Source organism: Rhodococcus sp. NPDC019647 (genome assembly GCF_044389235.1).
GTDB lineage: Bacteria > Actinomycetota > Actinomycetes > Mycobacteriales > Mycobacteriaceae > Rhodococcus_F > Rhodococcus_F oxybenzonivorans.
This window is the reverse complement of sequence record NZ_JBIRXS010000041.1, coordinates 1-49,735: the sequence shown is the minus strand read 5'-3', so window position 1 is coordinate 49,735 and position 49,735 is coordinate 1. Positions and strand designations below refer to the sequence as shown.

The 49,735-nt window shown below is 63.3% G+C and carries 35 protein-coding genes; 13 read left to right on the top strand and 22 right to left on the bottom strand.

Annotated features, from left to right (window positions below; genetic code table 11):
- Window positions 1-247 precede the first annotated feature (247 nt).
- The 3 genes from ACH49N_RS36100 (at window position 248) to ACH49N_RS36090 (ending at window position 3,516) form a co-directional block, all read left to right on the top strand.
- Window positions 248-1,708 (top strand): benzaldehyde dehydrogenase, encoded by a 1,461-nt coding sequence (locus ACH49N_RS36100; RefSeq protein WP_358277684.1) that lies wholly within the window; start codon window positions 248-250, stop codon window positions 1,706-1,708.
- Window positions 1,709-1,742: 34 nt separating this feature from the next.
- Window positions 1,743-2,645, top strand: coding sequence for a hypothetical protein (locus ACH49N_RS36095; RefSeq protein WP_358277682.1), 903 nt, complete (start codon window positions 1,743-1,745; stop codon window positions 2,643-2,645).
- 193 nt (window positions 2,646-2,838) lie between these two features.
- On the top strand, window positions 2,839-3,516 hold the full coding sequence (locus tag ACH49N_RS36090; protein WP_358277680.1) for a GAF domain-containing protein: 678 nt from the start codon (window positions 2,839-2,841) through the stop codon (window positions 3,514-3,516).
- A 33-nt stretch (window positions 3,517-3,549) separates the two neighbouring features.
- On the opposite strand, the gene ACH49N_RS36085 is transcribed toward ACH49N_RS36090, so the two are convergent.
- Together ACH49N_RS36085 and ACH49N_RS36080 are read right to left on the bottom strand one after the other, a co-directional pair.
- On the bottom strand, window positions 3,550-4,281 hold the full coding sequence (locus tag ACH49N_RS36085; RefSeq protein ID WP_397505079.1) for an MFS transporter: 732 nt from the start codon (window positions 4,279-4,281) through the stop codon (window positions 3,550-3,552).
- Between the two features lie 361 nt (window positions 4,282-4,642).
- Complete coding sequence (locus ACH49N_RS36080; protein WP_358277676.1) at window positions 4,643-5,161, bottom strand: hypothetical protein; 519 nt, start codon at window positions 5,159-5,161, stop codon at window positions 4,643-4,645.
- A gap of 484 nt (window positions 5,162-5,645) precedes the next feature.
- Between ACH49N_RS36080 and ACH49N_RS36075 the strand changes: the two genes are divergently transcribed.
- Window positions 5,646-6,287 (top strand): PaaI family thioesterase, encoded by a 642-nt coding sequence (locus ACH49N_RS36075; protein WP_358277674.1) that lies wholly within the window; start codon window positions 5,646-5,648, stop codon window positions 6,285-6,287.
- A gap of 591 nt (window positions 6,288-6,878) precedes the next feature.
- On the opposite strand, the gene ACH49N_RS36070 is transcribed toward ACH49N_RS36075, so the two are convergent.
- The 12 genes from ACH49N_RS36070 to ACH49N_RS36015 all read right to left on the bottom strand — a co-directional run bounded on the left by ACH49N_RS36070 (window position 6,879) and on the right by ACH49N_RS36015 (window position 20,243).
- The gene (locus ACH49N_RS36070; protein WP_358277672.1) at window positions 6,879-7,832 is read right to left on the bottom strand and encodes a PDR/VanB family oxidoreductase; all 954 of its coding nucleotides are present in this window, start codon (window positions 7,830-7,832) and stop codon (window positions 6,879-6,881) included.
- 159 nt (window positions 7,833-7,991) lie between these two features.
- Window positions 7,992-9,173, bottom strand: coding sequence for a flavin reductase (locus tag ACH49N_RS36065; protein ID WP_358277670.1), 1,182 nt, complete (start codon window positions 9,171-9,173; stop codon window positions 7,992-7,994).
- 95 nt (window positions 9,174-9,268) lie between these two features.
- Complete coding sequence (locus tag ACH49N_RS36060; RefSeq protein ID WP_358277668.1) at window positions 9,269-9,490, bottom strand: dodecin; 222 nt, start codon at window positions 9,488-9,490, stop codon at window positions 9,269-9,271.
- A 51-nt stretch (window positions 9,491-9,541) separates the two neighbouring features.
- On the bottom strand, window positions 9,542-10,705 hold the full coding sequence (locus ACH49N_RS36055) for an acyl-CoA dehydrogenase family protein (RefSeq protein WP_358277686.1): 1,164 nt from the start codon (window positions 10,703-10,705) through the stop codon (window positions 9,542-9,544).
- Between the two features lie 187 nt (window positions 10,706-10,892).
- Window positions 10,893-11,780, bottom strand: a complete 888-nt coding sequence (locus ACH49N_RS36050) for an SMP-30/gluconolactonase/LRE family protein (protein WP_358277666.1) — start codon at window positions 11,778-11,780, stop codon at window positions 10,893-10,895.
- A 25-nt stretch (window positions 11,781-11,805) separates the two neighbouring features.
- Window positions 11,806-13,230: an aldehyde dehydrogenase family protein gene (locus tag ACH49N_RS36045; protein WP_358277664.1), complete on the bottom strand. Its 1,425-nt coding sequence runs from the start codon at window positions 13,228-13,230 to the stop codon at window positions 11,806-11,808.
- Window positions 13,227-13,760, bottom strand: a complete 534-nt coding sequence (locus ACH49N_RS36040; RefSeq protein WP_358277662.1) for a hypothetical protein — start codon at window positions 13,758-13,760, stop codon at window positions 13,227-13,229. Before ACH49N_RS36040 ends, ACH49N_RS36045 begins: the two co-directional genes overlap by 4 nt.
- Entirely contained in the window at window positions 13,757-14,773 is a 1,017-nt protein-coding gene (locus ACH49N_RS36035) for a phosphotransferase family protein (RefSeq protein ID WP_358277660.1), read from the bottom strand. The genes ACH49N_RS36040 and ACH49N_RS36035 overlap by 4 nt, the downstream gene beginning before the upstream one ends.
- Window positions 14,770-15,873, bottom strand: a complete 1,104-nt coding sequence (locus ACH49N_RS36030; RefSeq protein ID WP_358277659.1) for a hypothetical protein — start codon at window positions 15,871-15,873, stop codon at window positions 14,770-14,772. The genes ACH49N_RS36035 and ACH49N_RS36030 overlap by 4 nt, the downstream gene beginning before the upstream one ends.
- A 16-nt stretch (window positions 15,874-15,889) precedes the next feature.
- Complete coding sequence (locus ACH49N_RS36025) at window positions 15,890-17,518, bottom strand: thiolase C-terminal domain-containing protein (RefSeq protein ID WP_358277657.1); 1,629 nt, start codon at window positions 17,516-17,518, stop codon at window positions 15,890-15,892.
- Window positions 17,515-18,750, bottom strand: coding sequence for a cytochrome P450 (locus ACH49N_RS36020; protein WP_358277655.1), 1,236 nt, complete (start codon window positions 18,748-18,750; stop codon window positions 17,515-17,517). The genes ACH49N_RS36025 and ACH49N_RS36020 overlap by 4 nt, the downstream gene beginning before the upstream one ends.
- Window positions 18,747-20,243 (bottom strand): phenylacetate--CoA ligase family protein, encoded by a 1,497-nt coding sequence (locus ACH49N_RS36015; protein ID WP_397505073.1) that lies wholly within the window; start codon window positions 20,241-20,243, stop codon window positions 18,747-18,749. Before ACH49N_RS36015 ends, ACH49N_RS36020 begins: the two co-directional genes overlap by 4 nt.
- 250 nt (window positions 20,244-20,493) lie before the next feature.
- On the opposite strand from ACH49N_RS36015, the gene ACH49N_RS36010 reads away from it, so the two are divergent.
- Window positions 20,494-25,284 carry an AAA family ATPase gene (locus ACH49N_RS36010; RefSeq protein ID WP_358277651.1) on the top strand — a complete coding sequence of 1,597 codons (4,791 nt, stop codon included), beginning with the start codon at window positions 20,494-20,496 and terminating at the stop codon, window positions 25,282-25,284.
- Window positions 25,244-25,924 (top strand): response regulator transcription factor, encoded by a 681-nt coding sequence (locus tag ACH49N_RS36005; protein WP_358277650.1) that lies wholly within the window; start codon window positions 25,244-25,246, stop codon window positions 25,922-25,924. The genes ACH49N_RS36010 and ACH49N_RS36005 overlap by 41 nt, the downstream gene beginning before the upstream one ends.
- A gap of 198 nt (window positions 25,925-26,122) precedes the next feature.
- On the opposite strand, the gene ACH49N_RS36000 is transcribed toward ACH49N_RS36005, so the two are convergent.
- The 3 genes from ACH49N_RS36000 to ACH49N_RS35990 all read right to left on the bottom strand — a co-directional run bounded on the left by ACH49N_RS36000 (window position 26,123) and on the right by ACH49N_RS35990 (window position 30,126).
- Window positions 26,123-27,427 (bottom strand): MFS transporter, encoded by a 1,305-nt coding sequence (locus ACH49N_RS36000; RefSeq protein WP_358277648.1) that lies wholly within the window; start codon window positions 27,425-27,427, stop codon window positions 26,123-26,125.
- 173 nt (window positions 27,428-27,600) lie between these two features.
- Window positions 27,601-28,962 carry a bifunctional 3,4-dihydroxy-2-butanone-4-phosphate synthase/GTP cyclohydrolase II gene (locus ACH49N_RS35995; RefSeq protein WP_358277646.1) on the bottom strand — a complete coding sequence of 454 codons (1,362 nt, stop codon included), beginning with the start codon at window positions 28,960-28,962 and terminating at the stop codon, window positions 27,601-27,603.
- A gap of 90 nt (window positions 28,963-29,052) precedes the next feature.
- A complete protein-coding gene (locus ACH49N_RS35990) occupies window positions 29,053-30,126 on the bottom strand; it encodes an LLM class flavin-dependent oxidoreductase (RefSeq protein ID WP_109335999.1) in 1,074 nt (357 codons plus the stop codon).
- A 519-nt stretch (window positions 30,127-30,645) separates the two neighbouring features.
- Here ACH49N_RS35990 and ACH49N_RS35985 point away from each other — a divergent pair.
- The 4 genes from ACH49N_RS35985 (at window position 30,646) to ACH49N_RS35970 (ending at window position 35,822) form a co-directional block, all read left to right on the top strand.
- A complete protein-coding gene (locus ACH49N_RS35985) occupies window positions 30,646-31,455 on the top strand; it encodes a crotonase/enoyl-CoA hydratase family protein (RefSeq protein WP_358277644.1) in 810 nt (269 codons plus the stop codon).
- A gap of 288 nt (window positions 31,456-31,743) precedes the next feature.
- Entirely contained in the window at window positions 31,744-32,955 is a 1,212-nt protein-coding gene (locus ACH49N_RS35980; RefSeq protein ID WP_358277642.1) for an acetyl-CoA C-acetyltransferase, read from the top strand.
- Window positions 32,956-32,972: 17 nt separating this feature from the next.
- Window positions 32,973-35,123: a 3-hydroxyacyl-CoA dehydrogenase NAD-binding domain-containing protein gene (locus ACH49N_RS35975; protein ID WP_358277640.1), complete on the top strand. Its 2,151-nt coding sequence runs from the start codon at window positions 32,973-32,975 to the stop codon at window positions 35,121-35,123.
- Between the two features lie 72 nt (window positions 35,124-35,195).
- Window positions 35,196-35,822, top strand: coding sequence for a TetR/AcrR family transcriptional regulator (locus ACH49N_RS35970; protein ID WP_397505082.1), 627 nt, complete (start codon window positions 35,196-35,198; stop codon window positions 35,820-35,822).
- A gap of 505 nt (window positions 35,823-36,327) precedes the next feature.
- Here ACH49N_RS35970 and ACH49N_RS35965 read toward each other — a convergent pair.
- Window positions 36,328-37,689: a bifunctional 3,4-dihydroxy-2-butanone-4-phosphate synthase/GTP cyclohydrolase II gene (locus ACH49N_RS35965; protein ID WP_358277636.1), complete on the bottom strand. Its 1,362-nt coding sequence runs from the start codon at window positions 37,687-37,689 to the stop codon at window positions 36,328-36,330.
- A gap of 1,293 nt (window positions 37,690-38,982) precedes the next feature.
- Between ACH49N_RS35965 and ACH49N_RS35960 the strand changes: the two genes are divergently transcribed.
- Genes ACH49N_RS35960 through ACH49N_RS35950 form a run of 3 tightly spaced genes read left to right on the top strand, consistent with a single transcriptional unit; the run spans window position 38,983 to window position 44,949 of the window.
- Entirely contained in the window at window positions 38,983-39,549 is a 567-nt protein-coding gene (locus ACH49N_RS35960; RefSeq protein WP_358277634.1) for a flavin reductase family protein, read from the top strand.
- Entirely contained in the window at window positions 39,546-44,303 is a 4,758-nt protein-coding gene (locus tag ACH49N_RS35955; protein WP_358277632.1) for an AAA family ATPase, read from the top strand. Before ACH49N_RS35960 ends, ACH49N_RS35955 begins: the two co-directional genes overlap by 4 nt.
- Window positions 44,185-44,949: a response regulator transcription factor gene (locus ACH49N_RS35950; RefSeq protein ID WP_358277631.1), complete on the top strand. Its 765-nt coding sequence runs from the start codon at window positions 44,185-44,187 to the stop codon at window positions 44,947-44,949. Before ACH49N_RS35955 ends, ACH49N_RS35950 begins: the two co-directional genes overlap by 119 nt.
- A 1,219-nt stretch (window positions 44,950-46,168) precedes the next feature.
- On the opposite strand, the gene ACH49N_RS35945 is transcribed toward ACH49N_RS35950, so the two are convergent.
- The 4 genes from ACH49N_RS35945 to ACH49N_RS35930 all read right to left on the bottom strand — a co-directional run.
- Window positions 46,169-47,320 (bottom strand): ABC transporter substrate-binding protein, encoded by a 1,152-nt coding sequence (locus ACH49N_RS35945; RefSeq protein WP_358277629.1) that lies wholly within the window; start codon window positions 47,318-47,320, stop codon window positions 46,169-46,171.
- A 1-nt stretch (window position 47,321) separates the two neighbouring features.
- Window positions 47,322-48,071 carry an ABC transporter ATP-binding protein gene (locus ACH49N_RS35940; protein ID WP_358277627.1) on the bottom strand — a complete coding sequence of 250 codons (750 nt, stop codon included), beginning with the start codon at window positions 48,069-48,071 and terminating at the stop codon, window positions 47,322-47,324.
- Complete coding sequence (locus ACH49N_RS35935) at window positions 48,068-48,850, bottom strand: ATP-binding cassette domain-containing protein (protein ID WP_358277625.1); 783 nt, start codon at window positions 48,848-48,850, stop codon at window positions 48,068-48,070. Before ACH49N_RS35935 ends, ACH49N_RS35940 begins: the two co-directional genes overlap by 4 nt.
- The coding region (locus tag ACH49N_RS35930) for a branched-chain amino acid ABC transporter permease (protein WP_358277623.1) at window positions 48,847-49,735 on the bottom strand (889 nt) is incomplete at its 5' end. The genes ACH49N_RS35935 and ACH49N_RS35930, both read right to left, overlap by 4 nt.

The window sequence follows — 49,735 nt, the reverse complement described above, 5'->3', positions numbered from 1 at the left end:
GTCGTCCAGATGGTTTTCCCCTCCGCGGTGCCGAGTGCGCGGGTGCTGAGCTGCACACTTCCCCCGGAGTCCAGGGCTGTGCGCGCAGCGTCATGAATCTGCGCTTTCTCCGTCATGGCCCGCACCACCTCCCACTCCATAGTGTCGTGAGTCACATCCTACGGATCGGTCAGGGCCGATCCCTAGGTGACAAGCGAACAGGCGGCGGGCGTATTCCCGCAGGTCGCAATGGAAAGGAATGGCGGAGATGGCGTTGCTGGGCGAGGGGTTGTGGCGGGCGAAGGTCTTCACCGGAGACTGGATCGCCGGTGGAGGCGGCGAGTACAGCGTCGTCGAGCCGGCCACGGGCGACGAGTTGGGGCGTGTCGGACGTGCCTCGGTACCCGATGTGGACGCGGCCGCCAAGGCCGCGGTCGACGCTCAGCGCGCCTGGGCCGCACTGCCTTACACCGAACGCGCCGCGGTATTGCGCCGCGCCGGGGATCTGTTCACCGCCCACGCCGACGAAATCGGCGAGTGGGTGGTCCGCGAAAGCGGCGGCATCCAGGCGAAGGCGGACCTGGAAACCCGTACCGCGGCCGAAGAGTGCTACGAGGCGGCGGCACTGGCCTCGCATCCGGTCGGTGAGGTGCTGCGCTCGGGACAACCTCGGCTGAGCTTCTCCCGCCGGGTACCGGCTGGTGTGGTCGGCGTGATCGCACCGTTCAACTTCCCGATCATCCTGTCTATCCGGGCCGTCGCCCCGGCGTTGGCGCTCGGGAACGCGGTGATCCTCAAGCCGGACCCGCGCACCGCCGTCTGCGGCGGCGTCGCCCTGGCCCGCGTCTTCGAAGAGGCAGGCCTGCCCGCCGGGGTGCTGTCGATGCTGCCCGGCGGAGCCGAGGTCGGCGAGGCCGTCGTCACCGACCCCCGGGTGCGGGTGATCGCGTTCACCGGCTCCACCCGTGCCGGTCGCGCGGTCGGGGAGCTCGCCGGCCGGCACCTCAAACGCGCCCACCTCGAACTCGGTGGAAACTCGGCCCTGATCGTCACCGGCGACGTCGACATCGACAAGGCCGCCTCGATCGGCGCGTTCGGGTCCTTCATGCACCAGGGCCAGATCTGCATGGCCACCGGACGCCACCTGGTCGACGCCCGGATCGCCGCCGACTACACCGCCGCCCTCGCCGAACACGCCGACAAACTGCCGGTCGGCGACCCGAAGACCGGTCAGGTCGCTCTCGGACCGATCATCGACGCCGGGCAGCGCGACCGGGTGCATTCACTGGTCACCGCCAGCATCGAGGCCGGTGCCCGGCTGGCCGCCGGCGGAACCTACGACGAGTTGTTCTACCGGCCCACCGTTCTCGCCGAAACCCCGCTCACCGCGCCCGCCTACCAGGACGAGGTCTTCGGTCCCGTTGCCCCGATCGTCACCTTCGACACCCTCGACGAGGCAGTGTCGTTGGCAACGACCAGCGAATACGGACTCTCCCTCGGCATCTTGTCCGGTGACGGTCTCGCCGCGCTCGAGCTCGCCGACCGCATCCCGTCCGGTCTGGTCCACATCAACGACCAGACCGTCTCCGACGAGGCCGTGAGCCCGTTCGGTGGGGTGGGCGCCTCCGGCACCGGGTCCCGCGCCGGCAGCATCGCCGCAAACCTCGACGCCTACACCGAAACCCAATGGGTCACCGCGCAGAGCACTCTCGCGACCTACCCGTTCTGATCTTCCCCACTCCTCCGCAGAAATGGACATCCCCATGAGCGCCAAGCACGGTTACAAGTGGATCGCCGCGAGGATCGAGGAACTCGATCCTCAGGTGGACTACGAAGAGATCTGGAAGCTCTCCACGTGCTACTACGTGAACGACTTCACGATGAACATCCTCTATTCCACCGGCTTCCCGCATTTCATGCTCGCCCCGTCCGGCGGGCAGACCATCTCCCGCGGTGGCCACGGAAAAGTGATCCTCGAACATCAGAAACGCGAGACCGACACCATGAACCACTTCTGGAAGTGGTTCGAGTTCGGCCCCTCGGACCTGCGGACCCAGCAGTCGATCCGCCAGGTCAACAACCTGCACATGAAATACGCCCGGCAGATGCCCGGTCACTTCGCGAACAACGACGAATTCGTGTACACGATGTGCTGGATCGGCGCCGACATGCACCGGCTGCGGCTGCGTATCGGCCTCCCGGGATACACCGAGAACCAGCAGATCGCGTGTCAGAAGTACTGGAATGAAATCGCGAAGTTCTTCATCAGCGAGAACGGGGACATCACCGGTTTCCCCACCACCTTCCAGGGAATGCTCGACCACCTGGACTACTACGAGAACCTGCCGTGGGAGCACTCCGAGGAAGGTGCCCTCGCCTGCGAGCACCTCCTGCAACAGTTCGACGAACGCTGGTTCAAGGGGCCACTGAAAGGCCTGGGCCGCACGATCATCCTCGCCCTGCTCGACGACTCCGCGCACCGGGTGCACCGTCTGCCGTACCCGAGCAAATTCGCCCAGTGGGCGGTGATGAAGACGATGAAGACCATCATGTTCACACAGGAACGCATCGCCCCGGACCCGAAACTCTCCACCCCGGAGAAGAAGAGGCGAGCTGCGGAGAAGGCGATCGAGAAAACAGCGCTGGCGAACACCGCGGCCCCATGAATATGTGCAACGCCGGGAGGGCACGAACCATCACTCCTCAGCGTCGCTGAGGAGTGTCCGGCACTGATCGAGTCGATGATCGATTCCCCGGGGAGGTGCAGTGTGGCGGGGGAGTTTCTCGTTCCGCCGGTGTCTGACCACTACTTTTTCGTATTGCGGAGTCATGGGGCGCCCGCCCGGAGGAATCACGGTGATGAAGGGTTCAGATGTAGAAGGTTTCGCGCGATTGCTCCGACCGCGCGATGACGATACCTTGCGCGCCGAGCTTCGCGTCATCGCAGCGGGATTCGCGACACCCGCTGTGATATTCGGCGGCCCCGTCTCAGTGGGAACCCTGCAGATCTCCGAGACACTCGGCACCAGAACAGCCGGACTGCGCGGCCTGCTGGTTTCGCCGAGGTTGGGCCTCGGCGGGCGCGCGATGACCCAGCTGCGGCCTCAATGGGTGGAGGATTACGCGAGCGCACAGACCATCACCCACGACTACGACCGCCCGGTCATCAACGAAGGACTACGAACCATCATCGCGGTACCGGTGGTGGTCGGTGGCCAATCGCGTGCCATCCTGTACGCCGCACTTCGGCAGTCCACCCCGGTCGGGGATCGACTTTTCGACATGCTCTCCCGGGCCGGGGACCGTCTCGCCGCGGTCGGGTTCGTCTGGGCATTCGTCGCCGCCGGCCGGGAAGGTTCGGCCCGCGCGCACTACCTTGCCCGGCGCGAACATGGTGATCGCCACGCGGCTGTACTCCGGCATCTGTTCAACCGCATGCTCGGTCAGCTCTATCAGTGCCTGCAAACCGATCAGAAGTACGACGCGACCAAAGCATTTCCCTGTCACGGAACAACGCCAGAGCCCGCAGCCGCTTGACCCGATAACAAGATCGGAGGTCTATGGTTTTCGTCAAGCGGCAGCTTCACGCAGTGGTGCCTTGGATGCGTCGCCGCGCTCAGAAATCAGGGTGAACTCGGGCGTCTCCTCGATCTTCAGACGGATGTAGAGAGCGATCGCGCCGAACGGTGCAGCGATGAGGAAGGGGATGCGCCAACCCCAGTCGAGCATCGCGCTGTCGCCGAGGGCCGTGTTGAGACCGGTGGCGACGATACTGCCGAGGAGGAATCCTGCAAGGCATGAGAAGGCCATCCAGCTGGTACCGAATCCTCGGCGGCCGGGACCTGAGAACTCGGCCAGGAAGCTACTGACGCTGCCGTATTCGCCGCCTACGGAGAAACCTTGCACAAGACGGCAGGCAACGAGTAGTGCGGGGGCCCAGAAGCCCAGTGTGCTGTAACCGGGTAATAGTCCGATGATGACAGTGGACACGGACATCAAGGACAGAACGATCACCAAAACCTTGGTGCGGCCGATGCGATCAGCCAGCGGGCCGAAAACCAGTCCGCCAATAGGGCGGGCGAAGAAGCTGATGCCGAATACCGCGAAGCTGCTCAGAAGCTGGATGGTTGGGGCGGAGTTAGGGAAGAAAACTGCACCGATCTGTGGCGCGAGATAACCGTAGATTGCGAAGTCGTACCACTCGAGGCCGTTTCCGGAGATTGCGCCGAAGAAGGCTCTCCTTCGTAAGGACGGTTCATCGGCCCGAACGGCATTTGCAGTTGTACTCATGGAGTGCTCCATTCCGGATGAGAAACTTTGGCGGAGGGCCAGTTGGAGAGCTGGTGTGAAGGTTTCCGGCCGCGGGGTGAGCGTGGGATCGGTACGTGTACGCGGGCCATGGGTTCGGGTGGCGCCGTCGGATCCGCGAATTCGAGGTTCGAATGATCCGCGGAACCTGGAACTCAGACAGGTTGCGCCTCAGCGCCGCTGGAAATCCACGGGCGTAGCGAGTCCTTCAGACAATCGATCAGATCGCACCCATGCCGCTAACCCATTATTCGCCATCTCCGAGTGACGCCGACGCTACCAACCTGTGCCGATTGAGGGGTGCACGTTGGTCGCGTGGCCACTCACCGTGCTGGCGAATTGGGACGGGGACTGATTACACTCTGGCCATCACCCGGGCTTGTGACTCGCGGGCCGACGCGGCAGCACCCAGGCCGAGGACTCCGATCACGATCAAGGCGATGTACCCCACGAATATCAACGCGGCGCCGAGCCGAGTGTTACCGATTCCTGACATGAGCACCGACCATGAGAGTGGCCCTTTCATCGCCAACACGGTGACAACCGTTTGGAAGACTCCGGCTAACACGCATATGCCACTGAGGACCCGCGTACCGGTGCGCACCGTGGCGATCGCGAGCACAGTGGAGGCCGCTGCGAAGACCCAGCCGAGCCAGTTGAAGTACGTCGTCTGAATGAAGGACGGGCTTCCGACGCTCGCAGCCGCCAATCCGGCGAAGGTTAGGTCCATCGCTGGGGCGTTCGCTGGCGCATTGGCCGGAACGTACGCCCAGGCAGGTCCCAGCAGACCCAGCCACAATGCCGCCGGACAGATCACGCCGAGCAACGTCGGAATACGACGATCATCCGCGGTGAACTCGGTAACAGTGCTCATTCGAATGTTCCTTCAGTTCGTAGGTGTAGTACGTTGCTTCGTAGGTGCCGTACTTTGTTCGACTCAGCGTTGAAGTAGGCGTTACGTCCGAATTTGTAAGGCAAGGCCGTTGATCTTCGTCGTGACGATGAGCCTTGGTCTGGTCGCGCCGATGCTGTTTGTCGATTTCTTCACGACACAACGCCCCTCCCTGACCTCACGACGATCATCAACGCCAACCTCCTTTCGGGGAATTGAAGGTGTCGACGATGACGACGGATGCACTGCTCGTTTTCTCACGACTGAGGGCGACGCAATGTCATTCGGTCAGGATTGACTGTATGTCGAGGTCGACGGTACCATCAAGGCGCGGTCAGCGATAGACGTTTGAGTTGAAGACATTCGAATACTGTTCGGATCTATCCCATTTCGCGTCTCACTGCACAATACTGCCACCCAATAGTTCACCCGTCGATGAGCATGGGATGTGAACAAAGGAGCGTCCTTGCCGAAATCGACAGCAGCGAGCGGTCAACCGACGCCGCAGCGACCCGGCGACCCGCCGGGGTATACTCCGACCGACGACCACCACGGAGATCGCGAGTTCGGTGAGCTCTTGGGAACTTTCCGTGAGCTACAGGCTGCCCTGTCCGCAGCGGCGCCGCCCGTTGGCCTGATGGAACGGTTGAGCCGCGAGATGGAGTCTGTGACCGGACTATTGGCTCAGCACAAGGTGCCCGAACAGGAGCGCTATTCGCAGCGAAATGAGATGGCGGGCAGAGGAAGCCCGATGCTGATCCCGTTTTCCGTTCAGGAGCTGAGTAAACGCTACATGGCCGTCGGTGTCGAGTTCACCGATGCGCACTTGGGCGGAAACGCCGCCGTCCACGGCGGTATCATCTCGTTGCTCTTCGACGACTTGATGGGAAAGTTCATGCGCAACAACGGACAGGGCGTGTCGCGCACTGCATTCTTGAAAGTGAACTACCGAAAAGTCACGCCACTACACCGACCGCTGAGGGCGGAGGTGTCGATCGACCGGATCGAGGGCCGCAAAACGTGGATCACCGGCGGACTCCTCGATGGTGACGAGCTGCTGGCTGACGCTGACGCGTTGTTCGTTCGTCTGCTTCCGGGGCAACCGTGAATGCCGTGAAGCCGCCAGGACGAAGATCAATAGTGAGCTGTAACTATACGATTGACCCGTGTGAACGGCCGCATTCGGGTAAATACCAGTGCGACACCGAACCGGTACGCATTGGACCGCGGTAGGCAGAGATCGCCCCGACAATCTGAGATTCCGCTTGTCACGCCGGGCAAGAAACTCAGGATAGGGAGATCGGATCGCTCCGGCGTCGGAGAGCCGACTCGTCGTGCAGTCGACACATCGCGACCAGAGTTTGATGAACGCTTGTTCCGAGATGGCGGCCATTACGGTCACGGCTGAGGATGACACGTATCCGTTCGTAGAACTTCTCCGTCGACAAACCGAAATTGACGAATAGATCCTCTTCTGTCGGTCCCCCGTATGGTTCCCACGCCAAGGCGGTTTGGACCAGTGTGCATTCTTCGTTGGTGAGCACAATCATTCCTTTCCCGGAGGGACAGAGCCGAAAATGAGCCCAAAGAACTGATGCGGCCGTCGGGGGTCCGAACGAGTTCGGGCCCTACGAAGTTGCCGGGAGACTCAGCATGCTCGAGTGCACAGCCGCGACGACCGGTACGCTAGTCAGAACCCTTAGAGATCGAGCACCAGTCTGGCACTCTTTGCGCGTGAGACACACGGGTACATAACCTCATTCGCCGCCTGCTCGGCTGGAGTGAGCAGACTGTCGCGATGGTCGACCTCGCCTTCGAGGACAACCGCTTCGCAAGTGCCGCACGTGCCCTCCTGGCATGACGACACCGTGAAGACGCCGGCCTCGTCGAGCATCTCGAGCACTGACTTGTCCGGTGGGACGGTCACCGTTTTCCCCGTGCGCTCGAGTACGAGGTCGAAGGATTCGGTGCGCACTGGGTCACCGAGCTCCTTGGGAGAGAAGCGCTCGAGGTGCAACGCTCCTCCCGGCCAGGCCGAGCAGCGCTCCTCGACCGCCTGCAGAAGTGCTTCCGGCCCACAGCAGTAGATGAGTGTGTCCGGCTGCGGAACCTTCAGCAGGGAGTCGAGATCGATCATTCCAACCTCATCCTGCGGATGAACTGTCAGGCGGTCAGGGTATTCGGACTCGAGCTCCTGCAGGTAGGCCATCGATCCCCGGCTGCGTCCACCGTATTCGATACGCACGGCGGCGCCGTCAGCAACCGCCTGAGCAACCATCGGTACCAGTGGGGTAATCCCGATGCCACCGCCGATGAACAGGTAGCGGGGGGAAGGATCCAACTCGAAGTGGTTGCGCGGTCCTCGCATATGCACGACTGCCCCATCACCGAGGTGGTCATGCACGTATCGGGAACCACCGCGGCTTTTCGGCTCGCGGAGTACGGCGATCTTGTACCGCGTCAGATCGGTCGGTTCACCGCAAAGTGAGTACTGTCGCACCAGTCCCGGCTCCATGATCAGATCGAGGTGTGCCCCGGGTGTCCACTTCGGCAGCTCACCACCGTCCGGTCGCTGCAAGACCAGCTGCGCCACTTGGTCGGCAATCTCCCGATGGCTCGTCACCACGAGCTCGAGTTCGTGCTCCTCAGACATTGTTGCTTTTCCTTCTAGTTAAGGGGGTAGGGAGGACAGGCGTTACAAGCCCACGAATCAAGCCACTGAAACGGGCCACGATTTCCGATCAGGTAGACCGATGTGTCGTGCACCGCGTTCAGGCACTCGCGTCCACGTGACCGATCTGCAAAACAGTCCTCATGGAGGAGGTGCTCCGCCGATCGCGGCCGTCGCTGATGCGGCAACAGTTACGAGCCGAGCGCAGCAATCGTAGATCTCGGCTCCCGATAGCGGTCGACCCAGTTTGTACAAGCTCAGCAGCAGCACCGCTGAGCCACAGTTGTCGAATACCGGAACGCTCATCACTCTGACGTCGTATTCGCGGTCTGGATGAATATGGGCGGGCTCGTAGTCATCGAGGATGAGGGATTTGGTTGCCGCAGTCAGCTCGAGGGTCTGCTCTCGGCTGGCGTCCCGCAACGGTAATGCCGCGACAGCGCGTTCGAATCGTCGTTGCTTGTCGCTCTCGAGCACCAGTGACCATCCGCGGTCGCGCACCCGATCGACGGCCGATGCCAGCGCTCCCTGGTCCAGGACGTCACGCGATGAGGACATCCACCTTGCCACCTTCGAAGGGTCCTCCCAGGCGATCAATGGGACAGCCAGCGGTGGCAAGAACGGCATGCGCTGGCCGAGTCGGGTGTGGGGGGCTGTCCGGAGCCGGTCCGCCACACTACTTCCGATCAGTACCAACTGGTCACCGATCGCGGTGGAAGCGCAGCACTCGCCTTCGAACTCGTTGGCGACGGTGCTCATCTCGTCACGAATTCGATCCACATAGCGCAATTGTTGAAAGAGGTCTGCCTCCGCCGGCGCAGTCAACGACGTCGAGGCGAATCGCCCGTACCCGCCCTGGAAGAAGATGAGCGGTGAATGATCCGTCTCGATCTGTAGGTCCCTGACGCGTCCGACGACGATGTAATGATCCCCGGCGTCGTGGACGGTGTCGATGTCGCAGTCGATCCACCCGATCGCGCCATCGATCCGCGGTGCACCGCTGCCTGCGGGAGTCCAGGAGATGTTCGCGAACTTGTCGACTCCCTTCAGGGAGAGACTCCGACACACATCTTGCTGTTGTGCGTTGAGGATGCTCACGCAAAAGCGTCCGGAGCGTTCGACTGTCGGGAATGTGGTCGACACTTTATCGGGGAAGAATGCGACCAAGGGGGGATCCAGGGAGACCGATGTGAACGACCCCACTGCCATCCCGACCGGTTTGTCGCGCTCGTCTGTCGACGTGATCGCGACAACTCCGGTCGGGAAGTTGCCCAGGACGTTCCTGAAGTGGCGTGGATCAATTGCGCTGTCGGCATTTACCACTGAAATCACCGTTTCTATCGGGAGGCAGTTAATCGACGAGTGTCACCAGTGACAACATTGTTCTGATCGGCAGCACGTCGCTGGCGTACGGGAAGTTAGATGGTGTCGCCGTCCTCTACCCGGAAACCGATTTTCAGCGATACTTGGAAGTGCGCGACGGCGCCGTTCTCGATGTGTCCTCGCGTGCCGATCACCTCGAACCATTCCAGGTTCCGTACCGTTTCGTGAGCGCGGGCGATGGCGTTCCGTAGTGCTGCGTCGGCGTTGTCGGGTGACGAGCCGACGATTTCGATGGAGCGATAGATATGATTGCTCATTTTCTTTCCTTCAGCGTCTATGCGGAGTTGTAAAATCGGAATCGAGCGATGTCAGAGTGAGCGTCCGATGAGTTCTTTCATGATCTCGTTGGTGCCGCCGTAAATTTTTTGCACCCGCGCCGCAGCGTAGAGCTGAGCGATGGGGTATTCCATGACGAATCCGTATCCACCGAATATTTGCAGGCAGCGGTCAATGACTTCGACCTGTTTCTCCGAGCACCACAGCTTGGCCATCGAGGCGGTGGCTGAATCGAGGCCACGCTTGATGTGATCGTCGATACAGTAGTCGATGAAGGTTTTCCCGACGAATGCGTCGGTTTTGCATTCTGCGAGAACGAATCGAGTGTTCTGGAATTCGATGATCGGTTTGCCGAAAGCTTTCCGTTCGCGGGCATAGTCGGTGGCCAGAGCGACGGCTGTTTGCGCTGCCGCGGCGGCCATTACGCCGATGATCAAGCGTTCTTGGCCCAGTTGATTCATCAGTTGAGAGAACCCGGCGCCCTCGCGGTCCCCCAGCAGGTTCCCGGCAGGGACATGCATGTCGACGAATGCGAGTTCACGCGTGTCCTGTCCATTCCCGCCGATCTTCTCGAGGACGCGTCCGCGCTCGAATCCAGGCAGGTTGGCTGTTTCGGCGACGATGAGTGAAATGCCTTTTGCGCTCTGACTCGGGTCTGTCTTTGCGACGATGATCAACAAGTCACAGTGCGAGCCGTTGGTGATGAAGGTCTTCGAGCCGTTGATGACGTAATCGGCTCCGTCGCGGCGTGCAGTGGTCTTGATCCCTTGCAGGTCAGAGCCCGTGGTGGGCTCGGTCATCGCGATCGCTCCGATCAGGTCACCCGACGCCATTTGTGGTAGCCATCGGCGTTTCTGGTCCTCACTTCCGTAGGCGAGGATGTAGTGCGCGACGATCGCCGAGTGGACCGAGTGTGCGATCGAGGTGTCGAGTCCGAATACGAGCTCCTGCTGCACAATCGCCTCGTGCCCGAAATTCCCTCCCAGTCCACCGAATTCCTCGGGAACGGAGGGACAGAGCAGGCCGGCATCGCCCAGCTTCTTCCATACCTCGCGGTCAATCTGATGTTGCTGCGCCCAGCGACTCTGATTGTCTGTCACCTCGCGGGCTACGAATTCACGTGCATGCAGCCGGAATTCGTGCTGTTCGGGAGTCTCCCAGGGACTCGGATGGTTCGGGAAAATATTGGTGAGCATCATGTTCTCATTTCAACGCTCGTGCGAATTCGTCCGGGTGGGCCACTCGTAGCTGGTTTTCTCGCCATCAACCTTGCGGTGGGTGTACGACAGAGTGTCGACAAGGTGTGCCGCAGGTGAGCTGGACCCGCCGCACCCCGCAACGGGTTGAGGGGTGCGGCGGAGATCCGGCAACGCTCTTGGTGTCTCAGGGTCGGCCGTCGGCGCGGGGCACGTCCACCGTGTGGGTGTAGAGTTCGGATTCCTTGGCGGCTTTGCGTTCCTCCTCGGCGAAGCTGGGTGCAGTGCACACCAGCAAGGTGCGGCCATCGGGGCCGCCGAGCGTGCAGGAATACAGCCCCAGTCCGTTAGGTGCCTTCACCTCGTCCACGATCGCCCCTCCGGGTGCCACGCGTACTGCCCGGCCATACAGTGCGTCCGCGACCCAGATATGTCCCTCGGCGTCGAGAGCGCACCCATCGGGCGCGAAGTCGGTCTGCACGAGGGTTTCGATTGACTCGTACGACGGTTCCTTGCCGACTTGTCCCCACACTCGCCGATCGTGCAGGGCACCGTTCTCACCGATAGTGAACGCGGTGAACCGGCCTCCGAAGGTCTCGGCGACGATCAGGGTCTTACCGTCGGGGGTGACGACCATTCCGTTGGGAAAGCGCAGGTCTTCGGCGACGACGGTGACCGTGCCGTCGGGATCGACCCGGGAGATTGCGCCTGGTTCGGGGGTTCCACCTCCGAACAGGTCGAACCCGAATGTTCCGACGAAGGCGCGTCCGCGTTGATCGACGACCATGTCGTTGGCGTAGCCGACTGTGTGTGGCGCGAGGTCACCGTGCAGTTGGAGGGTGCCGTCGGGATCGCGGCGCAGCACACGCGAGTCCTTCATTGAGACCACGAGCATGGTGCCGTCGGGCAGCCAACCGATACCGGAGGGCTGATTGGGGGCATAGCCCATCTCGTTGGCGGTGCCATCGGTGTCGACCCGCAGCACACGGTGGGTGTAGAGGTCGGAGGTGTACCAGGCTCCCTCGTGCCACCGCGGGCCTTCGAAGAAGGTTCCTCCGTCAAGCAGTTTTTCCATGATTGATGTCCTCTCGTGGGATGTGTCAGTTGGTGCGGGGAAGTGCGACGCTGACCGTGCGCAGCTCGCAGTACTGGTCGAGGCCGACGGCTGCGTTGGCCCGGCCCACCCCGCTCTGCTTGGTGCCGCCGAACGGCACCTCGGGTGAGACGATTCCGTGCCGGTTCACCCATGCCGATCCGGCGTCGAGGCGAGCAGCGATCTCGGTGCCGGCCGCGATATCGGAGGTCCACACCGACGCGCCGAGCCCGAAGTCCGTCGAGTTCGCGGCGTCGACGGCCTCATCGACGTGGCCGAAGGGGATAATTGGCAGGGCGGGACCGAATTGCTCCTCCGCCACCAGGGCGGCGTCCGGGTTGAGGCCGGTGACGAGCGTCGGCGGGTAGAACAGACCCGGTCCGGGTAGGGGAGCACCCCCGGTCACTGCGGTGCCGCCCGAGGCGAGGGCAGTTTCGACGAGCGTCCGCACCCGTTCGAACTGTGCCCGGTTCGCGAGGGGACCCATCGTCGTGGCCGGGTCGAACGGGTCACCGAGGGTGGTCGCCTGGGCTACCCGCGCCAGCGCCGCCGTCAAGGGCTCGAGGACGTCGGTGTGGACGTACAGTCGTTTGATCGCCGCACAGACCTGCCCAGTGCGGTAGAAGGCCCCCGCGAAGATCTTTGACGCGACCTTGTCGACATCGACGTCCGGGAGAACGATCGCTGCGTCGTTGCCTCCGAGCTCGAGCGAGAGCCGCCGCAGCCGCGGCGCGGCCGCAGCCATGATCTGCCGCCCCGCTGCGGTGCTTCCGGTGAACGAGACCATGCCGACGCCGGGGTGGGTCACCAGGGCGGCGCCCAGCTCGTCGTCGCCGACGACGACGTTGAGTACCCCAGCCGGCAACACCTCCCTGAGCAGGCTGGCGAGCTGCAGCAGTGTGAGTGGTGCGAGGGGGGAGGGCTTGATGACGATCGTGTTGCCCGCCGCGAGAGCACACGAGAGCTTTTCGACGGCGATCATCACGGGAGCGTTCCAGGGGATGATCGCGGCGACGACGCCGATGGGTGCACGGTGCACGCGGACGGACTGACGTGCGTCGTCGTGAATGATGTCGACCGGGAGCGGGGTTGCGGCACGGTGCCGCGCGAATGCGGCGGCGGCGGCAACCTCGAACTTTGCGTCCTTCAGCGGCAGTCCGATCTCGAGGGACAGTGTGTGCGCAAGAGTTTCGGCGTTATCGGTGAGGGTGTGTGCGATGGCCTCCAGTGCGCGGCTGCGCGTGCTCCAGTCGGCTGCCCAGGTGCTGCCGGCCCGCAGAGCGGCGTCGACGGCATCGTCGAGAAGCGCACGAGAGGCGACGGGACATTGTCCCGCGGACTCCCCGGTGGCGGGATTCTCCACGGTGAGAGTGGCGCCGGTGGCGACGAGTTCGCCGTTCACGAGCAACCGGGGCTCGGTGAGGATGGTCATGGTGTGGTTCCTTCCGTCGAGGGGGTCGCGGCAGTCACAGGAAAGACCGCCTGCCAGTTCACGCGCGCCTCGGCGTGTCGGCCCAGTGCGGCATAAAGTTCGTCGAGCACGGCAGCGGCAGCGGGCTTGTCGAGCTTTCCCTGCAGCGAAGTGAGAAGTTGCGCCGACAGTGCCGTCACGTCGTGGTGCAGCTGTTCCAATTTCGTAAGCCGGTCGCTTCCGGCGTCGGCCCCGCGGCGCAGCTCGGCCAGCTCACCTGCGAGGTTTTCCTCCGGCACTTGTGCCAAGGCCGCTGCACTCAGGGTGAGCAGCTCGTCCACTTCAGCGCGGAGCAGCTCGTGCCGACAACTGAGCTCGGTCTCGACAGTGTGCAGCAGCTTCACCACCGCCCGCACCTCACCGACCAGTTCGGCGGGCACCACTGGGGCCACCTCGGCGGTAAGGAACAGGCGTATCTGTGCGAGGGTGTCCAACCCAGTGGTGGGCACTCGGCGGGTGGACGGCACGGTGTTGCAACGGGTGTCGGTCATGACGCCTCCTCGGTGAGGTTCGCGCGCAAGCATTGGGCGATTGCGTGCTCGAGGTGGACCACCGCGCGGCCGAGCAGAAGAAGCGTCGGCCGGACCGGGGACCCATCCTCGGGGACGACCGCACCGGAGAGGAAAATCGCCGCGAGCTTGACCAACGCGTGCAGGCGCCAGAAGGCCAGGCGCTCGGGGTCGACCGCGTGACCGCTCGCGACCGCGTAGGCCCGGATGTACTCGTTCTCGGAGAGCAGCCCGCCCACGAGGTCGAAGTTGGTGGTCCACAGCATGGTCCAGGCCAAATCCTCGAGCGGGTCACCGAGGTGGGCGAGCTCCCAGTCGAGCACGGTGACGCGTCCGTCGGACCCGAACAGCAGGTTGTTGGCCTTGAAATCGCCGTGCACAACACCGATGCGATCGGCTGCGGGAGCGTGGGCCCGCAACCATGCCAGCGCCGCGGTGATCAATGGACCGGGATCGGAGGTGGCCTCGGCGATTGTGGTGGCCCACCGCTCCACCTCGGTCGAGGGGGACGATTCCTCGCCGACCGAGTCCGGGGCCGGGACGGCATGCAGTTGCGCCTGGAGTCGGACGAGTTCGTGTCCGAGCACCACGCGGTCGGGCGCGCGGCCTTTGCCCGCGAGGGCTTTCCGGAGGTCGGTTCCGTCGATGCGTTCGAGAATCATGAACGGCAGGCCGAGGGGCGAGTCGTTCACCTCACACCAGAATGGCCGGGGTACCGGAATTCCACGCGCCGCGAGGTCACAGAGCAGATCGAATTCCGTGCGCAAATTCCCATCGAGGGTCGCATTGTCGAACTCACGGCGCAGCACGAAGGCTTCGGTCCCGGTTTCCGAGTCGTGCACGTCGAAAGCCCACGTCTCGTGCAAGGTGCCACCCGCCAGGCGGCGCAGACCGTCCACGGAAACCGGTCGCCCCCGGCGGTCGCCGATGTACTTGCTCAGGGCGGCGCCCAAATCGATGCTCGCCGTCGCGTGCAGCGTGGCAGCGGCAGTCATGAGGTGAATCCGTAGCGTGGAAAGGCGCCGAAGATCTGAGTTTCGAACGTCCCATACCCGATCTCACCTGTGTCCGTGGTCATCCGGCACAGCACATGGGTGGGACCGATACGCGCAGTGACGGACTCGTCGGAGAGGTCGTAGGACACCGAGTCGACCCAGTTCTGCCCCATGTAGGCGCCGTGCCGCCACGGGTCCGGCCCACCGTATCCGGTACCGGCCCGCAGGTATGCACGCCGCAGAGGTTCGAGGTTGACCTGGCGTCGGGTGCCGTCGGCCTCGAGGAACGAGATCGACGACCCATCGAGCAGTTCCCGATTGGCGTCGAACTTCAGTTCGTGTTCCGGCCCGGAAAGCTCGAGCACGGATCCGCCCGCGGTGAACGTCGGCACCTGCCGGACTGTCTCGATCTCCCGCTCACCGGAGGCATGCTCGGACACGATGAGGTGGACGGTGCGTTCCTCGAACTGCATCGGCGACCAAATCCACAACGGCGGTCTCTGTGCGGACAATCCATGGGCCTGCGCGATGCCCTTGGGTTCACGCTCGAGGCCAATCGACCGCACCCCCCAGGAGCGGTCACGGGCACCCCACCACGTGTCCGGTTGGACATCGAATCGTCGTCCGGCGACCGTGATCTGGCCCGTCCACCGTCCGCTCTGAATCAGACGGGTGCCCTGCTCGAGCACCCGGCCCGCGACGCGGGAGAACAGCGGCGGCTCCTCGAATGCGGGAACCGCACCGTTCCACTCGAGATCCAGGGAGACGGCTTCTCCTGGTGCTACCCGAAACCGCAACCTGCGCAAACCCTCGAGCACTTCGAGGTCGACCGGACCGACCGAAGTGGAATCGAGCCTGTCGACCCCGAGCTCCCGCGAGGCGCGGGTGGTCCACTGCGTGTCACCCACGGCGACCGAGGCGAAGGTGTCGATGACGCCGAGGTTGGGGTAGACACCCATACCCAGCATGAAGAACACCTCACCGTCGTTGGAGTGGCCGGTGAGAAAGTGCCGGTCGTAAAAGCGCCGGTCACTCGTACCGGCGAAACGCACCGGCTCGTGGGTTTGGTGAATCATCAGGTCGTCAGCGGGGCCGATCATTGTGTACTCCCGTGTCTCAGTGGTCGGTGGTCAGTAGTAGACAGCCGGCGGGAATTCCCCCACCGGAAGTGGCGACGGCAACCTCGGCGCCGGGTACTTGCCGCGCGCCGGCACGTCCTTGTAGTTGCAGAACGGCCTCGGCGAGGTGGTCGAAACCGTTGCTGCGCCCCGCGGTGAGCTGCCCACCGTGCGGGTTGAGCGGCAACTCGCCTCCGGGCCCGATGCGGGCCGCTCCGGCAACGAAGTCACCCGCTTCGCCGACGCCACAGAAACCGAGCGCCTCCAGCCAACTCAAGGCGTTGAAGGTGAATCCGTCATAGAGCAACGCGACATCGACGTCGGTGGGTCGCAGGTTGGTGCGGCTCCACAGGTGTGCCGCCGGGCCGAAGAGGTTGGGCTGATGGGTCATGGTGCCCTGATCCCACGACTGCGGCTCAGCCAGTTGGGTTCCGACGGCCTCCACCCGCACCGGCGAATGCCGCAGATCACCGGCGGCGTCGGCCGCTGACACGATGACCGCAACCGCACCGTCACAGGGGATGTCGCAATCGAACAATCCGAAGGGTGTGGTGATGGTTCGCGCGGCCAGGTAACTGTCCATGTCCAGGGCGGTGCGATTGAGAGCGGCAGGATTGCGGGCGGCGTGCCTGCGCGCGGAGATCGCCAGCCAGCCCAGTGCCTCACGGTCGACGCCGTATCGCGCCATGTACTGCGAGGCATACAGTGCAATCCAGTGCGCCGGGGTGATGGCGCCGAAGGGCAGCCGCCACTGTCCTTCCCCGCCGATCCGATCACGGGTCGCATCCAGCCGCGGCACCGCTGTGGTGCTCACCGCGGTCACACAGAGCACGTGCCGGCACAAACCGGCCGCGACTGCAAGCATGGCGGCGATGACGGTCCCGGCCTGCCCGGGGACCTCCGCGGCACCGCAATGCCAACTCGGGTGCAATGCCAGGGCCTGCTCCAGGCCCCGCACACCTCCCTCGGATACGCCCGGAAGGCCGGCGGTCCCCGGGTAGGCGCAGATGCCGTCGATATCGGCGGCGGTCAGGCCGGCATCCGCGATTGCGGTGCGGCAGGCCTCCACCGAGAGTGACAGCGGTGTGCGTGCCAGTCGCCGACCGAATTCCGATCTTCCGACACCGGTCAGCGCTACCCGATGTTCGAACCGGTCGATGCTGGCCGGTGGTCTCACTGCAACCGAGGGGGCTTGCAACTTCACGGGAGGTGTGGACTCGACGGACGGCTCGAACACCGGTAACCACACGTCGCCCTTCTGCACGAACCGTGCTTGGACAGCGAGTCCAACCGTGACCTCTTCCGGTGCGCAGCCGACAATGTTCGTGGTCACCCGCACCCGCGGGTCTTCCGCGAGTGCGACGACGGCCACGACATACGGCGGTGGAAAGTCCGATGAGAACTCGTGCCGGTCGAGAGTGCATGCGATGACAGAGCCCTGTCCGGACACGGAGGCGACGGCGAGGTCGCCGGCTCCACAGTCCGGGCAGAACTCCGCCGACGGATGCACCAGCCGGGTGCATCCGTCGCAGCGCAGCACCCGCAGCGTCCCGTCGGAGCCGGAGGTCCAGAAGAAACCACTCGGCCCGTCGGTCCGCGGCAGGGGTGCCGTCGTCAGGGAAGTCACGGTGTGATTCCGTCTGCGCGCAACCACAGTTCCTGCAGCCCGCGGGTCAGGAACACCTGTTGCCAACGCAAAGGCCGTTCGGCGAGGCGAACTCCGGGGAGCCCCGTCAGCAGAATCGGGACCGCGACACTCGCCTCGAGCCGCGCGAGCGCCGACCCCAGGCACGTGTGGGCGCCGAACCCGAAGGCGACATGGGTGTTGTTCGCCCGATCAAGGCGCAGCACGTCCGGATCGTCGAATACCTCGGGGTCGTGATTCGCCGCAGCCAGCACGAGGAATACACGTTGACCCTTGCGGAGGAGTTGGCCGCCGAATTCGGTGTCTTCCCTCATCACTCGCACGACGGCCTTGCCGGGTCCGTCGAACCGCAGGAGCTCTTCGACTGCCAGGCGTGTATCGACCTTTCCGTCGCGCAGCGCCGCCAGTTGGTCGGGATGCTGGAGCAGCGCGAGCATGGAGTTGGCGATCAGGTTCGCGGTAGTTTCGTGGCCACCGAACAGCAGCAGGGTGCAGGTAGCGACGACCTCTGCTTGCGTCAGGGCGTCGCCTTCGTCACGAGATTCGATTAGTCCCGAGATGAGATTGTCGGCCGGTTCGGCTTCGTAGCGACGCAGCAGATCCCCGAAGTACTCGATGAGGGCGTCCATCGCCGCGGCCGCCCGGGCGTACCGGTCCGGATCGTCGAGCCCGGCCGACACCAACGGCGCGATCTCATCGGTCCAGTGCTTGAACGTGTCTCGGTCCTCGGGCGGCACCCCGAGCATTTCGGCGATGACGATGGCAGGAAGGGGATAGGCGAATTCGGCGATGAGGTCGAACTCGTCGTCAGCCGAAATCTTGCTCAGCAGGTCGGTGGACAGTTCGGCCACCCTCTCCTGCATTCGCTGCACGGAGCGCGGAGTGAATGCTTTGCGAACCAGGCTGCGCAGCCGCATATGGCTCGGCTCGTCCTGGAAAACCATCCAGTGCCGCAGTACCTCGAACGCCTGGCGGATCAAGGGGTCGGTGCCCGGGTCGGCCAGCTTGCGCTCGATGAAGGGCGCAATGCGGTCGGAGGAGAAGCGATCATCGCGCAGTGCGGCCGACACATCCCGATGGCGGGTGATCACCCATGATCGGTATTGCGGATTCCACACGACGGGGTTATCGCTGCGCAGCGGGGCGAACGCGCTGTAGGGATCCCGGATCGCTTCCTCTCCCATGAGATCGATCTCGGGTGTCGCGGCGGTCATCGTGCCACCGCCTCGGGGCGCTCATCGATGACCCGACGGGCCTTGAGCACAGCGCGCTCGAAGGTGCCTGGTTCGACGAGAGTGACCGGAATTCTGATGAGGCACCGGGTCTTGAGCTCGTCGGCGGCTCGCCGTCGCACCCGTTCCCGGTCCTCAGCGCTGCCGAGGAAGTCGGGAGACAGCTCGGCCTCTACCGCAATCTCGTCCAAGTTCCCCCTACGGAAGACGCGGATTCGGAATTCGAGACCGAGTCCGTCGACCCCACGCAGAGCATGTTCGATCCCCGATGGGAAGACGTTCGCGCCGCGGATCACCAGCATGTCGTCGGCCCGTCCGAGTAGTCCGCGAGGCATCCGCGGATAGGTTCTCCCGCATGCGCAGGGTTCGGAAGTCATGAAGCTTCGGTCGTTGGACGCGAACCGGATCATCGGCTGCGAAATCCGCCACAGGTGGGTATAGACAATGTTGCCGACCTCGCCCTCCGGTACAAGATTCGCCGGATCGTCCGGATGAACGATTTCAGTCCATACCTCGTCGTTGTAGACGTGTGTGCCGTTCATCTGGTCACACTCGGCGTTGGTGACGAAGGGGAACATCTCCGAGGTGGTGCCGGCGTCACAGACCGTCTTCAGACCCCAGGTATCGAGCAACTTCTGTCGTGTCGACGGGATCGACCCTCCAGGCTCTCCGCCGGAGAGGAAGACCCGCAGGGGCGACGCCGCCGTGTCGTAACCGAGGTCCTGGGCGACTTCGGCCATGTGCAACAGATACGAGGGGGTTCCCTCGATGACGGTGCAACCCATCTTGTAGATCATCTCGATGTGCCGACGGGTGTCCGCGGCACCCATCGGAAGCACCGTGGCCCCCAACGATTCGGCGGCGTACAGCATCGCCCACCCGCCGAAGAACAGGCCGAAGGGAAACGCGAAATGCACGATGTCGTTCGGTCGCACACCAGACGCCCAGTGCGTCATCGCGAAGATCTCCCGTGCCTGGTCCCAGTCCTGCTTGGCGACCCCGTACATCGTCGGAGTGCCTGAAGTGCCGCTCGAGCCATGGATGTGCCAAATGTCCGACCGATCGATGCCCAGGTATGAACCGAACGGCGGGTGCTCGGCCTGGTCAGCTACCAACATCTTCTTCGTGATGATCGGACAACGCTTCGTGAAGTCATCGAAGCTGCGCACCTGGTCCGGGTGGAATCCGTGGGCGTCCCAGTGACGCTTGTAGAACGGCAGCGTGTACGCCCGCGCAAGTTGCTTCTGCAACTGGGCGAGTGAGGCTGCCTCGCGTTCTACCGGGTCACGGAGCTCGCGCTGCGGGTTCCAATACGCCGACGTGTCGGGCATGGTGGGGGTCCTTTCGGGGAACTGGGTCAGACGGTGACGGCGGCGGCCCTTGCGGTTGTTTGCATCGTTGATGCGCCGGTTCACCTCGGGGATGACTTCTTCGGAGATCAGCCGCAGGCTCTCCTTGACGTCCTTGTAGTCCATTCCGCCGTAGGAGACGGAGTCGGATCGTGTACCGAGTGGATCGGTGTGCAGCCGCCGTGGTGGGCGGTGGTTGATCGGGGGACTGCACCTGGCCTGCATCAAGGGTGATGCACATCACTTGCCTGGCCAACCGGGGGCACTACGGTTAAAGATGCGGACAACGTCCGGGGAAAACACGGACAACGGTGCCGACGGTGACACGTAGGCTTTTACTCCTGTCCGCGAGTCGCGTCCCACTGGAGGAGGAACCATGCAGCACACCTCCACCTCGGCCGATGAGTGGTCGAATTACGCGATACTCCAAGTCCTCAAACGGACCCCTACCAGCGAGACACACCTCGCGGTGCAGCACCACACCGGCGCAAAAGTGATACTGAAAACCGCCGATGCTGACATGGCCTCGATCGCTACCAGGATGCCCAGCGAGCGTCAAGCCGCGACATTGCCGACGGTGCACTGTCCTGGCGTCGCCGTACCGCTCGACATAGAGGTTTCTAACGGGCGGATCCACACCGTCCGGCCCTATATCGAGGGAATCTCGTTGCGGGAGTGCCTCACCAACGGACCCCTCGGTCTCACCGACACCCTTGCGGCGGGTCGCGGCGTTTTGACCGCGCTGTCTTGTCTCCACGGGCAGGGGCTCACACACCGCGACGTCAAACCCGAAAACGTGATCGTCAACCACCCCGGCCCGCTGCAGTCCATCACGATCGTCGATCTCGCTGTCACCTCCACCCCGTTCCCCACTCAGGCCCACGGTGACCAGTCCGCCCGCACTCTCCGGTATATGGCCCCCGAACTCACGGGGATTCTCGACCGGAGCGTCGACGGCCGCGCGGACCTCTATTCCGTCGGAATCGCGTTGTTCGAATGTCTCACCGGGCGGCCCCCATTTGACGCATCCGGAGTGCGGGATCTGCTGCGGCAACACCTTTCCGAGCCCTTGCCGCCGCTCCGATCGATCGGCGTACGGGCCCCGCAGGCGCTGGAGGAAATACTTCGTAGGCTCACCTACAAGGACCCGGAAGACCGATACCACTCGGCGGAGGCGGCGCTCGCCGACATCGTCGCGTTGAGCCAAGCACTCGGTCGTGGTGTTCTCGAACCCGACATCGTCGTCGGTTCCCGCGACTGGCGCCAGACCCTGACCGAACCGGCGCTGACCGGGCGGGAGACGGAGCTGGCAACTTTGCACCGGGGCATCGCCGATGCCGGGGCAGGCGCGAGCCGGCTGATCATCCTCGAAGCTGAATCCGGTGGAGGTAAGTCGCGAGTTCTCGACGAATTCTGTCGCAGAGCCGCATCCGAGGGCGCCTGGGTGTTGCGTGGGCAGGGCATCGAACTGGCCGCCCAGCATCCGCTCCAGGTGCTCGCGGGCGTTGTTACCGGCATCGCCGGTAACCGGAACGACATCCCACGGATCGTCGATCGGCTCGGAGACGCCGTGGGCCCCTTGTGCCAAGCGCTACCGGAACTCGCTGATGTCCTGCCCGGCCCCTCGAACCCTCCCATGGTCTCGGAGGCGCAAGCCCGTGTCCGCACTGTGACAGCGCTGGTGGATCTGCTCAATGCACTGGGTTCGGCACATCGACCGGCGGTGGTCGCACTCGACGATTGCCAATGGATCGACGAACTGACCCTGCAGGTACTCCAAGCCTGGTGTGAGCAAACCTATGACGACACGGCAGAGCCGGCGCACGTGCTCGTCGTCCTCGCTGTGCGTCCTGACGAGGGCGCGACCCCCCAGCTCGTGGCAGGCCTGTCCGCGGCGGAGCGAGTGCTTCTACCCAGATTGGACACCGAGCAGATCAGCAAGATCGTCGCGTCGATGGCCGGCGTCGTACCGGACGAAGCGATCCGCGCCGTTGTCGAGCTCTCCGGCGGCAACGCCTTCATGGTTTCGGCAGTACTGCGTGGGCTGGCGGAGTCCGGAACCCTGCGCGCCGACCGACATGGGTGGCGCTTCACTCCTGGCCCGGGCGGATGGCAAGCCTCACGGGAAGCGGCAGCGATCCTCGCCCAACGCATCGCACTCCTGGCCCCCGCCACCCGACGGCTTCTCGCAGCCGGTGCAGTGCTGGGGAGATCGTTCGACTTACGGCTAGCGGCGCGGTTGGCTGCCAGCGGAGAAGACCACACGCCCGCAGAAGTATCGGCCATCGTGCGGCAGGCAGTCGAGCGGCATCTGGTGTGGTGGGACGGACCCGGCGTGTGCAGCTTCGTGCACGATCGGTTACGGGAAAGCTTGATCGTCGACCTCACCGCCACCGAACGCGCGGAGCTTCATCGCCGAGCAGCCGAGCAAATCGAGTCGACCGAGCCCTCGCGTGCATTCGAACTCGCCTACCACTACGACGCAGCCGGGGAACCGATGCGGGCGCTGGGCTATGCCATGGAATCTGCATCCTCCGCCCGCGCCCGCCATGATCTGGAATTGGCCGAGCGTCAATATCGGATCGCCGAGCGCGGCGCCCCACACCATGACGCGGGAATGCGATCGGAGATCGCGGAGGCCCTGGGCCAGATTCTCACTCTGCGTGGCCGCTACACCGAGGCCGCCGAACGGTTCGAGCTCGCGCTCTCGCTCACCAGCAATGAGACCGACATCGCCCGACTTGAAGGGCAGCTCGGGGAGGTGTTGTTCCGCACCGATGATTTGGAAGCCTCGGTACGCCACAGCGAGGCCGGGCTGCGGGTCCTCGGTGAGCGGATTCCCACTGGGACGGTCATGGTCGTCGTCGCGTTGCTATGGGAAATCCTTCGCCGAATCATGACGGGCGGACTGAGTAGGCGACATTCCCCACGGGCCCAGACGACCGAACGACAGCTATTGAGATCGCACCTGTACACCCAGCTGCAATATCCGCGATGGTTTCACAACCGCCGCATCGACGCGCTGTGGCTCATGTTGCGCCAGGTGAACGTCGCAGAGCGGTGCCCACAGAACCCAGAGCTGGCTCACTCCTACGGGGTGTGGGGTGGTGCACTTTCTGTGACCTTCCCGTTCCTGGCACGCAGCGGCCGCCTCTACGTCGACCGTAGTCTCGCCCTCAGCCACGCCCGGCGCGACTCGAGAGGCGAAGGACACGCCGCCAGCATGCTGACCTGTCAGCTGCTCGGCGCCGCCGAATACCGGAAAGCGGCTGAGTCAGCGCAGCACGCTGCGGAGATGCTCGAACAATATGGCGACCGGTGGGAAGTGAACTTCGTTTCGCGGAATCGGGCCCTGTGCCTGTACCGCCTGGGCCGATTCCGTGAGGCGGTCGAGGAAGCCCGACGGGTGCACCGTCTCGCCATCGAAATCGGTGATGTGAACGCCGAGGTCACAGCGCTCGAAGTGATCGCCAAGGCAACCAATGGTCAGGTGTCGTCCGCACAGACGCAGCGAGCGCTGCGCCTGCGCGGGTCTGATCTGGAAGTGACCGTCGGTGCAGCGCAGGCGGAGGCGCTCAGGCTTCGTCACGCGGGCCGCCTTGATGAGGCCGCGCGATACCTGGAAGACGCCGCCCTGGAAACACGGCACGCCTGGCCGAGCAGCGTCTACCTGGTGCCAGTGCACTCCTGGCTTGCCACACTCCACCGCGAACTCGCTGAACGATGCGAATTGCCAGGCCCACGCAAGCGCGCTCTTCGACAGGCGCTGCGCTCGGCACAGAGAGCCACTCGGCATGCGCGAATCTATCCGGGGGAGCGCCCCCATGCCCTGCGCGAAGCGGCGCTCGTCGCCGCCCTGGCGGGCCAGTCGCACAGAGCCCGCCGTCTCGTGAACCGTAGTGTGACGGCGGCCGTAGCGCAGGAGGCGTGGGCCGAGCTGGCCGAGACACGACGACAGTGCAGCCGACTCGGACTACCGATGCTCGCATCATCGGCAATCGACGAGACGTCGGAACCGGAAACCTTCACCGATCCGGTGAAACTCCCCACTCTGGGACTTGCCGACCGTTTCGCTTCATTGCTGGAGGCTGGCGCGCTCCTTGCCTCGGCCGACTCACCTGAGGCCATTACCGATGCCGTGCGACAGACCACGACCTCACTGCTGCGCGCCGACCACTGCCTCGTCGTGGGATTCGGCGCCGAGGATGCCGACTGGTCCGCCGACGCCCCGGCGGAGTGGCGTGCCGGCCTGGAAGTGGCTCGATGGGTCGCGGAGTCGAAGCGCCCGATAGTGCTCAGTGAGCCATTCGACACCGAACACGATGTCGTCGACAGCCTCGTTCTCGCCGGAATTCGCTCCTTGGTGTGCGCGCCCGTGATCGTTCAGGACGAGGTGGCCGGCTGTATCCTCGCCTCGCATTCACAGGTTGGGCAACTCTTCGGAGAAGAGGAGGAACGACTGGTCGAGTTCATCGCGAGACTCGCCGGCGCCGCCATGGAGCGTCAACTGCTGCAGCGGCAATCACGCATCCGCGTCATCAACGCCCAAGAGGCCGAGCGCGCACGCATCGCACGCGACCTCCACGACGAAATCGGCCAGGCTTTCACCGCGGTGCTGCTGCAAGTGCGCCTGATCGAGGACAGCGCCGCTGACCTCGAGGGCGGGCTGCGACCGACGCTGCTTCAACACATGTCCGAACTCCGTGACCTCGTCAGTACCGGGCTGCGCACCGCACAACGGCTGGCCTTCGATCTCCGGCCCGCGGTTCTCGACGACCTCGGCCTGGTCGCTGCGCTGCGTCGGTTGGTCGTCACTGCGTCAGGTAACCCGTCGGTGACGGTGAGGCTGGAGGCCGTCGAGCTGAACGACGGCGATCGACTGCCCTCGGATGTCGAGACCACAGCGTATCGGGTGGTGCAGGAAGGTCTCACCAACGTCGCGCGGCACTCGAAAGCCTCCGAATGCAGTGTTGTCATCGCCCGCCAGGAGGATCGTCTGCGTGTCATCATCGAAGACGACGGGGTTGGATTCGACCCGGGTGACAGCCATCTCGGACTCGGGCTGCGGGGGATGACTGAGCGCGCAGAACTCGCCGGTGGCACATTGAAGCTGAATTCAGTGCCCGGTGAGGGCACTACGATTGTGCTCGAGGTGCCCATTGACTGAGCAACTGCGCGTACTCCTCTGCGACGACCATACGATCATGCGCAGCGGACTTCGACGCATCCTCGGTGACGCGTCAGACATTACGGTGATAGGTGAAACGGGCACCGCCGCAGATGCCGTCGACATGGCCCGTGCAGAGAAGCCTGACATCGTTGTGATGGACCTGACCCTGCCCGACGCGAGCGGGATCACGGCCATTGAGCGGATCCGCTCTGTGAGCCCCGCAAGCAGAGTGCTGGTACTGACGATGCACGAAGATATCGCCTACCTACGAGAGGCTTTCGCGGCCGGCGCCGCCGGATATCTGGTCAAAGCAGCAGCCGATGCCGAACTTCTCCGTGCAGTCCACGATGTCGCAGCCGGAACCCGATACGTCGATCCGTCCATGGGAGCGGCCTTGGTGGACGGTGGATCCCAACCACAAAACCTCGCCGAGGCCGCAGTTGCCTCACTATCCGAACGCGAACTGGAAATTTTGCGCCTGGTCGCGCTCGGCTACACCAATCCGGAGATGGCGAAAAAACTGAACCTGTCGGTACGCACCATCGAGACCTACCGCTCGCGCATCCAACAAAAGGTCGGCCTCCGCTCCCGTGCGGAACTCGCGCGTCTCGCACGTGAAGCCGGTATCACCCGCTGATCCTCACTCAGTGAGTACGGGCGACGAACGCCGGCGATGCCAGTCGTGTTTCGCGTTGCGACACCGCAAGATCGGGAACGTGGGCCTACCGGAGCAGCCCTGCCCGTGCATGACAGGTCTCGTTCGACTGACCGTCGTCCATCGAATGCACCGACGCTCCACCCCACTGGCATCCGTGCCTGAATGTGCATTTCCGGGTCAATCAGGGCGGGGGCGGTCCCCCTCAGCCGAGGGAAGTGCGGCGAACGGCGGAAGTCGCCGGCCGGCGAGAATAACGAACAACGCCGCGGTGACCTGGGCACCGACCATCACGGACCAGGCAGCCGAGTACGAACTCGTCGCGATGATCACTCCCATGATCACCGGTCCGATCACGCCGCCGATGAAGTACGCACTTTGGACGATGCCGGAGGCCCGAGCCACCGCGTGCGGGTATCGGCACATGACACCATGAACAAGCAGTGAAATCCACGACCACCCTGGGCCGAGGGCGAGAAGAAGTCCGAGGACATATGTCCAGGAAGCCGACGAAGCGAGGAATCCGAAACCGACAGCCCCAGCCAACATCATCAGCCAACACATCGGGAACGGGTCCCAACCTCGTCGATCAACGAGTGCGGCACACACCAGTCGCAACACGATGGACGCACCCGCACCGGCAGATACTGCAAGGGAAGCATGATCGGAGTCCATCCCGGCTGCGGGAGCTGCCAGGACCATGAACGCGGTGGCGGCGCCCAACGCCAGATTCCCGGCCAGGACACCTACCATCATCACCGCCAGCGGACGCAGGGACGGAGCCCGCGGATTCGAGTCGGTGTGGTCCGCGGCCGGTGGGGTCGGTGTGGTCGGTGGTGTTTCGGCCGCGCTTTTCACCAACGGGGTGAGTAGGACAGCAGCGATTCCGCTCAGCACGAATGCGGATCGCCATCCGATCGAACTTTCGAATGCCGACCCGACTATCCCAGCCAACATCAAAGCTGCCACCGGACCGGTGCTGGCCACCGCAAAGGCGGATGCTCGACGGCGGGCCGGCACGGCCGACATGATCACCATGTTCATGGCAGGAGTGGCCAATGCGGGGGCGCACCCGGCGAGCCCGAGGGTGATTACCAGCGTGCCGGCAGAACGTGCGCTGCTGGCCAACAAGATGCAGAGTAGGAAAGCGAGGATGCCGGCGACCCGCAGCGCGCGAACCGGTCCCCATATATTCGCTTTAGAGGCCATCGGATAGGCCGCGACCGAGGCCACCAGCCAGAAAGCCGAAAACGCGAATCCGAGCACTACCGGGTCGAGTTGCAGATCGGACGCGATGGCGCCCGGCATCGAACTGACCAGGAAGCTGGGAAGGACGCAAACAGCGTTCAGCAGGACCGCTACCAGTACCTGGCGGGCAGCGTTCCGTGTAACCGGCGAAGCCGGCGTCACGGGTGGTGCTGTCCCGTCGTCGATGCGGTCCCGGCCGACTGGCTGCATCAGTTCACCGAACCGGTCACTGGTCATAGATCTTCCTCCGATGTGCTGCCTGCGCCGAACCACGCCTAAATCACGCCGAACCGCGCCGGCCGTCTCGATCGGGCAACCGGTGGCGGCCGCAGGCGAGCCAGCGCCAATCTCAATCTGCCCGTTCTGCGCTTAAAGCGCGGAACGGGCAGACCGGCCACCTGGATGCGGTGTTATAACATCTCGGTGCCGCTGGCAAGTAGCGGGAAAGCGGTCCCCAACTCGTGGTCGAGCCGGGTGCGTTTCGTGGTGAGGTAGGCGATGTTCTCCGGATTCGGGGTGATGACCAATGGTTCGCGCGCGACGACACGGACGTCGTGCGCGGCCAGCCCGCGACTCTTGGCGGGGTTGTTGCTCATCAACCGGACGTCGCGCACCCCGAGGTCTCGCAGGATTTCGGTACTGACCCCGTAGTCGCGACTGTCCACCGGGAGACCCTGCATCAGATTGGCGTCCACGGTGTCGAGCCCGGCATCCTGCAGGGTATAGGCGCGCAGTTTGTGGCTGAGGCCGATACCCCGGCCCTCGTGCCCACGGAGGTACACGATCACACCGCGTCCCGCTTCCCCGATCTTGGCCATTGCCCTGTCCAGCTGCTCCCCGCAGTCGCAACGCAGAGATGCAAAGACATCCCCGGTCAGGCACTCGGAGTGAACCCGGACCAGTACCGGCTCGGCGTCGCCCGATGTCGGGTCGGTCGATGCCTGATCGACTTTGCCGCAGACCAGAGCGACGTGCTCGACACCGTCAACGTGGGATCGATAGGTGATCGCGGTGAACTCTCCGTGCGGAGTGGGTACCCGCCCTTCCGCCTCGCGATGAATCGAGGCTTCGGTGGCGCGGCGATAGTCCACGATATCGGCGACGGAGATCATGGTCAGTCCATGAGTCTCTGCGAATCGGATCAGTTCGGGTCGGCGTGCCATGGCGCCGTCATCGTTGGTTACTTCCGCCAGCACCCCGGCCGGTGCGAGCCCGGCAAGTCTGCACAGATCCACGGCGGACTCGGTGTGCCCGGTGCGTTGCAGGACACCTCCCGCACGGGCTCGCAAAGGAAAGATGTGACCGGGCCGAGACAAGTCCTCGGGTTGCGTCGCCGAATCCACCAGAGCACGGATGGTCATGGCTCTGTCAGTTGCCGACACACCGGTGCCGGACGTTTTCGCATCAACCGACACTGTGAACGCTGTGCCGCGTGGATCGTCGCTGTCGGTGACCATGAGTGGCAACCGCAATTGGTCGGCGCGTTCGTCGGGAATGCCGACACACAGTATTCCGCTGGTGTGCCGGATCATGAAAGCAATGGTCTCCGGCGTGGCCTTCTCGGCGGCCATGATCAGGTCGCCCTCGTTCTCGCGGTCCTCGTCGTCTACCACGAGAACCATGCGCCCGCGCCGTAGTTCGGCCAGCGCGGTCTCGATCACCTCCCAGGAGCCACCCACCATGCCGTCCTTTCTCTCTTCTCTCGAGTTCTCGTCTTGTGCTGGGCTACGGAGCTCGCGCTGCGGGTTCCAATACGCCGACGTGTCGGGCATGGTGGGGGTCCTTTCGGGCACTGGTCAGACGGTGACGGCGGCAGCGGCGGCGGCTTGCTCGTTGATGCGCCGGTTCACCTCGGGGCTGACTTAGAGATCTTTGAACGCCGGCACGACTTTCTCGCCGAACAACTTCATGCTTGCCTTCACCTCATCGAAGGACTGACCGCCGTAAGAGCACAGGAACATCTGCTTGTAATCGCCGATCAGTTCGCGACGCATCTTGATTGTCTCGATGATCTGGTCGGGCGTGCCCTTCAACTGCAGGTCGGAGAATGCCTGGAAGCCAGCTTCTCGGCCGACCTCCCGCAGCATGTCGGCGCTATTCTGGTAGCTCTCATAGTTGTGAGTTTTTCCGAAGTGCTTGCCATCGAACTCGTAGTGGTCAACCATGGCGTTGTAAAAGGCACCCAGATATTTCTGCATGTGTGCCTCGACGTGGTCAGCATCCTCGTGGCAGTAAGCAAAGTCGAGAAGCACCGGCGCCGGCGGCTCCGTCTTGTGCGTCTCGCGATACTTCTCACGCCACTCGTCAAACACTGCGGCCTGCTGCTCGATCGGATACTGGTAGTTGAAGCACATGAGCGAGCCGCCGAACTCGGCGGCCTGCATTACCGATGGAGGTGACATCGCGATCGTGTGGAGGCGATCGTCCCAACTGTGGTCGGATCGTGGGTGGATGGTCGCGCGAGCCTGCTGGTAGTGCTTACCGTCGAACTTCTCAACGACGCCGTCACGCAGACCGCTTAACAGCATCTCGGCAGCCTCATCGTAGCGACCGCGCGAGTCTTCCATCTCAATGCCGAAGGTTTCGTACTCGACACGGGCCAACCCACGGCCGACACCGAGAAGCACGCGGCCGTCACTCATGATGTCGAGAATGTTCAGGCGCTCGACGAGGCGCACGGGATCATGGTGCCATGGCAGGATGATCGCTCCAGTGCCGAGCTGAATTGTCGAGGTGCGTGCAGCGATATGGTTGAGCACATCAAGGTTGTCCGGCGACATGCAGTACGGCGCATCGAAGTGGTGCTCCGGAGCCCACACCGAATCTAGGCCGCACTCCTCTGCATAGACGCCGAGGTCCACTTCGGCCTTGAACAACTCGGCCTCACTCATCGACTTGCCGGCCTGCGCGAATAGCAGAAGCGTTCCGAAATGCATTCAATTCTCCTTCTCGGTAGATTCTCCAAAAGGACCGAACACACGAACAGCCAATTGTGCGGAGGGTCCGGGCCAGGTGGAGTCGGATCGTGTACCGAGTGGATCGGTGTGCAGCCGCCGTGGTGGGCGGTACTTTGATCGGGACTGCACCTGGCCTGCATCAAGGGTGATGCACATCACTTGCCTGGCCAACCGGGGGCACTACGGTTAAAGATGCGGACCACGTCCGGGGAAAACACGGACAACGGTGCCGACGGTCATCCCGGATGTGGCGGCGCCACCACACGATTTTTGCGGCCACATCCTCCGTTCCCCGACGTGCACGGTAAGCCGATCGCCACGCCGAGGCGCACTCGCGCAGGAAAAAGCAGCTTCGAATGGTCGGCCACCCGCACGGGCGATGGGTATCAACGCCGCTTCGCCGCGTAACCGGCAGGAAGCCAGAGGCACTCCACCGCACAACGATTCGAGTACTACCTCGGACGCGAGACGAGGCATTCGGCGCGTAGATTGCACGGCATGAATGAAGAGAGAGTTCGTATCCGAGTAGGTGACAACGGTGTCGCAACGGTTGCGATGGTGCGCCGGGACAAGCACAACGCGTTGGATCGGGCGATGTTCGAAGGTCTGCGGCGCGCCGCCAGTCAACTGGCCGATGACCGGAAAATTCGGGCAGTGGTGCTTTACGGAGAAGGCAAGAGTTTCTGCTCGGGTTTGGATATCCCGAGCTTCCTCGCCGACCCTGTTGGAGGTATTGAGGCCCTGCTCGTCCGTGAACACGGACATGCGGCCAACTTCGCGCAACGCGCCGCCTATGACTGGTCCTGCGTTCCCGTGCCGGTGATCGCCGCAATCAGTGGTCACTGTTTCGGTGGAGGCCTGCAGATCGCACTGGGTGCGGACATTCGTATCGCGGCACCCGACGCAAGTCTGTCCATCATGGAGGTCAGGTGGGGACTCGTGCCGGACATGGCCATCACGCAATCGCTACCGCGAATTGTGGCCATCGATGTGGCGAAGGAACTTACCTTCACCGGTCGCATCGTCTCGGGCGCCGAAGGTGAAGCACTCGGTCTGGTTACCCGCACGGCAGACGACCCACTCGCTTCCGCGCTGGCTCTCGCGGAGGAGATCGCTCAGAAATCACCCGACGCGGTGCGCGCGGTCAAACATCTCTACGACCAGACGTGGGCCGGTACCGACGCTGCCGCAGCCCTCGTTCTCGAGACCGATCTGCAAAGAAAACTGTACGGAAGCCCAAATCAGATCGCCGCTGTTACTGCCGGCATGGCGAAACGGCCGCCGGTATTCGTAGACCCCGACCAATGATCGGCCGCTAGCTCTTCCAGTTTCCTCGGGTCCCCGACATGCGCCTCGACCGCCGGCATCTGTAATACCAGTGAGCCGAACTTGTGTGCGGTCGACGTCGAACCCGCGCTGTCACCCCCGCGCGGAGATCCAGTCAGTGTTGACTGCATCTTTGTCCGGCGGTATCGTGAAAGCTCGCGACGATGTTGCACTCGACCGCACATTCGCTGAACTTCGTCTCCTGGGCTTGGCACGACCTCACGCCGTTGCCTCCTCGGGGAAAGTACTCACAACTCGAGGAGAGCTGCCTTGTCTGAAGAGGCATTTGTATACGAGGCCATTCGAACGCCTCGCGGTAAGGGCAAGAACGGAAGCCTGCACTCGGTCAAACCGGTCGACCTGGTGGTCGGTCTCATCGATGAATTGCGCGCCCGGTTCCCGGACCTCGAACCCGGGTGCATCGACGACATCGTGCTAGGTGTGGTGTCCCCGGTCGGCGAGCAGGGCGGCGATATCGCCCGGACCGCCGCCCTGATAGCGGGCCTGCCTCTCACCGTGGCCGGACTCCAAATCAACCGATTCTGCGCCTCGGGCCTCGAAGCGACGAATCTCGCTGTCCAGAAGGTGCGGTCAGGCTTCGAAAGTCTCGTTATTGCAGGCGGGGTCGAATCCATGTCGCGGGTTCCGCTCGGCAGTGACGGCGGTGCCCTGTTCAACGACCCGACCACGGCCTACGATCTCCACTTCGCGCCGCAGGGAATCGGCGCGGACCTGATCGCGACGATCGAGGGATTCAGCCGCGAAGACGTCGACACCTACGCGGTACGCTCGCAGGCTCGCGCCGAGGTCGCCTGGTCCGGTGGATACTTCGCCAAGTCGGTTGTTCCGGTGAAGGATTTCAACGGTGTCCCGTTACTCGATCACGACGAACACCGACGCCCAGGTACCACCGTCGAGTCACTTGCCTCACTGAAACCCTCCTTTGCCGCGCTCGGCGAACAGGGCGGATTCGATGCTGTTGCGCTGCAAAAGTATACGTCGGTGGAGCGGATCAACCACGTCCATCACGGTGGTAATAGCTCCGGCATCGTCGACGGTGCAGCCCTGGTACTGATCGGCAACGAGGCTGCCGGCAAGCGGTTCGACCTCACTCCCCGGGCCCGGGTCATCGCAACCGCGGTGACCGGCGCCGACCCGACGATCATGCTCACCGCCCCCACCCCCGCTGCGCTCAAAGCGCTCGATGTCGCGGGACTGACGGTCGACGACATCGACCTGTTCGAATTGAACGAGGCGTTCGCCTCGGTGGTCCTCAAATTCCAGAAGGACCTGTCCATCCCGGACGAGAAGCTCAACGTAAACGGTGGAGCTATCGCGATGGGGCATCCGCTGGGAGCGACCGGCGCGATGCTCGTCGGCACCGTTGTCGACGAACTCGAGCGGCGCGGCGACCGGCGCGCGCTGATCAACCTGTGTGTGGGCGGCGGCATGGGTATCGCGGCCATCATCGAGCGAGTCTGAAAGGCAACGGCAACAACATGAGCGCAACATCAACCATCACATGGACGCAGGATTCGGACGGAATCGTCGTCCTGACCCTCGATGACCCGGATCAATCCGCCAACACCATGAACTCCCAGTACGTCGGATCCATGGGCGCGATCCTCGACCGCCTCGAGGCCGAGCGGGAATCCGTCACCGGTGTCGTGATCACCTCGGCGAAGAAGACCTTCTTCGCCGGCGGCGACCTCAACGACCTGGTCCGGGCCACCGCACAGGACGCGGTCAAGTTCACGGATTTCGCAAACGGGATCAAGGCCCAGTTCCGGCGTCTCGAGACCCTGGGCCGTCCGGTGGTGGCGGCGGTCAACGGCGCCGCCCTCGGCGGTGGCCTCGAGATCACCCTGGCCACCCATCACCGCATCGCCGTCGATTCGAAATCGGTGATCTTCGGACTGCCCGAAGTCACGCTCGGTTTGCTACCCGGTGTCGGCGGAATCACCCGGACCGTTCGGATGCTGGGACTCGAGAAGGCCCTGACGAGCCTACTGCTGACCGGAAAATCGTTGAGCCCCGCGACTGCGCAGACGCTCGGCCTCGTCGACGACCTGGTGGCCAGCGCCGACGACCTCGTCCCCGCAGCCAAGAAATGGATCCGCGACAACCCGGACGCCTGCGTCCAGCCGTGGGACCGCAAGGGATTTCGCATTCCCGGCGGCACAGTGCTCAATCCGACGGTGGTCGCCAACCTGCGCCGCACCACCGCCGGGGCACCGCTGGAGGCACCGCGTGCCATCGTCGCCGCGGCGGCCGAAGGCGCACTGGTCGACCTCGACACCGCAACACAAATCGAAACGCGCTACTTCGTCGGTCTCGTCACCGGGCAGGTTTCGACGAACATGATCAAGGCGCAATTCTTCGATCTACAGCGGATCAAGGCCGGCGACAGTCGACCGGCCGGGTACCCCCGGTTCGCCGCACAGAAGGTCGGCGTCATCGGCGCGGGCATGATGGGTGCGGCGGTGGCCTACGTCGCGGCGAAGGCCGGAATCGATGCCGTGCTGCAGGACGTGTCGATCGAGTCGGCTCGAAAAGGCAAGGCATACGCCGAAAAGCTGGAGGCCAAAGCGCTCGCGCGGGGGGCGACAACCGAGGAAAAGAGCGCAGCGCTGCTGTCTCGAATCATGCCCACCGACGATCCGGCCGACTTTGCGGGGGTCGACTTCGTCGTCGAAGCGGTATTCGAAAGTGTGGAAGTCAAACAAGCTGCCTTCAAAGCGATCCAAGACATCGTCGCCCCCGACGCCGTGCTGGGGTCGAATACCTCCACCCTGCCGATCACCACATTGGCCGAGGGCGTCGACCGGCGACAAGACTTCATCGGAGTACATTTCTTCTCCCCTGTCGAACGCATGCCCCTGGTCGAAATCATCGTCGGAGCGCAGACCGCACCGGCAACCTTGGCGAAGGCCTTCGATTTCGCGCAGCAGATCAACAAGACTCCGATCGTGGTCAACGACAGCCGTGGCTTCTTCACCAGCCGCGTGATCACGACGTTCCTCGACGAGGCGGCCGCGGCGATCGGCGAGGGCATCGAGCCGGCGGTTATCGAGCAGGCAGGGGCTCAAGCCGGTTATCCGGCGCCTCCGCTGCAACTGCTCGACGAACTGACGCTGACATTGCTGTGCAAGATCCGCCAGGAGACCCGTGCGGCGGTGGAGGCCGACGGCGGAGTGTGGGTCGAGCACGGTTCGGAAGCAGTTCTCGACCGGCTGGTAGAGGAGCTCGATCGTCGAGGCCGCTCGACCGGCGGCGGATTCTATGACTATGACGAGTCCGGTCGGCGTGTCCGTCTCTGGCCGGGCCTTCGCACCGCCTTCCGGTCCGGAAGCACCGATATTCCCTTCGACGACCTCAAGGAACGGATGCTCTTCGCCGAATCCCTCGAGACGGTGCGCTGCCTCGACGAAGGGGTCCTGACCTCGGTCGCCGACGCCAACGTCGGATCCCTGCTCGGTATCGGGTTCCCGGCATGGACCGGAGGCGTCCTCCAGTACATCAACGGCTACCCGGGCGGACTGCCGGCATTCGTCGAACGCGCCCGAGTACTCGCCACCCGATACGGGGCCCGCTTCGAGCCGCCCGCCTCCCTGGTGGCCAAGGCGCAGCGTGGAGAGACCTACGAGTAACACGTCAATTACCATCGGGTGGCGGCTCCGCGGATCAGGGCCGCCACCCCGTCGAGGGCCTTCTGCGGATGGATGGAGTTGATGTCGGTGCCGGCCGGTGACGTTTCGGTCAAGCTCACCCAACAACAACGGACCGCAATCACGCGCACGCAGATACTCGACGCCGCGGTAGCGGTGTTGTTCCGGGAGGGCTACTCCGCCACCACCACGCTCCGGATCCAACACGAAGCCGGAGTGTCTCGTGGCCGGCTCCTCCACCAATTTCCCTCACGCGAAACGCTGCTCGTGGCCGCCGTCCAGCATCTCGCGACCGCCCGTGTGGGCGATCTCAAACATCACGAAGACTGGCCCCCCGACCCTTGCGAACGGATCGATCGGGCAATCGACCTCATGTGGTCGACCTTCCGCCAACCGTACTTCTGGGCCGCCACAGAGCTGTGGCTGGCCTCGCGCTCCAACGAGAAACTACGCGAGGCACTACTGCCGCAAGAACGGCGCCTGGGCCAACTCGTACGAGAGACAACCGATGCGTTCTTCGGAAACCAATTGTGCTCACGACCCCGATACGAGGTGGTACGTGAACAACTCAACACCTCGATGCGTGGCGTTGCCTTGACCTATGCCCTCGACCGGCGCGATCCCACGACCGACCCACACCTGAATCAATGGAAACTGCTAGCCCGGGAACTGCTCACGTAGTGGTGTGCACATGGCCGCCACTGTCCGTGCCAGATGTGCCCGACCGCTGGAAAAAGTATCCAGCTGCAGTGGATACGGAGACAGCCGCCCGCGCCATCTGTAGGGCATTTCGATAAGTTCGACTCCCCAATTACTTTCCGTGCACCACGGCAATCGTAGGACGAGCACGCCACACTAGGGCGACGTTCGGCGCGCCAGATATACCTATGTCAGGTCATAACCTCGGTCGGGCGGTTGCCGCGTGGCCTCCGATGCGATTTTCGGAACACACTCCTGACAGAGCTACATACGGCCACACGGCGACGGGGGGCTATCCGAATCGACACGTGCGGTGCGTGACCTTCAGGTTCTGTCCGAGATCCGGAAGGTTCATGCGGACAATCTGGGGTTTATTGGGCCCGCTGATCGGGCCACCGGCGGCGGCCGCAGGCGAGCCGGTGAAATCTCGGTCTCCTCGTTCTGCACCACAGCGCGGAACGGGGAGACCGGCCACCTGGATGCGGTGTTATAACATTTCGGTGCCGCTGGCAAGTAGCGGGAAAGCGGTCCCCAACTCGTGGTCGAGCCGGGTGCGTTTCGTGGTGAGGTAGGCGATGTTCTCCGGATTCGGGGTGATGACCAATGGTTCGCGTGCGACGACACGGACGTCGTGCGCGGCCAGACCGCGACTCTTGGCGGGGTTGTTGCTCATCAGCCGGACGTCGCGCACGCCGAGGTCTCGCAGGATTTCGGTACTGACCCCGTAGTCGCGACTGTCCACCGGGAGACCCTGCATCAGATTGGCGTCCACGGTGTCGAGCCCGGCATCCTGCAGGGTATAGGCGCGCAGTTTGTGGCTCAGACCGATACCCCGGCCCTCGTGGCCACGGAGGTACACGATCACACCGCGTCCCGCTTCCCCGATCTTGGCCATTGCCCTGTCCAGCTGTTCCCCGCAGTCGCAACGCAGAGATGCAAAGACATCCCCGGTCAGGCACTCGGAGTGAACCCGGACCAGTACCGGCTCGGCGTCGCCCGATGTCGGGTCGGTCGATGCCTGATCGACTTTGCCGCAGACCAGAGCGACGTGCTCGACACCGTCCACGTGGGATCGATAGGTGATCGCGGTGAATTCTCCGTGCGGAGTGGGTAACCGCCCTTCCGCCTCGCGATGAATCGAGGCTTCGGTGGCGCGGCGATAGTCCACGATGTCGGCGACGGAGATCATGGTCAGCCCATGAGTCTCTGCGAATCGGATCAGTTCGGGTCGGCGTGCCATGGCGCCGTCATCGTTGGTTACTTCCGCCAGCACCCCGGCCGGTGCGAGCCCGGCAAGTCTGCACAGATCCACGGCGGACTCGGTGTGCCCGGTGCGTTGCAGGACACCTCCCGCACGGGCTCGCAAAGGAAAGATGTGACCGGGCCGAGACAAGTCCTCGGGTTGCGTCGCCGAATCCACCAGAGCACGGATGGTCATGGCTCTGTCAGTTGCCGACACACCGGTGCCGGACGTTTTCGCATCAACCGACACTGTGAACGCTGTGCCGCGTGGATCGTCGCTGTCGGTGACCATGAGCGGCAACCGCAATTGGTCGGCGCGTTCGTCGGGAATGCCGACACACAGTATTCCGCTGGTGTGCCGGATCATGAAAGCAATGGTCTCCGGCGTGGCCTTCTCGGCGGCCATGATCAGGTCGCCCTCATTCTCGCGGTCCTCGTCGTCTACTACCAGGACCATGCGCCCGCGCCGTAGTTCGGCCAATGCGGTCTCGATCACCTCCCAGGAGCCACCCACCATGCCGTCCTTTCTCTCTTCTCTCGAGTTCTCGTCTTGTGCTGGGCTACGGAGCTCGCGCTGCGGGTTCCAATACGCCGACGTGTCGGGCATGGTGGGGGTCCTTTCGGGCACTGGGTCAGACGGTAGCGGCGGTGGCGGCGGTCGTCTGCATCGTTGATGCGGCGGCGCGCTCGGGCGAAGTCGGTCATCGTGCGGCGGGCTGTGGTCGGTGGGCTTCAGGTCTCCATCAAGGGTGACGCGGATCACCTGTCTCGCCAACCGGGACTACTACGGTCATTGATACAGGCGGCGTCCGGGAAACTACGGACACGATTCGTCTCTCCATACCGGTGTGGCCGCGATGTCACACGATCCCTGCCGCCGCTTCCTCCTCTATTCCTCGCCGTGCGCGACAAACTCCCTCACCGCGTCATGGCACTTGCTCGAGCTCTACACGACGAAACTTCCAGCAGCCCCGGTATTCGCTGACCCAGACTGACGATCGTCGGCGTGGTACCTCGCGCGCGTACCAACGCGCAGTGCTTGGCGTAGCCGTGGCCGCGACCGGTCGGGTTGGCTCGTGCCGGTTCCGCCGGTGGCACCGCAACAGAGCAAGGCGATCGAAGACCGCATGGCCTCCGACCCTCCTCCCGACGCCGGACAGGACCCACCGACACATTGCGACGCAAGCACTTCCGGGCGAGTCCACGACTCAGGCGCGCATCCTGGACGAGTCAACGCGGAGGCCGGGTTGACGGATACGTCCTGCGCAGCTTAGACCCCCATCAGAGACTTGCCGAAGTTCACTTTCCAAGGAAGTTTCCCTCCCGTCGACGCGGCTCGGGCGCTATCGCGCAAAGCGGAAGGGCCGCATGGCGGGGCGCAAGTGCCGGGGCGAACCGAGCACTTCCAACACTGCCAATTGCTTTGCCATTTCCTCGGTGTCAATTCGGTCCCATGAACATCGAGCGCCCTCGAGGCCACCCCGGGCAGCGTATATTCATCCGACCTCGTGGGCGCCCTGTGGTGAACTGCCGGTCGTTGAGGTCGACGGCGCTGCGTTGTCTTTCCCGAAGTCGAAGAGCGTTAAGGCCCCTCAGTAGCACCGGCATTAGACGATGATGGAGCGCTACCGTAGGAGCGCGCAATCTGCATCTCGTGTTCTCGAGGCCGAGTTAACGAACTCAGTATTCGATCCCAGGCTGTTCGGACCTGCGTGCGCGCCGCAAGGGCCGGAAACGAGAGGGGAGATTTGTCGTTGGCCGAATCGTCAGCCTGGTGGCCCGCTCACGTGACGCATCGGCCCGCAGACCGGCATGTGCCGTAGTTTTTACGGTTGCCCGATGTGTCCTCAGTCACAACACTGGGTGGCGTTGTTCTGATCCAACAAACCTGGAGGCCTGGATGGAAACTGTCGGCATCGAGCAAGCCCGCTTCAGAAATGTGATGGGGCGTTTCTGCACCGGAGTCACCCTCATCACTTCGCAAGACCAGGAAGGACCCATCGGCTTCGCCTGCCAGTCGCTGCAGTCCCTGTCCCTCGAGCCACCGATGGTCAGTTTCGCCCCCGCACGCACGTCGACCTCTTGGCCCCGGATTCGTGACACCGGCAGGTTCGCGGTCAACATACTGACCGCGGAGCAGGGTGACCTCTGCGCCCAGTTCGCCAAGTCCGGCGGCAACAAATTCGCCGGTATCAGCTGGACATCCAGCGGACTAGGATGCCCCCTCATCGATGACGTTCACGCGTGGCTCGACTGCACGGTCGTCGACGAATTCGAGGCCGGCGACCACACCCTCGTGCTCGGCCTTGTCAACGAGCTCCACGCCGACGACTCGAACGACCCCTTGGTCTATTACCGGGGCGGTTTTCGAGCCTTGGAAACGGCCGGCGGCAATGCCGGCACTCATGCCGCAGCGAGCTCCGCTCAACCAGGCGCCGGTCCCGGTCGGTACAATCGTCGTCATTGAGGCAGGGAAGTGACGAGATGATCTCGGACGGACTTCCGCACGTCGGGCGTCACCGACTGACGCCGGTGCAGATCCTGACCCAGTCACCTGCCAGTGTCACGTGGCAGGTTCGCGACTCAGACGGAAACGACCAGGTTCTCAAGGTTGTGTCGGCGACAGAAGTCGACGAGCACTGGGTCAGCCTTTGGGTTGAGAACGCACAGCGGTCGGCGCGTTCACGCATACCGGGTCTACCGATGATCATCGACGTCGGGAGGGATGGCAACGGCGGGTACATCTTGCGCGAGTATGTCCCGGGCCGATCGCTCGCGGAGCATTCCGGTCCGCCTCGAGGCCGTGTACCAGTCGCAATCGCGATGGCTCGTACCTTGTTGACCGAGTTGGCCGCGGCTCATGCCTACGGGCTGGCCCATCTGGGTATCCGGCCCGGAAACATCATTGTTCCGGAATCAGCGGCCGACGTACGATTAGTCGATTACGGATCGGGAACCGGAGCCATTCCGTTGACGTCCGGTCGACGTGCGGTAGCCGCGGCCCGGTACCTCAGTCCGGAGCAGGCTGGATTGATAAATCGTCCGCCTAGCACCGCCTCTGACGTCTATTCGCTGGGGCTGGTCTTGTTCGAGTACTTGGCCCGCGAGCCGCTGATCAGTGGAAACGATCTCGGAATGATCCTGCGCGACCACCTGTCGGCGGTCAAGCCCAGCCTGGCCAAGTACAACCTCGACGTGTCGGCCGGATTCGAGGGTGTGCTGACCACAATGCTCTCCCGGGACCCCGATGATCGCTTCGAATCCGCCGCAGAGGCGCTTGCGGCACTCGAGCAACTGATGCCGACCCAAGCTGACGGCACGAGTTCCATTCTCCGTGATCACGAGGTGGCGTTGGTTGCGGTAAGAGAGCCGAGGTTGATCGGCCGCACCGGACAACTGGCTGAGCTGGAAGAAAAGTTGGCTGCGACGCGCAGCGGATCACCGCAAGCAGTGCTGGTGGTAGCCGACACCGGTGGCGGCAAGACTCGCCTCCTGGATGAGTTTGCGCAGCGGGCACAGAAGGCGGATTTCCGCGTCCTACGAGGCTACGGCGTCGACGGGGCCCTGCAACACCCACTGCAGCAACTCACAGGAATCGTTGACGACCTTGTCTCTGAAGTGGGCCGGCAACCCCGCTATGCTCAACTACTCTCCGATCGTCTGGCACCGCACACCCCCCAGTTGATGGACCTATTCCCCGCATGGTCGAACGTGGTTGGGCATCCCCCCACCAGCCCACTGCCTCCGCCATTCGAACCCGACGCGATGGCGAAATCGTCCGCTGCACTTACCGAGTTGCTGCGCGCGGTCGATTGCGACGGAAGGACCACGCTCATCCTTCTGGATGATGCACAATGGATCGACGGGATGAGTGCGAGAGCAGTTCGCAATTGGTGCCGTACTGCCGTCAGCGCCGAAGGCCGGGTAATGCTGGTGGCCACGGTTCGCCCCAGAACCACCGGTCCGGTACAAGATCTAGTCGAAAGCATGAACGAGTATGCCGCGGTCATCACGCTGCCGCCGCTCACCGCCGATCAGGTCGAGCAGATGATACGGACCATGGCGGGCGAACTCCCGGCCGAGATCCGGGACCTGGTAGTGAACTTGTCTGATGGGCAGCCTATTTCGGTATCAGAAACGCTGCGAGGGCTCGTCGAATCCGGGCACTTGCAAAAATCCGCTGATCACTGGGTAGTGGGGCGTCATCCTGATGACATGTGGGCGCCGGCGGAGTCTTCGGAAATGGTGCACCACCGAATGGCATTGCTGAGTCACGAAACACGAGGTCTACTACGGGCGGGAGCCGTGCTGGGCCGCGAATTCGAATCGAGCCTGGCCAGCCGGATAGTTGGCTGTTCCGACCATCACGCACGGCAAGCGATCGAGCAGGCCACCGAACGCGCGTTCATCCGGACCGTGGGACCCAACCGATGTGCTTTCGTCCACGACTCCCTGCGCGACGCGCTCCAGGCGGGCATTCCCGCAGAGCAGCGAAAGCAACTGCATCTAAAGGCCGCGGAACTGATCGAACAAGTCGAATCTGATCGGTGCTTCGAAATCGCCTTTCACTTCGACCAGGCCGATCACAGCGGGCGCGCCTTCGCCGCCGCTCTGGCTTCCGGGGATATCGCACGCGCACGATACGACCTCGAACTCGCCGAACGGCAGTACCGTATCGCCAACCGCGGCGTGACCGAGCAGGATGTCTCGACCAGGCGTGAGCTCGCCGAAAAGCTGGGACGCATCCTCGTCCAACGCGGCCACTACCGGGAGGCGGACACCCAACTCGAAAATGCCCTTCGACTAGCTACCGACGAGATCACTGCCGTGCGGATCAAGGGCTGGTTGGGCGAATCGAAGTTCAGAGGCGGAGATGTCGCTGCAGGTGACCGGTTCCTGGTCGAGGCTCTGGAAATGTTGGGCGAACGCTTACCGTCCGCACCTCGCCTCCCCCTCGCAGTAATCGTCGAACTGATGCGCAGGATTCGCCACGAGCTCATACCATCAGGGACTGGTGTGCAACCCGATCTGCAGGAGCAGATGAGATCGCATCTGCTCACCGAACTACAGTACCCGCGGTGGTTCGACCGGGCCCGTCTGAATGCATTGTGGCTCATGCTTCGCCAGGTGAACACCGCAGAGAAAGCCGGATTGCCGGCGCAGCTGGCACGGGCATACGGGATCTGGGGAGCCGGACTTGCTCTGACCTTCCCTTTCCTGTGGAAGCGCGGGTTGCGCTATGTTGAGCGCTCCGCCGACATCAGTGATAGGACAGGCGACCTCCGCGCCAAAGCGCATGCTGCCAGCATGCGCGGCTGTGTTCTGCAAGCCGGGGGCCGATACCGCGATGCCCTGACATCTCTCGACAGCGCAATCTCTCTCCACGAAAACCACGGGGATCTATGGGAGGCGTCCTACGCTGCCTACGTCCGGGCGACATGCCTCTATCGGCTGGGGGATCTCCGAGGCGCAATGGACGAATCACGACGACTGCGGGCCCTCGGGTTCGGCTTGGAAAGCCGTTACGCGCGGGTCGCGGCTCTCGAAATCGCCGCCAAGTGCACCTCGGGTCGAACTCCGACCGAGTCCCCGATCAGTGACGACCTCACCGAGCGGAATCTCGAGATCGTGGTGGCCAGCTGCCAGACAGACGCACTACGGTTACGTCATGCAGATCGTTTGCCCGAGGCTCTGGAGCGACTCGACACCGCCGTCAAGATCCTGGGACGAACGTGGCCGCACAGCACTTACCTGGCTCCGGCTTATGCGTGGCGGGCTACCATCAGTCGCGAGTTGGTCGAGCAATCGTTCCTGCCGGAAGACCGACGGCAGGCCATGCATCGCGCCGAGAAAGCCGCACGGAGAGCCTTGCGCAGTGCACGCATTTACCGAAACGATTTGCCACACGCACAGCGGGAGATGGGTATTGTGGCCGCATTGAAGGGTCGGATCCGCGCGGCTCGCCGCTGGTTCGACGCCAGCGATCGCGCAGCGGTCCGCGTCGAGGCTGCGGCGGAGCTGGTCGAAACCGCAAAGCAGCGAGAACGCTTCGGTCTCGGCTCCAGTGGCCAGGTCAGCGGTGTCGTCACTCGGGACCACATCGACCCCATGACCGATACGCCAACCCTCGGACTTGTCGATCGATTCTCGAGTCTGCTCGACCTCGGCGCCTCGATGGCTTCGGCTAGATCGCTGCCCGAGATTCAGGCGGCGATCCACGCTACGGCCGAAAAACTGTTGCGGGCCGAGACCTGCACCGTCCTCGGGCTCGGGGTCAGGGCCACCCCGTTTGATCTCGAAGACGTCCCTGAGGTCGGGCGACAGCTCGCCGCTACTGCGCTGCGTACCGGACGACCGGTCATTTTGCGGTCACCGGTAGCAGCTCGCGAGCACTGCCCCGATCCGCTGGCTCTCTACTCGGCACGTTCAGCCATGTGCTCGCCAATCCTCGTGGAGGAGCGGGTAGTCGGTGTGTTCTTTGCGACACATTCCACCGTCGGATGGCTTTTCGGCGAGGAAGAGGAACGCCTCGCCGAACTTGTCAGCAGACTCGCTGGCGCTGCGGTGGAACGACTCGCCCTGCAATGGCAGCGACACGAGGACATCACGGTCACCCAGGAAGCAGAACGGAAACGGGTGGCGCGCGATTTACACGACGAAATCGGCCAGCTCCTCACTTCCGCGCTCATCGATGTACGACAAATTGCAGCAACCACCGCTGGCACGTCCGATTCTGCCGTCGGGCATACTCGGCGGCTCGAGACCACCCTGCAAGCCGCCATCACTGCCGCCAAGAGAATTGCCTTCGAGCTTCGGCCCGCAGTCCTCGATGATCTCGGTCTGATCCCCGCACTCGCCCATTTGGCGGACCGGCACAATGCGTCGGACGACTTGGAGGTCGCGCTCGAAGTGGTGGACATGTCCGATGTGCCCCAACTTTCCCCAATCGTCGAAACCAGCGTTTATCGCATGGTCCAGGAGTCATTAACCAATGTCCGACGTCACGCAAATGCGACAGAGTGCACAGTGTTGCTGGCGCGATCAGCCTCGTCAATTCGTGTCGTCATCGAGGACAATGGAGCCGGCTTCACGCACGGGACGAGTGAAGGACTCGGGCTCAGAGGGATGCGCGAACGCGCCGAACTTGCCGGCGGCACCCTGCAGATTACCTCCGACGACGGAGTCGGCACTACGGTTGCATTCGAGATACCCATTGTCTGACAAGCGGATTCGTGTCCTCATCTGCGATGACCATGCCATCATGCGTGGTGGCCTGCGTCGCATCCTTGTCGAAGACGACAGCGTCGAGGTGATCGGTGAAGCCGCGTCGAGTGCCGAGGTGATCGCGGCAGTCGGCGCCGACCCACCGGACGTACTGATCATGGATGTGTCGCTACCTGATCGCGACGGAATCTCGACAATCAAGGACGTGCTGCGCGACCATCCTGAGATCCGTGTCCTCATACTTACGATGCATGACGAACCCGCTTATGTCAGAGAAGCCTTCGCTGTTGGTGCAATGGGATACCTCGTCAAGACCGAGGTCGATAGTGAGTTGGTTCGTGGCGTACACGAGGTGGCTGCGGGACGCCCCCATTTCGAACACAGACTCGGTGCTGCGGCACTCATGGGGAAGCAAGAGCAGAAACCGAATCAGCCGTCGCACCCGCTCTCCGAGCGAGAAGTCACGGTCCTACGCATGCTAGCCATGGGATACACGAATTCGGAGATTGCCCAAGAACTGGTTCTCTCGGTGCGAACAGTCGAGACCTACCGGGCACGGATACAACAGAAGACAGGCGTTCGGGGTCGGGCCGCAATGGTACGCATTGCACGCAAATGGGGAATTCTCAACGAGGTGATCTGACCGCAGGAACGACCGCCCGCCAAAGGTGTCGGCGAGAATTGTCGAGCAGGACCAATCCCGCGAATGCCAACGCTTACTGCATGACCGCCCGTGTCTGTTCAACTTAACCGAGTTCGAGGTCCGCCGAGAAGCGCGGGACCATCGAGGAGCAATCCCGATATTGAGCGCACTGGGGGAACTGAGCCGAGCAGGAAAGGGGATCGGTACCACCGCGGCGGCTGGAGTGTATTTCCGTCGAATTCGCGACGAGAGAAGGTGATATCGCGAAATTGATCTTCTCGGTAACGGCCTGCGTTGACTCAGGGGAGGGCCTCGGTTTCGGCGGCACAACTCGACGGCCGGCCGGGAACAGCGTGCGTCCACCAAGTCGGGAATCTTGGGGACATGCTGTGCAGCAGGAGATTCAGATGCGATGACAGGCACTGGGATGATTCGAGCGGCGAGGCCTTCGCAGTTCACCGATGCCACGGGATGGATGTGGGTGCGGAGCACCTGCCCGATCACCGCGGAGGCCTCGTCGAGAATTGCGGTACTGACGACTCCGGAGACAGTTGTGGCGATCCCCTCCCGGCCGCGACGCAGCGCCGTACCGGAGGATCAGCAAATCCCGCCGAACCTTTCCGGGTGAAATTATGCCGAATTAAGCAAGCTCGCCAAGAGCCTGGTTTGCGGGGCTCTTGCATGGCAGCGGATCACGCCAGAACGAGAAACCTCGAACGTTCGCCAACAGTTCGAACGCTAAGTCTGTTCCTCGTTGGTCAGGCCGAGATCGAGTAGTACTTCGCTGTTGAGGCTCGCTGTCGCCCTGCGTACAGACGTCGACCTGACGGGCAAGCTCGCCCACGTCGTGCGGCCGTCGTCTTCGTCCCCAAGCGCGTGACCAAGCCTTTGCGCTCCAGCGCATCCGCATCCTCCGTCGTGCTCCCTGCAGACAGTTGCACTCGCGTTTCGATCCGTCCGAGCGTGAGGCGCCCTTCTGCGAAAACACAAGCAAGCCCAGGACTTCGTACCGCGCATGGTTGAGCCGGTACTGCGCCAACTCCGCGTCCAATCGCTTGGCAACAGCTTTCTGCGCGCGAGACACCGAGGTGACAAACGCCATGCCTCGAGCGGGCGCGGAGCGCTGGGACTGCCCAGGCGGTCCTTGCCTGTCGAACGGGTCGGGCACCTGGTGTAACGCCCACCTGACTACTCGATCCCGGTTGCCACCCGCTCCATCTCATTGTGTAGTCACGAACTTACCGTTCTCGACGGTGACCAAGATCAGGCCGTCAGCTCCGAGGCCCACATGATTGGTCGCCGAGTACTGCAATGGCGCCGACGCGAAGCCCTCGATCGAACCAATTTTCTCGACATTCTCGACGAACTCCGCACCCGTGGTCGGGGCGTCTGCGAGCCCAGCCTCGAGAACTGCAACGGCCTGAGCAGCGTTGAAATTGCCGTGGTTCTTGATACCGCCGAGTGGCTGCATCAATTCCTGAAGCTTCAGTCGTGAGGACGGGTCGTCAGGATTGATCAGTGCTGCAGAGACCGTACCTTCGGCAGCCGGGCCCGCCACATCGATCACCGCCGACTGCACGACACCGGCAGTGGCGTAGATCGGGCCGTCGTAGCCGGCGTCCCGGATCGCACGCAGTATCGCCCCCTGAAGGTCGGCACCATTGGCCAGCATGTAGATGGCGTCCGGGTCATCACGCGTGATCCTCAGTGCCTGGGCAGACACATCTGTGGCCGTAGAAGCGGCAGTCACAGCGGCCAGTACCCGGATGTCCCCCGATTCCGAGGCTCGCGCCTGGAAGTCCTTGACGCCCGCCGCGCTCACCTCATCCTCCTGGCTGATCAGTCCGACGGACTTGACACCGTCCGCGATCATCCGGGGAATCACGGCATCGTTGTCATTGATGATGGTGTGCGGGATCATCAGCGTCGTTCCGAACCATTCGGCCTCCGGGTCGACGATCGCCGGATTGGAGCCGAGCGACAGTACCGCGACACCTCGCCGTGCTGCCGTCGGTAGGAACGCCAGGGTTTCACTACTCGTCGACCCCCCGATCAATACCATGACCTTCTCCGCTTGAATGAGGTCCGCCGCGACCCTCGTCGCCTCCGTCGGATCGCTCTTCGTGTCCTCGATGATCAGTTCGATGTTCTTACCGTCGATGCCTCCGGCCTCGTTGATGGCATCGACCCGTGCTTCCAGAGTGGTCTGCTGGGCTTGACCGAACGTGGCCGAGGCGCCCGTCAGGGCGATCGCTACGCCCACCTTGTAACTGTCTCCGTCATCCGACGACGAGGAGGCGCCACAAGCTGAAGTAAGCAATGCCGTCGCGACACCGATCGCACCCAGCCGTGACACAGTCGACTTCTTCATGTCAGTTCTCCATCTGTGCGTTGTTAATCTTGCCCATCTGGTCTTCGCCTCCGAGGTAGGCGTCCGCCAGCGTTTCCGGGTCGAGCAGCGACGTGCCGTCGCCGCGCAACGCGATCTCGCCCGCGATCATCACCGCGACCGAATCGGCTACTGCATTGGCCAGGACCAGATTCTGCTCGACGAGTAAGACCCCGACGCCGCGCTCACGCAGATCGCCGATCACCTCGCCGATCTCGTCGACTATTCGCGGCGCCAGTCCGGAGCTGGGCTCGTCGAGCAGCAGCACCGCCGGTTCGAGAATCAACGACCGAGCCATGGCAACCATCTGTTGCTCACCGCCGCTCAGGGCTCCCGCCGGCGCATCGGCCCGTTGGAACAACACAGGAAATGCCTCTTCGGCGAACCTCAGAGCTTCCCTGCGCCGACGTTTCGGCAAGAGAGTGGTGACCAACTCGAGGTTCTCTGCGACGGTCAATTCACCGAAGAGGCCCCGAGTGTCGGGAACGGTGACTATGCCTGCGCGAACTCGGCGATGGGAGGGCACGTTCCCTACATGGTTGCCGTCGAGCAGGATCGCCCCATCACCAGGGAGGGCGCCGGCGATGCGACGTAGCAGGCTTGTCTTTCCAGCGCCGTTGGGCCCGGTCACCACGGTGACACGACCGCGAAGGATATCGAGATCGACGCCGTGCACCACCTCGAGCGGGCCGTGCCGTGCCGTGACCTTGTGACACTCGAGACGACTGTTCATTTGCTACTCAATTCGCCCGTCGGAGTTTTGCTTCCGATGAAGGCCGCACGTACTTGATCGGAATCCAGGAAGTTGCCAGGTGATCCGGAGAAGATCACCGAGCCGCGGTGAAGAACCGATACGCTGTCGCTGACCCTCGCGACGAAGTCCAGGTTGTGTTCGATGAGAAGGACTCCGATCCCGTGCACGCACAGCGAGCGAAGCGTCTCGGCCAGCCGCGATCGGTCATCGAGACCGAGGCCGGCGACCGGTTCGTCGAGGAGTACGAACTTCGGTTGACCGACCAGGGAGCGAGCAACTTCCAGCAACCGCACATGTGCGAGGGACAGTTCTCCGACTCGACGGTTCGCGAGTCTCGAGAGCCCCACCTTGTCGAGAGCCTGGTCGGTCATCGATAGCACTTCGGCTTCACGACGTCTCACATTCGGCAACCTCAGAACAGCTCCGACCAGTGACGGCTTCCACTGTGCATAGGCACCCAGGGCTGCAGCCTCACGAACGGTGGATTCCAGGTCGACCCGAGGAGTTTGGAACGACCTCGTGATGCCCGCCTGTGCGCGCCGAAACTGCGGCAACTTCGAAATCTCTCGGTCCCCGAGGAATGTCGAGCCGGAGTCTGGGACAACGACTCCTGTCAAGCAGTTGAACAAGGTACTTTTGCCTGCCCCGTTCGGGCCCACCACTGTGGTCACTATGCCAGGTTCGACGCTGATCGATGCCTTGCTCAGGGCCTGGATTCCGCGGAATGCAACGCTGATCTCTTCTGCGCGTAAGTTCATGCTCGCCTCTCACTCGTGGACATGGACCGAGATGTAACGACACGATCGCGCCGGGACCACCACATCGCTGGCAGCGATACCAGGCCGTTCGGGAAGAAGATCAGCACGAATGCAAGAAGCAACCCGAAGACGACATTCTGCATGTCGGCAGGCACCGGCAGGACGTCTTGCACCAGCACGTAGAAAATCGCCCCGACGACCGGACCGATCACCGACCTTTTCCCGCCGACGATCACCATCAACAGGACCGCGGCGGACAACAGAAACGACAGCGATTGCGGCGCGACGAACCCGACATAGTGGGCGTACATCCACCCTGCGGCACCGGAAACTCCTGCCGCGATCGTGAAGACCACTGTCCGCTCACGCGCGACGTTCGCACCGACACTCTGCGCGAGAACCGAGTCGATTCGGATAGCATTGATCGCCCGACCCCGGGAGCCCGTGACTAGGTTGGCATATCCGGCCACAAGGAGGATCACGATCGCCCAAATTGCCGCATATGCTCCGACGCCGAATCCGACGAGGGGAAGCGGCTCGATACCAGCGATTCCCGCCAGCCCGCCCGTGAGCCCCGTAGCCCGAGCACTGACCTCGTCGATCACCTGTCCGAACGCGAGCGTTGCCAAAACCAGTGCCAATGGCGGCAACCGCAGGATGGGACGAGCCAATACTCCGGCCAGAAGGGCCGGCAGCAGCATCGAGCACAACAGAACAACTGGCCATGGAAAGTCTGTGTCGCGCGAGAGGGCGCCGGCTGTGTACGCACCTACCGCCGCGAACGAAGCCTGAGCAATGATCAGAACTTGTGGATCCCGGGAGGGCGTACCTTCCCGGATGATGATCTGGAAGGTATCCGAATTCTGATCAAGACCAGCGCGGCAA

Bases quoted from the DNA above. Each gene is read 5' to 3' on its own strand.
- ACH49N_RS36045 (WP_358277664.1), bottom strand. From the start codon at position 13,230: ATGACCATCCTCACCGAGCCCCGGTTGCTCGTGAACGGCGAACTCGTC.
- ACH49N_RS35990 (WP_109335999.1), bottom strand. From the start codon at position 30,126: ATGCATTTCGGAACGCTTCTGCTATTCGCGCAGGCCGGCAAGTCGATG.
- ACH49N_RS35985 (WP_358277644.1), top strand. From the start codon at position 30,646: ATGAATGAAGAGAGAGTTCGTATCCGAGTAGGTGACAACGGTGTCGCA.
- ACH49N_RS36020 (WP_358277655.1), bottom strand. From the start codon at position 18,750: ATGACCGCCGCGACACCCGAGATCGATCTCATGGGAGAGGAAGCGATC.
- ACH49N_RS35945 (WP_358277629.1), bottom strand. From the start codon at position 47,320: ATGAAGAAGTCGACTGTGTCACGGCTGGGTGCGATCGGTGTCGCGACG.
- ACH49N_RS36090 (WP_358277680.1), top strand. From the start codon at position 2,839: ATGAAGGGTTCAGATGTAGAAGGTTTCGCGCGATTGCTCCGACCGCGC.
- ACH49N_RS36055 (WP_358277686.1), bottom strand. From the start codon at position 10,705: ATGCTCACCAATATTTTCCCGAACCATCCGAGTCCCTGGGAGACTCCC.
- ACH49N_RS36000 (WP_358277648.1), bottom strand. From the start codon at position 27,427: ATGACCAGTGACCGGTTCGGTGAACTGATGCAGCCAGTCGGCCGGGAC.
- ACH49N_RS35970 (WP_397505082.1), top strand. From the start codon at position 35,196: ATGGAGTTGATGTCGGTGCCGGCCGGTGACGTTTCGGTCAAGCTCACC.
- ACH49N_RS35965 (WP_358277636.1), bottom strand. From the start codon at position 37,689: ATGCCCGACACGTCGGCGTATTGGAACCCGCAGCGCGAGCTCCGTAGC.
- ACH49N_RS35940 (WP_358277627.1), bottom strand. From the start codon at position 48,071: ATGAACAGTCGTCTCGAGTGTCACAAGGTCACGGCACGGCACGGCCCG.
- ACH49N_RS36095 (WP_358277682.1), top strand. From the start codon at position 1,743: ATGAGCGCCAAGCACGGTTACAAGTGGATCGCCGCGAGGATCGAGGAA.
- ACH49N_RS36070 (WP_358277672.1), bottom strand. From the start codon at position 7,832: ATGTCTGAGGAGCACGAACTCGAGCTCGTGGTGACGAGCCATCGGGAG.
- ACH49N_RS36030 (WP_358277659.1), bottom strand. From the start codon at position 15,873: ATGATCGGCCCCGCTGACGACCTGATGATTCACCAAACCCACGAGCCG.
- ACH49N_RS36040 (WP_358277662.1), bottom strand. From the start codon at position 13,760: ATGACCGACACCCGTTGCAACACCGTGCCGTCCACCCGCCGAGTGCCC.
- ACH49N_RS35935 (WP_358277625.1), bottom strand. From the start codon at position 48,850: ATGAACTTACGCGCAGAAGAGATCAGCGTTGCATTCCGCGGAATCCAG.
- ACH49N_RS36060 (WP_358277668.1), bottom strand. From the start codon at position 9,490: ATGAGCAATCATATCTATCGCTCCATCGAAATCGTCGGCTCGTCACCC.
- ACH49N_RS35960 (WP_358277634.1), top strand. From the start codon at position 38,983: ATGGAAACTGTCGGCATCGAGCAAGCCCGCTTCAGAAATGTGATGGGG.
- ACH49N_RS36080 (WP_358277676.1), bottom strand. From the start codon at position 5,161: ATGAGCACTGTTACCGAGTTCACCGCGGATGATCGTCGTATTCCGACG.
- ACH49N_RS36035 (WP_358277660.1), bottom strand. From the start codon at position 14,773: ATGACTGCCGCTGCCACGCTGCACGCGACGGCGAGCATCGATTTGGGC.
- ACH49N_RS36010 (WP_358277651.1), top strand. From the start codon at position 20,494: ATGCAGCACACCTCCACCTCGGCCGATGAGTGGTCGAATTACGCGATA.
- ACH49N_RS36085 (WP_397505079.1), bottom strand. From the start codon at position 4,281: ATGGAGCACTCCATGAGTACAACTGCAAATGCCGTTCGGGCCGATGAA.
- ACH49N_RS36100 (WP_358277684.1), top strand. From the start codon at position 248: ATGGCGTTGCTGGGCGAGGGGTTGTGGCGGGCGAAGGTCTTCACCGGA.
- ACH49N_RS36015 (WP_397505073.1), bottom strand. From the start codon at position 20,243: ATGGACTACAAGGACGTCAAGGAGAGCCTGCGGCTGATCTCCGAAGAA.
- ACH49N_RS36050 (WP_358277666.1), bottom strand. From the start codon at position 11,780: ATGGAAAAACTGCTTGACGGAGGAACCTTCTTCGAAGGCCCGCGGTGG.
- ACH49N_RS35975 (WP_358277640.1), top strand. From the start codon at position 32,973: ATGAGCGCAACATCAACCATCACATGGACGCAGGATTCGGACGGAATC.
- ACH49N_RS35995 (WP_358277646.1), bottom strand. From the start codon at position 28,962: ATGCCCGACACGTCGGCGTATTGGAACCCGCAGCGCGAGCTCCGTAGC.